General features: G+C 74.3%; 10 protein-coding genes and 1 pseudogene (1 of these 11 running past the window's edge). 2 read left to right on the top strand and 9 right to left on the bottom strand.

Going from position 1 to position 57,671, the window contains the following annotated elements; all coding sequences use genetic code 11:
- The 5 genes and pseudogenes from GVV04_RS33525 to GVV04_RS26505 all read right to left on the bottom strand — a co-directional run.
- A pseudogene (locus GVV04_RS33525) lies at positions 1-1,148 on the bottom strand (type I polyketide synthase); its annotated part reaches 1,658 nt to the left of the window's first position; the annotation flags it as partial.
- Positions 1,149-1,174: 26 nt separating this feature from the next.
- Positions 1,175-23,851, bottom strand: coding sequence for a type I polyketide synthase (locus GVV04_RS26520; protein WP_161691645.1), 22,677 nt, complete (start codon positions 23,849-23,851; stop codon positions 1,175-1,177).
- A 335-nt stretch (positions 23,852-24,186) separates the two neighbouring features.
- Positions 24,187-25,044, bottom strand: a complete 858-nt coding sequence (locus tag GVV04_RS26515; RefSeq protein WP_161691643.1) for a metallophosphoesterase family protein — start codon at positions 25,042-25,044, stop codon at positions 24,187-24,189.
- 280 nt (positions 25,045-25,324) lie between these two features.
- On the bottom strand, positions 25,325-44,803 hold the full coding sequence (locus GVV04_RS26510; RefSeq protein WP_161691641.1) for a type I polyketide synthase: 19,479 nt from the start codon (positions 44,801-44,803) through the stop codon (positions 25,325-25,327).
- A gap of 43 nt (positions 44,804-44,846) precedes the next feature.
- A complete protein-coding gene (locus GVV04_RS26505; RefSeq protein ID WP_161691639.1) occupies positions 44,847-50,450 on the bottom strand; it encodes a type I polyketide synthase in 5,604 nt (1,867 codons plus the stop codon).
- A gap of 285 nt (positions 50,451-50,735) precedes the next feature.
- Between GVV04_RS26505 and GVV04_RS26500 the strand changes: the two genes are divergently transcribed.
- Positions 50,736-51,497, top strand: a complete 762-nt coding sequence (locus tag GVV04_RS26500) for a thioesterase II family protein (RefSeq protein ID WP_161691637.1) — start codon at positions 50,736-50,738, stop codon at positions 51,495-51,497.
- Between the two features lie 87 nt (positions 51,498-51,584).
- On the opposite strand, the gene GVV04_RS26495 is transcribed toward GVV04_RS26500, so the two are convergent.
- Positions 51,585-52,562 carry a phosphotransferase gene (locus GVV04_RS26495; protein WP_161691635.1) on the bottom strand — a complete coding sequence of 326 codons (978 nt, stop codon included), beginning with the start codon at positions 52,560-52,562 and terminating at the stop codon, positions 51,585-51,587.
- Positions 52,559-53,935, bottom strand: a complete 1,377-nt coding sequence (locus GVV04_RS26490; RefSeq protein WP_161691633.1) for a tetratricopeptide repeat protein — start codon at positions 53,933-53,935, stop codon at positions 52,559-52,561. Before GVV04_RS26490 ends, GVV04_RS26495 begins: the two co-directional genes overlap by 4 nt.
- A 579-nt stretch (positions 53,936-54,514) precedes the next feature.
- On the opposite strand from GVV04_RS26490, the gene GVV04_RS26485 reads away from it, so the two are divergent.
- Positions 54,515-54,760: a hypothetical protein gene (locus GVV04_RS26485; RefSeq protein WP_161691631.1), complete on the top strand. Its 246-nt coding sequence runs from the start codon at positions 54,515-54,517 to the stop codon at positions 54,758-54,760.
- Between the two features lie 588 nt (positions 54,761-55,348).
- Here the strand turns inward: GVV04_RS26485 and GVV04_RS26475 are convergent.
- Positions 55,349-57,148 (bottom strand): hypothetical protein, encoded by a 1,800-nt coding sequence (locus tag GVV04_RS26475; protein WP_161691629.1) that lies wholly within the window; start codon positions 57,146-57,148, stop codon positions 55,349-55,351.
- Positions 57,149-57,301: 153 nt separating this feature from the next.
- Positions 57,302-57,671: integrase core domain-containing protein (locus GVV04_RS26470; RefSeq protein ID WP_161691627.1), on the bottom strand; the 370-nt coding region annotated here is incomplete at its 5' end.

Here is a 57,671-nt window from a genome sequence, read left to right as displayed (position 1 = left end):
TGCCCGAAGTTCGACTTGATCGAGCCGAGCAGCAGCGGCCGGTCGGCGGGCCGGTCCTGCCCGTACGTGGCCAGCACGGCCTGCGCCTCGATCGGGTCGCCCAGGACGGTGCCGGTGCCGTGCGCCTCGACGGCGTCCACGTCGGCGGTGGTGAGCCGGGCGTTGGCCAGGGCCTGCCGGATCACCCGCTGCTGGGCGGGGCCGTTCGGGGCGGTCAGCCCGTTCGACGCGCCGTCCTGGTTGACCGCGCTGCCCCGGATGACGGCCAGCACGCGGTGCCCCTTGCGCTGGGCGTCCGACAGCCGCTCCACCAGCAGGAGGCCGACGCCCTCCGCCCAGCCGGTGCCGTCGGCGGCGGCGGCGAAGGACTTGCACCGGCCGTCCGGGGCCAGGCCGCGCTGCCGGGAGAAGCCGACGAACGGGCCGGGGGTGGCCATGACGCACACGCCGCCGGCCAGGGCGAGGTCGAAGTCGCCCTGGCGCAGGGCCTGGGCGGCGAGGTGCAGGGCCACCAGCGACGACGAGCAGGCGGTGTCGACGGTCACCGCCGGCCCCTCCAGCCCGAGGGCGTACGCGATCCGGCCGGAGACGACACTCGTGGCCGTGCCGGTCAGCAGGTAGCCCTCGTCGGTGCCCTCCATCTCGGTCTGCGGGCCCATCCCGTACCCGTTGGCGGCGGTGCCGACGAAGACGCCGACCTTCTGGCCGCGCATGGACGCGGGCGCGATCCCCGCGTACTCGAACGCCTCCCACGACGTCTCCAGCAGCAGCCGCTGCTGGGGGTCCATGGCGACCGCCTCGCGGGGCGAGATGCCGAAGAAGCCGGCGTCGAACTCGGCCGCGTCGTAGAGGAAGCCGCCCTCGCGGGTGGTGGAGCGGCCCGCCCGGTCGGCGTCGGCGTCGTACAGGTTGTCCAGGTCCCAGCCCCGGTCGGTGGGGAAGCCGCCGACGGCGTCGCCGCCCGACGCGACCAGGTCCCACAGCTGCTCCGGGGTGGACACGCCACCGGGGTAGCGGCAGGACATCGCCACGATCGCGATCGGTTCGCGCGCGGCGGCGGTGAGCTGCTGGTTGAGCTGACGGAGGCGGCCCGTCTCCTTGAGCGAGGCGCGGAGCGCCTCGACGACCTTGTCTGCGGACGTAGACATCACAAGCTCCGTACTGGGGACAACGGTCAGGAATCGGATCCGTCAAGCGCCAACTTGACGAGGGTGTCGGCGTCCATCTCGTCGATGAGGTCGATGCCCTCGGCGGTGGACTCGGCGGCGTCGGTCTCGGTGTCGGTGAGGTTCAGCAGCAGCTCCAGCAGGCCCGCGTCCCGGAGCCGGGCCAGCGGGATGGTCGCGAGGGCCTGCCGGACCGTCGACTCCGACGGGTCCGCGCCGTCCGACCGCCGCGCCTCGGGGAGCAGCCCGTCGAGCAGGTGCTCCGCGAGGGTGGTCGGGTTCGGGTAGTCGAAGACCAGGGTCGCCGGCAGCGGCAGCCCGCTCGCCGCGGTGAGCCGGTTGCGCAGCTCCACCGCGGTCAGCGAGTCGAAGCCGAGCTCCTTGAACGCCAGCCGGGGCTTGACCCGGTCCGTGCCCGGGTGACCGAGCACCGCCGAGGCGTGGGTGCGGACCAGGTCGACCAGGTGCCGTACCTGCTCGGTGCGGGGCAGGGCGCGCAGGTGCTCCCGGAGCCCGTCGGCGGCGCCGCCCGGCTGCTCGTCGGCGGGGGCGCGCAGCGCGTCCCGGGCCTCGGCGAGGTCGTCGAGCAGCGGCCGGGGGCGGGCCGAGGCGTACGCGGGGGCGAACACCGCCCAGTCGACGTCGGCCACGGTCAGGGCGGGTCGGGGCTGGCCGACGGCGTACCGCATGGCGTGCACGGCGTCGTCCGGCGCCATCGCGCCGAGGCCGCGCCGGGCCAGCGCCTGCTGGGCCTCGCCGCCGGCCATGCCCCCGTCGGCCCACGGCCCCCACGCCACCGACGTCGCCGCGAGGCCCCGGCCCCGCCGCTGGTCGGCCAGCGCGTCGAGGAACGCGTTGCCCGCCGCGTAGGCGCCCTGCCCGCCGCTGCCCCACACCCCGGCGATCGAGGAGAACAGCACGAACGCGTCCAGCGGCCGGTCGCCCAGCAGCTCGTCCAGGTGCACCGCGCCGGCCACCTTGCCGGCGAGGACGGCGGCGAAGCCGGCGAGGTCGGTCTCGGCCAACAGGCCGACGTCGCCCGCCCCGGCGGCGTGCACCACCGCCGTCAGCGGCGCCGGGTCCTCGTCCAGGGTCGCCAGCAGGGCCGCGACCTGGTCCCGCTCGGCGACGTCGCACGCCACGATCGAGACCCTGGCGCCGTGCGCGGCCAGCTCCTCCCGCAGCTCCCCGGCTCCCGTGGCCCGCTCGCCTCGGCGGCTGGTCAGCACCACGTGCGCGGCGCCGTTGGTGACCGCCCAGCGGGCGACGTGGGCGCCCAACGCCCCCGTCCCGCCGGTGATCAGCACCGTGCCCGACGGCTGCCAGCGCTCCCGGGCGGCCGGGGCGGCGGCGGTCGCCCGCACGAGCCGCCGGACGAACACGCCGGTGGGCCGTACGGCGATCTGGTCCTCGTCGCCGGCTCCGGCGACCACCCGGACCAGCCGGTCCCAGACGGCGGAGTCGACGTCGTCGGGCAGGTCCACGAGGCCGCCCCACAGGTTCGGGTGTTCCAGGCCGGCGACCAGTCCGAGGCCCCACAGCCCGCTCTGGGCGACCCGGCGGACCGCGTCGCCGTCCCCGGTGCCGACCGCGCCCTGGGTCAGGCACCACAGCCTGGTCGTCGTCCCGGTGTCGTGCAGCCCCTGGAGCAGCAGCAGGGTGGCCGCCGTGCCGGCGGGCACGGCCGGGCTGTCCGGGTGCGGCTGGTCGCGGAGGCCGAGCAGGGAGAGCACGCCGGTGACCGGCCGGTCGGCCAGCGTCTCGGCGAGCCGCCGGGCGAGGTCGTCCCGGTCGGTGCGGACGGGGTCGACGGTCAGCCGGAGCACGTCGGCGCCGGCCGAGGCCAGGGCCTTGGCGGCCTCCTCCGTCCGCGCGCCGGTGACCGGGTCGTCGTCCTGCGGCGACACCAGCAGCCAGGTGCCCGCCGGGATGGCGGCGAGGTCGGTCCGCTTCCACATGACCCGGTACGACCAGCCGTCGACGAGGACGCGTTGCCGGCGGGCCCGGTGCCACGTCGACAGCATCGGCAGGGCCGGGGCGAGGGCGTCGAGGTCGCCGCCGTCGCCGAACTGGGTCGCGAGGGCGGTGAGGTCGCCGCTCTCCACGGCCGTCCAGAAGTCGGCGTCGCCGCCGTCACCGACCGGCCGGCGGGCCGGGGTGGCGGGCTCGGGCCAGTACCGCTCCCGCTGGAACGCGTACGTCGGCAGGTCGACCCGGGTCGCACCGGCGTCGGCGAACCACGGCCGCCACGTAACGGGCACACCGTGGACGTGCAGCTCACCCAGGGCCGCCAGCAGCGCCTGCCCCTCCGACCGGTCCCGACGCTGCACCGCCACCGCCACCACGTCCCCGTCAGCAGGCAGCACCTCCGCCGCCAACGCCGTCAACACACTCTGCGGGCCGACCTCCAGGAACGTGTCCACCCCGACATCACGCAACGCGGTGACCCCGTCGGCGAACCGCACCGCCTCCCGCACATGCCGCACCCAGTACTGCGGGGTACGCAACTCGTCGCCACCGGCCAGCGCACCGGTCACGTTCGACACCACCGGCAACCGAGGTGCGGCAAACCTGAGCCCCGCCAACACAGCACCGAACTCCGCCAGCATCGGCTCCATCAACGGGCTGTGGAACGCGTGACTCACCGTCAACCGGCGGGTTCGGATGCCCCGGCCCCGCCAGAACTCCTCCACCTCATCCAAGGCGGCGACCTCGCCCGAGACCACCACCGACGCCGGCCCGTTCACCGCCGCGATCCCGACCCGGTCGACAAGACCGCCCAGGCTGGTCAGCACGTCCGCCTCGGACGCGCCCACCGCCAGCATCCCGCCGCCGGCCGGCAACGCCTGCATCAACCGACCACGCGCCGCCACCAGGGCGCAGGCGTCCGCCAGCGACAACACCCCGGCGACGTGCGCGGCCGTGATCTCACCGACCGAGTGACCGGCCACGAAGTCCGGCACCACACCGAACGACTCGACGAGGCGGAACAACGCCACCTCGACCGCGAACAGACCCGCCTGCGTGAACACGGTCTGATCGAGGAGATCGGCGTCCGACGTGCCCGGCCCGGCGAACAGCACCGGCCTCAACGGACCCGGCAGCAACCCGTCCAGCTCGGCGCACACCTCGTCCAAAGCCGACGCGAAGACGGGGAACCCGGCGTACAACTCCCGGCCCATCCCGGCACGCTGCGCCCCCTGACCCGAGAAGAGCACCGCCAGCGGTCCGCGTTCCACGGCGGAGCCGGTGACCACCGCGCCGGACGGTTCGCCGGCGGCGAGGGCGGCCAGCCCCGCCAGCAGGTCGTCGCGGTGCGCCGCGACGACGACGGCCCGGCGGGCCAGGGCCGGTCGGGTGGTGACCGAGGACCAGCCGACCTCGACGGCCCCGAGGCCCTGGTCGGCGGAGAGCCACCGGGTCCACCGGTCCGCCTGCGCGGCCAGCGCCACGTCGGTGCGCGCCGACAGCAGCACCGGCACCAGCGGAGGCGTGGCGTCGCCGACCGTCCCGCCCTCGACCACCTCGGCGGGCGGCTGCTCGATGATGACGTGCGCGTTGGTGCCCGAGATCCCGAACGAGGAGACGGCGGCCCGGCGGGGCCGGTTGGCCGCGGGCCACGGGGTGGCCTCGGCGGCGAGCGCCACCGCGCCGGAGGCCCAGTCGATGTGCGGGGACGGCTCGTCCACGTGCAACGTCGCCGGCACCACCCCGTGCCGCATCGCCATGATCATCTTGATCACGCCGGCTACCCCGGCCGCGGCCTGCGTGTGCCCGATGTTCGACTTGACCGACCCGAGCAGCAGCGGCTGGTCCGCCGGCCGGTCCTGACCGTAGGTGGCCAGCACGGCCTGCGCCTCGATCGGGTCACCCAGCGTGGTGCCCGTGCCGTGCGCCTCCACCACGTCGACCTGCTGCGAGCTGAGCCGGGCGTTGGCCAGGGCCTGCCGGATCACCCGCTGCTGGGCGGGGCCGTTCGGCGCGGTGAGACCGTTCGACGCGCCGTCCTGGTTCACGGCCGTGCCCCGCACCACCGCCAGAATCCGCCGACCCTCCCGCTGCGCGTCGGAGAGCCGCTGCACCAGCAGCACCCCCACACCCTCCGACCAGCCCGTACCGTCGGCCGACCCGGCGAACGACTTGCACCGCCCGTCCTGCGACAGACCACGCTGACGCGAGAACTCGATGAACGTCCCCGGCGTCGCCATCACCGTCACACCACCAGCAAGCGCCAGATCACACTCACCCGACCGCAACGCCTGCACCGCCAAATGCAACGCCACCAACGACGACGAACACGCCGTATCCACCGTCACCGCCGGCCCCTCCAGGCCGAACGTGTACGCCACCCGACCCGACAACACGCTGCCGGAGTTACCGGTGCCGATGTACCCCTCGGTCTCGCCCGGCATCTCCATCAGACGCGTCGCGTAGTCGTGGTAGATCGCTCCCGCGAACACGCCGGTCCGGCTGCCCCGCAACCACTGCGGATCCATTCCGGCGGACTCGAACGTCTCCCACGACGCCTCCAGCAACAGCCGCTGCTGCGGGTCCATCGCCAGGGCCTCGCGGGGGCTGATGCCGAAGAAGGCCGGGTCGAACTCGGCCGCCCCGTACAGGAAACCACCGTGCCGCGTGTACGAGGTGCCCGGCCGATCCTGGTCCGCGTCGAACAACGACTCCAGGTCCCAGCCCCGGTCCGCCGGGAACTCCCCGATCCCCTCCCCGCCTCCGGCCAGCAACGCCCACAACTGCTCCGGCGTCTCCACCCCACCCGGGTACCGGCACGCCATGCCCACGATCGCGATCGGCTCGTCGCCGCCGACCGGCGCCTGCGATTCCGGCTCGACCTCGGCGACGCGGGTGCCCAGCAGGTCGGCGTGCACGTGCTCGGCCAGCGCCTGCGGAGTGGGGTAGTCGAAGACCAGGGTCGAGCCGAGGCGCAGCCCCGTCGCGGTGTTGACCCGGTTGCGCAGCTCGACCGCGCTCAGCGAGTCGAAGCCGAGGTCCCGGAACGCCCGGTCCGCCGGCACCGCCTCCACGCCGTCGTGCCCCAGCACCTGCGCGGCCAGGTCCCGGACGAGCAGGGTGACCTGTGCGCGGCTCTCGTCCTCGGTGAGCCGGGCGAGCCGGTCGGCCAGGCTGTCGCCGCCCTGTCCCGCCTGGCGGCGCGTCGTGGTCGTGCCGACCAGCGCCCGCAGCATCGGCGGCACCACGCCGGCGGCGGCGGCCCGCAGCGCGGGCACGTCGATCGCCGCCGGCACCAGGGTCGGCCGGTCCACGGCCATCGCCGCGTCGAACAGCGCCAAGCCGGTGTCGGCGCCCATCGCGGTCAGGCCGGCCCGCCCCGACCGGGCCCGGTCGACGCCGCCGAGGGACGCCGCCATCCCGGCCGTGTCCCACATCCCCCACGCGAGGCTGACCGCCGGCAGGCCGGCCTGCCGCCGGTGCGCCGCCAGGGCGTCCAGGAACGCGTTGCCCGCCGCGTACGCCGCCTGGCCCGGCGAGCCGAGCACCCCCGCGATCGAGGAGAACAGCACGAACAGGTCCAGGTCCAGGTCGGCCGTCGCCTCGTGCAACCACCAACCCGCCGACACCTTCGGCGCCAGCACGCCCGCGAGCTGGTCGGCCGTCAGCCCCTCGACGAGGCCGTCGTCGAGCACACCGGCCAGGTGGACGACGCCCGCCAGCCGGCCCGTCGAGGTGACGCCCGCGACCAGCCCGGCCACCTGCTCCCGGTCGGTGACGTCGCACGCCACCACCTGAGCGGACGCGCCCAGCCCGGCCAGCCGTTCGACCAGTTCGTCGGCGCCGGCGGCCGCCGGGCCCCGCCGGGACGCCAGCACCAGCGCCCGGAGCCCGTGCGCCCGGACGAGGTGCTCCGCGACGAGGGCGCCCAGCGCGCCGGTGCCGCCGGTCACCAGGACGGTGCCGGCGTCCGCCGCGAGCGGGGCGTGCATCGACGGAGCCGACACGCGCACCAGCCGCGGCACGAACACCCGACCCGCCCGAACGGCCACCTGGGCACCCACGGCGTCCTCGGCGACCCGGGCCAGGACGGCCACCAGGCCCCGGTCGACGTCGACGTCGACGTCGGCCAGCACGATCCGGCCGGGATGCTCCGCCTGCGCCGACCGCAGCAGGCCCCACACCGCCGCACCCGCCAGATCGGTAACCGTGTCGCCGTCCCGGGCCGCCACCGCGCCCCGGGTCACCACCACCAGCTTCGAGTCCGCCAGGGCGGGGGTTGCCAACCACGACCGCAGCTCCGCCAGCACCGCCGAGGCGAGGGCGCCGACCGCGTCGGGCACCGCGCCGTCCTGCGGGGCGGTGGCCGGGAGCAGCAGCAGGGCCGGCGCCTCGGCGCCGCCGTCGAGCGCGGCGAGCAGGTCGGCGACGGTGCGGTGGGCGCGACCGGTGGCGACGTCACCGGGCGCGCCTGCGGTGCCGCCCACCTGGCCGGGGTCCCGCAGCCCGCCGAGGGTCACCCACCCCGGCACGTCGGCCGGGACGACCTCGGCGGCCCGCCAGGCGACCTCGAACAGCGACCGGGCCGCCGCGTCCGGGGCGGCCCGGCCGGTCAGCTCACGCAGGGTCAGCGAGTCCACGGACACCACCGGCGTGCCGGCCTCGCCGCCGGCGACCAGCCGAACGCCGGTGCCCTCGCGGGTCAGCCGCACCCGCAGCACCCGCGCGCCCGAGGCGTGCACCTGCACACCGGAGAACGCGAACGGCACCCGAGGCGCGGCGGACTCCTCGAACAGCAGGGCGACGGGGTGCAGGGCGGCGTCCAGCAGCGCCGGGTGCACGCCGAACCGCGCGGCGTCGCCGGCCGCGTCGTCGGGCAGGGCCACCTCGGCGAAGACCTCACCGCCGCCCGTCCAGACCCGGCGCAGCCCCTGGAACGCCGGCCCGTACGCCAGGCCACGCTCGGCGAACGCGTCGTACCAGCCGGTCAGGTCGACCTCGTCGGCGGCCACGGGCGGCCACGGGCCGACGCCCGGCTCGTCGGCGGACGCCGGTTCGAGCACCCCGTCGGCGTGCCGGGTCCAGCCCCCGTCGGGGGCGTCGTCGGGTCGGGAGTGGATGGTGACGGTGCGCTGCGGCGCGTACCCCGGCGCCGACACCCGGACCTGGACGCGCACGCCGCCGGAGGGCGGGAGCACCAGCGGCGCGGCGATGGTCAGCTCCCGCACCCGGGACGCGCCCACCTCGTCGCCGGCCCGCACCGCGAGTTCCACCAGCGCGGTGCCCGGCAGCAGCACCGCGCCCGACACCGCGTGGTCGGCGAGCCACGGCCGGGTGGCGAGCGCCAGCCGGCCGGTCAGCACGACCTCGCCGTCGCCGGCCAGGTCGACGGCGGCGCCGAGCAGCCCGTGCCCGGCCGCGCCGAGGCCGGCGCCGGCCACGTCACCGGCGCGCAGCCGGCCGACGTTGGGCCAGTACCGCTGCCGCTGGAACGCGTACGTCGGCAGGTCGACGGGGTTCGCGCCCGCGTCCGGCAGCAGGGCGGACCAGGTCACGGGCACGCCGTGGACGTGCAGTTCCGCCAGCGCGTGCAGCAGCGAGACGGGTTCCGGCCGGCCGGGGCGCAGCGCCGCGACGACCGCGACCGGGGACGTGGCCGGGTCGTCGTCCGGCAGGCAGGTGCGGACCATGCCGGCGAGGACCGCGTCCGGGCCGAGTTCGAGGAAGGTGCCGACGTTGCGTTGCCGCAGGCAGGCGACGCCGTCGGCGAAGCGGACGGCGTCCCGGACGTGCCGCACCCAGTAGTCGGGGGTGCCGATCTCCTCGGCGTCGGCGATCCCGCCGGTGAGGTTGGAGACCACCGGCAGCAGCGGCGGGTGGAAGGTGAGCCCGTCGAGGACCGTCCGGAACTCGGCCAGCATCGGTTCCATCAGGGGGCTGTGGAAGGCGTGGCTGACCCGCAGCCGGCGGGTGCGCGTCCCCCGGGCGGACCAGGCCCGTTCCAGGGCGTCCAGCGCGTCGAGCGCCCCGGAGACCACCACCGCCGCCGGCCCGTTGACGGCCGCGATCCCGACGCGGTCGGTCAGGCCGGCCAGCGCCTCGGTGACCGCCGCCTCGTCGGCGGCGACGGCGAGCATCCCGCCGCCGGCCGGCAGGGCCTGCATCAGCCGGCCCCGCGCGCCCACCAGGGCGCACGCGTCGTCGAGGGAGAGCACCCCGGCCACGTACGCGGCGGTCACCTCGCCGATCGAGTGGCCGGCGACGAAGTCCGGCACGATCCCGTACGACTCGGCGAGGCGGAACAGGGCCACCTCGACGGCGAACAGGCCGGCCTGGGTGAAGGCGGTCTGGTCCAGCAGTTCGGCGTCGGCCGAGCCCGCCGAGGCGTTCAGCGCGTCCCGCAGTGGGCGGGGCAGGTGCGGGTCGAGGTGCGCGCACGCCTCGTCCAGCGCGGCGGCGAAGACGGGGTACGCGGCGTACAGCTCCCGGCCCATGCCGGCGCGCTGCGCGCCCTGGCCGGAGAAGACGACGGCGGTGCGCCCGCCCCGGGCGGTGCCCCGGACGACGGCGGGCGAGGGCTGCCCGTCGGCGAGCGCGTCCAGGGCGGACAGCAGGCCGCCCCGGTCGGGCGCCAGCAGGACGGCCCGGTGTTCGAAGACGGACCGGCCGGTGGCCAGCGCGCGCCCGATCCCGGCGACGGTCAGGTCCGGCCGGTCGGCCGCCAGGCCGTGCAGCCGTCGGGCCTGCCCGCGCAGGGCGGCGTCGTCGCGCGCCGACAGGACGCAGGGTACGAGGCCACCGGTGACCTCACGGGCCACCGCCGGGGTGGTCGCGGGAGCCTGTTCGATGATGGTGTGCGCGTTGGTTCCGCTGATCCCGAAGGAGGACACGGCGGCGCGGCGGGGCCGGTCCAGGGCCGGCCAGCGGCGGGGCTCGGTGAGCAGCTCCACCGCCCCGGCGTCCCAGTCGATGTGCGGGGACGGCTCGTCGGCGTGCAGGGTCGGCGGCAGCAGCCCGTGCCGCATCGCCAGCACCATCTTGATCACCCCGGCGACACCGGCTGCGGCCTGGGTGTGGCCGATGTTGGACTTGATCGAGCCGAGCAGCAGCGGCCGGTCGGCGGGCCGGTCCTGCCCGTACGTGGCCAGCAGCGCCTGCGCCTCGATCGGGTCGCCGAGGGGGGTTCCGGTGCCGTGTGCCTCGACGGCGTCCACGTCCGCCGCCGTGAGGCGGGCGTTGGCCAGGGCCTGCCGGATCACCCGCTGCTGGGCGGGGCCGTTGGGGGCGGTCAGGCCGCTGCTCGCGCCGTCCTGGTTGACCGCGCTGCCCCGCACCACGGCGAGGACGCGGTGCCCGTTGCGTTGCGCGTCGGAGAGGCGTTCCAGCAGCAGCATGCCGATGCCCTCGGCGAAGCCGGTGCCGTCGGCGCCCGCGCCGAAGGCCTTGCACCGCCCGTCGGGCGAGAGGCCGCGCTGCCGGGAGAACTCGGTGAGCATGCCGGGGGTGGACATCACGCTGACGCCGCCGGCGAGCGCGAGCCGGCACTCTCCCTGGCGCAGCGCCTGGGTGGCCAGGTGCAGGGCGACCAGCGAGGAGGAGCAGGCGGTGTCGACGGTGACGGCGGGTCCCTCCAGGCCGAACAGGTACGAGATCCGGCCCGACGCGACGCTGCCGGCGCTGCCGTTGCCGACGTAGCCGTCCAGCTCGTCGGTGGTGTCGGCGGCCTGGGACGCGTAGTCGTGGTAGATGAGCCCGACGTAGACGCCGGTGCTGCTGCCCCGGGCCGTGTGGGGGTCGATGCCCGCCCGCTCGAACGCCTCCCAGGAGGTCTCCAGCAGCAGCCGCTGCTGCGGGTCCATGGCCAGCGCCTCCCGGGGGGAGATCCCGAAGAAGCCGGCGTCGAACTCGGCCGCGTCGTGCAGGAAGCCGCCCTGCCGGGGGCCGCTGCCGTCGTCGCCGATCCGCAGGTCGTCCGGGTCCCAGCCACGGTCGGTGGGGAACGGCGCGATGACGTCGGTCCCGGCAGTGACCAGGTCCCAGAGCTGCTCGGGGGTCTGCACGTCGCCGGGGAACCGGCAGGCCATGCCGATGATCGCGATGGGCTCGTCGGGGGCGGTGGCCGCGCCGGCGGCCGTGCTGGCGGCGGGCGCCTCGACGCCGCCGAGTTCCCGGTCGAGGAAGTCGGCGAGGACGACCGGGGTGGGGTAGTCGAAGGCCACGGTGGCGGGCAGTCGCAGCCCGGTGGCGGTGGCCAGCCGGTTGCGCAGTTCCACCGAGGTCAGCGAGTCGAAGCCCAGCTCCTTGAAGCCGCGTTGGGCGTCGACGCTGTCGGCGGAGCGGTGCCCCAGCACGGCGGCCACGCTCGCGGCGACCAGGTCGAGCAGGTGGTTGCGTCGCTGCGCGGAGCTGAGCGTGGCCAGCCGCCCGCGTTCCGAGGCGGTGTCGGCGGGCCCCTGCCCGGCGGTCCGCCGGACGGGTCCGGCGGGGCGGATCAGTTCGCGCAGCATGCTGGGCACCGCGCCGGCCGCCGGCCGCGCCGTGGCCGGCGGCAGGTTCATGAGTACGAGGTGCACGCCGCCGTACTGGTGGGCCAGGTCGAACAGGGCGGTGCCCTCGACCTCGGTCAGCGGGGCGCTGGTGGCCCGGATGGCCCGGCGGTGGGCGTTGCCGCCGAGGTGGGCGGTCATCGCGCTGGCGGTGTCCCAGAGTCCCCAGGCGAGGCTCGTGGCGGGCAGCCCCTGCTGCTGGCGGAGGCGGGCGAGGGCGTCGAGGAACGCGTTCGCCGCCGCGTAGTTGCCCTGCCCGGGGGAGCCGAGGGTGGCCGCCACCGAGGAGAACACCGCGAAGCTGGCCAGGTCGGCGTCGCGGGTGGCCCGGTGCAGCGCCCAGCCGGCGTCGACCTTCGGGGTCAGCACCGCGTCTAGGGCCGGCTCGTCGAGGGAGCCGATGGTGGCGTCGGCGATCACCCCGGCGGTGTGCACCACGGCGGTCAGCGGGTGCGCCGGGTCCACCCGCGCCAGCAGGCCGGCGACCTGGTCGGGGTCGGCGACATCGGCGGTGGCGGTGGTGACGTGGGCGCCGTGGCGGGTCAGCTCCGCCACCAGGTCGCGGTAGGACTCGGGGCCACGGCGGGAGGCGAGCAGCAGGTGCCGGGACTGGCCGGTGGTCACGAGGTGCCGGGCGAACACCCCGGCCAGGGCACCGCTCGCGCCGGTGATCAGCGTGGTGCCGTCCGGGTCCACCGGGGCGGGGATCCGCAGCACCACCTTGCCCACGTGCCGGGCCTGACTCATGTGCCGCAGCGCCCGCCGAGCATGCTGGACGTCCCACACCCGCACCGGCAGCGGGCGCAGCGCGCCCTGCTCGAACAGCGCCAACAACTCCGTCAGCATCTCGCCGATCCGGGCGTGCCCGGCCTCGTTGAGGTCGAACGACCGGTACGTCACGCCGGGGTGACGCTCGGCGACCTGGTGGGGGTCGCGGATGTCGGTCTTGCCCATCTCGACGAACCGGCCACCACGCGGCAGCAACCGCAACGACGCGTCCACGAACTCACCCGCCAGCGCATCGAGCACCACATCCACCCCGGCACCACCCGACACCGAACCGAACACCCGCTCGAACTCCGTGGTCCGCGACGACGCGATCCGCCCCGCATCCACCCCCAACCCCCGCAACACACCCCACTTACCAGGACTCGCCGTCGCAAACACCGTCGCACCGAAATGCCGCGCCAACTGGATCGCCGCCATACCCACCCCACCCGCACCCGAGTGGACCAGCACCGACTCACCCGCCCGCAACCCCGCCAGATCCCGCAACGCGTACCACGCGGTGAGGAAGACCACCGGCACGGTCGCGGCCTCGGCGAAGGTCCAGCCGGCCGGGATCCTGGCGACCAGTTCCCGCGTGGCGGTGACCTGGGGGCCGAACGCGGGTTCGAACATGCCCAGCACCCGGTCGCCGGGGGCCAGGTCGGTCACGCCCGGACCGACCTCCACCACCACACCCGCACCCTCACTGCCCATCACCGCCGACGGATCCGGATACATCCCCAACGCGATCAACACATCCCGGAAGTTCACCCCCGCCGCCCGCACCGCGACCCGCACCTGCCCCGCCTCGAGCGGACCCGGGACGGCCGGCACCAACGCGACCCCGTCGAGGGTGCCGGGGGCGATCGCGGCGAGGTGCCACAGCCCTTCCGGCGGGGTCAGGGCGTCTCCGGCCGAGGCGCCGGTGCGGGTCAGGCGCGGGGAGCGGATCTCGCCGCCGCGCACCGCGACCTGCCCGCCCGTGGTCGACGGGTCCTCGGCGACGCCGGCCAGCAGGTCCCACAGCTCGGGTGAGAGGTCCCGGTCGACGTCGGCGAGGACGATCCGGTCGGGGTGCTCCGACTGCGCCGAGCGCAGCAGGCCCCACACGGCAGCACCCACCGGGTCGCGCAGCTCGTCGGCCGGAACGGCCGTCACGGCGCCCCGGGTCACCACGACGAGCCGGGTGTCCGCCAGTTCCCCGGCGGCCAGCCAGGACTGGAGCACGCCGAGCACGTGCGCCGTGACCGCCCGCACGGCCGCCGGCACGTCGGCGTCCGCCGGCTGCGGGATCGTCACCGGCAGGAGCAGCACGCGCGGCCGGCCGGCCGTTCCGGCGGCCACGGCCGCGGCCAGGTCGGCCACGGTGGGGTACCCGGCCACTCCCGGCCCGGTGGCCCCGGCCGCGTCGCCCAGCAGCACCCGGCCGGTGGGGTCAGTGGCGGGGGTGACGTCCTCGGCCTGCCAGCTCACCTCGAACAGCGCCCGGACCGCCGCACCCGAGGCGGCGACCCCGGCCAGCTCCCGCAGCACGAGCGAGTCCACCGACACGACCGGGGCACCCGTGCCGTCGACCGCGACCAGCCGCACACCGCTGCCCACCCGGGTCAGCCGGACCCGCAGCACCGAGGCTCCCGACGCGTGCACCTGCACGCCCTCGAACGCGAACGGCACCCGTGGCCCACCGGAACCCTCGGTCAGCAGCAGGCCGATCGGGTGCAGGGCGGCGTCGAGCAGCGCCGGGTGCACCCCGAACGCCGCCGCGTCGCCCGCCGCCTGCTCCGGCAGGACCACCTCCGCGTACGCCTCACCAGCCGCCGCCCACACCCGACGCAGGCCCTGGAACACCGGCCCGTACGCCAGACCATGCCCCGCCAGCCCCGCATACCAACCGGTCAGGTCCACCTCGGCCACGCCGACCGGCGGCCACTCCCCCAACACCGGCTCCTCCGAGGAGGCCGCCTCCAGGACGCCCTCCGCGTGCCGGACCCAAACCGCGTCGTCGTCCTCCTCCGGCTGCGAGTGCACGGTCACCAGCCGGGCACCGGACGCACCGGCCGCACCGACGCGCACCTGCACCCGCACCCCCGCCGACGCCGGCAACGCCAACGGCGTCAAAACAGTCAGCTCCCGCACCCGGGACACACCAACCTCATCACCCGCCCGCACCGCCAACTCCACCAACGCCGTCCCCGGCACCACCACCGAACCAGCAACCACATGCTCCGCCAACCACGGATGACTGCCAGCCGACAACCGCCCCGTCAACAACACCTCGTCGCCGCCGGCGAGGCGCACCGCCGCGCCGAGCAGGCCGTGGCCGGCCGCGCCGAGACCCGCGCCGGAGACGTCACCGCCGAACGAGCGGTCCACCGCCGGCCAGAACCGTTCCCGCTGGAACGCGTACGTGGGCAGGTCGACCGGGGCGGCGCCGGAGCCGGCGTACACCCTCGCCCAGTCCACGCCGACGCCCGCGACGTGCAGCTCCCCAAGGCCGGACAGCAGCTGCGCGGGGCCGCTCTCGTCGCGGCGCAGCGAGCCCACCACCACGCCGGGGTTGGCCGGGTCGGCGGCCCGGTCGAGCGCGTCCTGGACCACCACCTTGAGCACCGGGTGGGGGCTGACCTCGACGAAGACCCGGAAGCCCTCGGCGATCAGCCGGTCGACCACCGGCGCGAGCCGGACCGGTTCGCGCAGGTTTCGATACCAGTAGTCGGCGTCGAGCTGGGCGGTGTCGATGAGGTCGCCGGTGACCGTCGAGTAGAAGGACACGGTGGTCGGCCCGGCGTCGACGGCGCCGAACGCGGCCGTCAGGTCGTCGCGGACCGCCTCGACGTGCGCGCTGTGCGAGGCGTAGCCGACGGCGATCCGCCGGGCCCGGAGGTCGCGCTCGGCGCAGTGCGCGAACAGCGCGTCGACGGACTCGGCGGCGCCGGAGACGACGGTCACGGCGGCGCCGTTGAGGGCGGCGATCGACAGGGTGTCCGCCCACGGCGCGATGAGCTGCTCGGTGTCGGCGGCCGACAGGGGCACGGAGAGCATGCCGCCCCGGCCCGAGATCGCCAGCAGGCCGCGGCTGCGCGCCACGACCAGCCGCATCGCGTCCGGGAGGGTGAGGGCTCCGGCGGCGCACGCGGCGGCGATCTCGCCCTGCGAGTGGCCGACGATGGCGTCCGGGGCAATCCCGCACGCCTCCCAGAGCCGCGCGAGGGACACCATGACGGAGAACAGGGCGGGCTGGACCACGTCGACCCGGTCCAGCGTCGGAGCGCCGGGCGCCTGCCGCAGCACGGCCTCCAGCGTCCAGTCCACCAGCCGGGACAGCTCCTCGGCGCACTGCCGCATCCGCTCCCGGAAGGCCGGGGACGACTCCAGCAGGTCCAGTGCCATCCCGACCCACTGCGATCCCTGGCCGGGGAAGACGTAGGCGACCTTCGGCGTGCCGTCGACGGGGGTCGGGGCGGCCTCGGCGTCGGCGAGGGCGGCCAGCTCGGCGAGGGCGGTCTCCCGGTCGCCGGCGACCACGACCGCCCGGTACGGGTGGTGGGCCCGCCGGGTGGCGAGGGAGAGCCCCAGGTCGGCGAGGGCCAGGTCGGCGTCCTCGGCGAGCTGTCCACGGATCCGGGCGGCCTGCGCCCGCAGGGCCTGCGGGCTGCGCCCGGACACCGTCAGGGGCACGCCGGCCGGGCCGGCCAGGCCGGGCTGCTCGGGGGCGGTGGTCGGCCGGGCGGCGGGGACGCTGTCGTCGGGCGCCTGCTCGATGATGGTGTGCACGTTGGTGCCGCTGATCCCGAACGAGGACACGGCGGCGCGGCGGGGCCGGTCGACGGCGGGCCACGGCCGCGGCTCGGTGAGCAGCGCCACCGCGCCGGAGTCCCAGTCGACGTGCGGGGACGGCTGGTCCACGTGCAGGGTGGACGGCAGCAGGCCGTGCCGGATCGCCATGATCATCTTGATCACGCCGGCCACCCCGGCGGCGGCCTGCGAGTGCCCGATGTTCGACTTGATCGACCCGAGGAACAGCGGCCGGTCCGCCGGCCGGTCCTGCCCGTACGTGGCCAGCAGCGCCTGCGCCTCGATCGGGTCGCCCAGCATGGTGCCGGTCCCGTGCGCCTCGACGGCGTCCACGTCGGAGGCGTCGAGCCGGGCGTTGGTCAGGGCCTGCCGGATCACCCGCTGCTGCGACGGCCCGTTCGGCGCGGTGAGGCCGTTGGACGCGCCGTCCTGGTTGACGGCGCTGCCGCGCACCACCGCCAGCACCCGGTGCCCGTTGCGCCGGGCGTCCGACAGCCGCTCCACGAGCAGTATGCCCACGCCCTCGGACCAGCCCGTGCCGTCGGCCGACGCGGCGAACGCCTTGCACCGGCCGTCGGGGGCCAGGCCGCCCTGGCGGGAGAACTCCGAGAACATGCCGGGCAGCGCCATCAGGGCGACGCCGCCGGCCAGCGCCAGGTCGCACTCGCCGCCGCGCAGGGCCTGGGCAGCGAGGTGCAGGGCGACCAGGGACGACGAGCAGGCCGTGTCGATGGTGACGGCGGGGCCCTCGAGCCCGAAGGTGTAGGAGACCCGGCCGGAGGCGACGCTGCCGGCCGTGCCGGTCAGCAGGTGCCCCTCGAGGCCCGCCAGGTCCTCGTGCCCGCCCGTGGCGTAGCCGGAGGACGCGGCGCCGATGAAGACGCCGGTGGCGGTGCCGGTCACGCCGTCGGGGTCGACACCGGCGTACTCGAATGCCTCCCAGGCGGTCTCCAGCAGCAGCCGCTGCTGCGGGTCCATGGCGAGGGCCTCGCGGGGGCTGATGTTGAAGAAATTGGCGTCGAAGTCGGCGGCGTCGTAGAGGAAGCCGCCCTGGTCGGTGACGGTGCTGCCGGTGTCGTACAGGCGGTCCAGGTCCCAGCCCCGGTCCGTGGGGAACCCGCCGATCGCGTCGGCGCCGGAGGTGACGAGCTGCCAGAGCTGCTCCGGGGTGGCCACCCCGCCCGGGTAGCGGCAGGCCATTCCGATGATCGCCACCGGCTCGTCGGTCGCGCCGGCGCCGACGGCACGCACGGCCGTGGCGGCGTCGGTCGCGGCGAGGCCGAGCTGCCCGAACAGGTACTCGGCGAGCCGGGCCGGGGTGGGATGGTCGAAGGCGAGCGTGGCGGGCAGCCGCAGCCCGGTCGCCGAGCCCAGCCGGTTGCGCAGCTCCACCGAGGTGAGTGAGTCGAAGCCCAGTTCCTTGAACGCGCGGGCGGCCGGCACGGCCTGCGCGGAGGCGTGACCCAGCACGGCGGCGGCCTGCCCGCAGACCAGCTCCACCAGCAGCCGCCGGGCGTCCGCCTCGGGCAGGCCGACGAGCCGGTCCCGCCAGGAGGCCCCCGCCGTGGGGGCACCGCCGGCCCGCCGCCGGCCGCCGGCGCGGACGAGCTGCCGCAGCAGTGGCGGCACCTGCGACGCGTCGCCGGTGACCTGCAACCGGGCCGCCACGACCACCGGCGACACCGCGGGCAGGGCCGCGTCGAACAGCTCGGTGCCCTCGGTCGCGGAGAGGCCGGTCATCCCGACCCGCCGCTGCCGCTGCTGGTCGTCGCCGTCGAGGTGGGCGGTCATCCCGCTGGTGGTGGCCCACAGGCCCCAGGCGACGCTGGTCGCGGCCAGGCCCCGCTGCCGGCGGTGCCCGGCCAGGGCGTCGAGGAACGCGTTCGCCGCCGCGTAGTTGCCCTGCCCGGGCGAGCCGAGGGTGGCCGCGAGGGAGGAGAACGTCACGAACGCGGCGAGGTCCAGGTCGGCCGTGGCCTCGTGCAGCGCCCACCCGGCGTCGACCTTCGGGGCCATCACCGTGGCGATGGCCCGCTCGTCGAGGGAGGCGACGGTGGCGTCGGCGAGCACCCCGGCGGCATGCACCACCGCGGTCAGCGGATGCGCCGGGTCGACCCGGCCGATCAGCTCCCTGACCTGGGCGGGGTCGCTGACGTCGACCGCGACGGCGGACACCCGCGCGCCCGCGTCGGTCAGCTCGCGGACCAGGGCGGCGTAGTCGTCCCGGCCCGCGTCGTCGGGGTGCCGGCGGGAGGCGAGCAGCAGGTGCCGGGACCGGCCGGTGGCCACGAGGTGCCGGGCCACCACGCCGGCCAGCGTCCCGCCCGCTCCGGTGATCAGCGTGGTGCCGTCCGGGTCCACCGGGGCGGGGATCCGCAGCACCACCTTGCCCACGTGCCGGGCCTGACTCATGTGCCGCAGCGCCCGCCGAGCGTGCTGCACGTCCCACACCCGCACCGGCAACGGACGCAACACACCCTGCTCGAACAGCGCCAACAACTCCGTCAGCATCTCGCCGATCCGGGCGCTGCCGGCCTCGTTCAGGTCGAACGACCGGTACGCGACGCCCGGGTGCTCGGCCGCCACCGCCTCCGGGTCGCGGACGTCTGCCTTGCCCATCTCGACGAACCGGCCACCACGCGGCAGCAACCGCAACGACGCGTCCACGAACTCACCCGCCAGCGCATCGAGCACCACATCCACCCCGGCACCACCCGACACCGAACCGAACACCCGCTCGAACTCCGTGGTCCGCGACGACGCGATCCGCCCCGCATCCACCCCCAACCCCCGCAACACACCCCACTTACCAGGACTCGCCGTCGCAAACACCGTCGCACCGAAATGCCGCGCCAACTGGATCGCCGCCATACCCACCCCACCCGCACCCGAGTGGACCAGCACCGACTCACCCGCCCGCAACCCCGCCAGATCCCGCAACGCGTACCACGCCGTCAGGAAGACCAGGGGCACGGAGGCCGCCTGCGCGAACGACCAGCCGGCGGGCATCCGGGCGAGGCGCTCCCGGGGGGCGACCGCGAGCGGGCCGAAGCCCATCTCGAACATGCCCATCACCCGGTCGCCGGGCTTCAGGTCGGTCACGCCCGGACCGACCTCCACCACCACACCCGCACCCTCGCTGCCCATCACCGCCGACGGATCCGGATACATCCCCAACGCGATCAACACATCCCGGAAGTTCACCCCCGCCGCCCGCACCGCGACCCGCACCTGCCCCGCGTCGAGGGGGGCGGGAGTGGCCGGCACCAGCGCGACCCCGTCGAGGGTGCCGGGGGCGACGGCTGCCAGGTGCCACGCCCCGGACGGCGGCGGGGTCAGCTCGTCGGCCGTGGGCCGGACCAGCCGGGGCACGAACGTCCCATCGGCGCGGACGGCGAGCTGGCCGCCGGTCGCCGTCGGGTCGGCGACGACGCCGGCCAGCACCGCGAGGGTCGCCGGGTCGAGCGGGCCCTCGACGTCGGCGAGGACGATCCGGTCGGGGTGCTCCGACTGCGCCGAACGCAGCAGGCCCCACACGGCCGCGCCCGCCAGGTCGGTCACCTGGTCCTCGTCCCGGGCGACGACGACACCCCGGGTGACCACGACGAGCTTCGCATCGGCGAGGGCGTCGGCGGCGAGCCAGGACCGCACCACGGCCAGGGCGCCGTTCGCGGTCGCGCGCACCACGCCGGGCACGTCGACGCCGGGCACCGCGCCGGGCACGTTGACGCCGGGCGCGTCGACGCCGGGCACCGCGCCGGACACGTCGACGCCGGAGGCCGCGCCGGGCGTCCACAGCAATGCCCGGGGGGACTCGGCCCGCCCGTCGGCGACCGCCGTGGCGAGCGCGTCGACGTCGGGGAAGCCCGGCAGGTCGAGCCCGGCGATCGACGGCCCGAGCAGCGCCCAGCCGGACAGGTCGTCGACCGGGGTGATCTCCTCCGGCAGCCACGTCACCTCGAACAGCGACCGCGCCGCCGCGCCCGGGGCGGCCACCGCCGTCATCTCCCGCAGCACCAGCGAGTCCACGGACACCACGGCCGCGCCGGACTCGTCCACCGCCACCACGCGCACGCCGGAGCCCGCACGGGTCAGCCGGACCCGCAGCCTCCGCGCACCCGAGGCGTGCACCTGCACGCCCTCGAACGCGAACGGCACCCGCGCCCCGCCACCCTCACCGGCCAGCAGCGACGCCACCGGATGCAACGCCGCGTCGAGCAACGCCGGGTGCACCCCGAACCGCGCCGCGTCGCCCGCCGCCTGCTCCGGCAGGACCACCTCCGCGTACGCCTCACCAGCCGCCGCCCACACCCGACGCAGGCCCTGGAACACCGGCCCGTACGCCAGACCCTGCCCCGCCAGCCCCGCATACCAACCGGTCAGGTCCACCTCGGCCGCACCGGCCGGCGGCCACTCCCCCAACACCGGCTCGTCGGCCGACACCGGCTCCAACGCGCCCTCGGCGTGCCGGACCCAGGCCCCGTCGGCCTCCTCGTCCGGCTGCGAGTGCACGGTCACCGACCGGGCGCCGGACGGGTCGGCCGCGCCGACGCGCACCTGCACCCGCACCCCCGCCGACGCCGGCAACGCCAACGGCGTCAAAACAGTCAGCTCCCGCACCCGGGACACACCAACCTCATCACCCGCCCGCACCGCCAACTCCACCAACGCCGTCCCCGGCACCACCACCGAACCAGCAACCACATGCTCCGCCAACCACGGGTGGGTGGCGGCGGAGAGCCGCCCGGTCAACAGCACCTCGTCGTCCCCGGCGAGGCGCACCGCCGCGCCGAGCAGCGGGTGACCGGCGACGCCCAGCCCGGCGCCGGACACGTCGCCGACCTGCCACGACACCGCCTCGGGCCAGTACCGCTCCCGCTGGAACGCGTACGTCGGCAGGTCGACCCGGGTCGCACCGGCGTCGGCGAACCACGGCTGCCAGGCCACCGGCACACCGTGGACGTGCAGCTCACCCAGGGCCGCCAGCAGCGCCTGCGCCTCCGACCGGTCCCGACGCTGCACCGCCACCGCCAACACGTCCCCACCAGCCGGCAGCACGTCGGCCGCCAACGCCGTCAGGACACTCTGCGGCCCCACCTCCAGGAACGTGTCCACCCCGGCGGCGCGCAACGCGGTGACCCCATCGGCGAACCGCACCGCCTCCCGCACATGCCGCACCCAATAGTCCGGAGTACGCAACTCCTCGCCGCCGGCCAACGCACCGGAAACGTTCGACACCACCGGCAACCGGGGCGCCGCGAACGTCAGCCCCGCCAACACCGACCGGAACTCCGCCAGCATCGGCTCCATCAACGGACTGTGGAACGCGTGACTCACCGCCAACCGGCGCGTCCGCACACCCCGGTCCCGCCACACCCGCTCGACCTCGTCGAGGGCGTCCACCGCACCGGACACCACCACCGACGCCGGCCCGTTCACCGCCGCCACACCAACCCGGTCGATGAGCCCGCCCAGGCTCTCCGCCACGCCCGCCTCGGACGCGTTGACCGCCAACATCCCGCCACCGGCCGGCAACGCCTGCATCAACCGACCCCGCGCCGCCACAAGGGCACACGCATCCGCCAGCGACAACACCCCCGCCACATGCGCGGCCGTGACCTCACCGACCGAATGCCCACCCACGAAGTCCGGCACCACACCGAACGACTCGACGAGGCGGAACAACGCCACCTCGACCGCGAACAAACCCGCCTGCGTGAACACAGTCTCGTGCAACAGCTCGGCGTCGGGCGTGCCCGGCCCGGCGAACAACACCGACTTCAACGGCTGCGGCAACAGCCCGTCCAACTCGGCACACACCTCGTCCAACGCCGACGCGAACACGGGGAACCCGGCGTACAACGCCCGGCCCATCCCGGCCCGCTGCGCGCCCTGACCCGAGAACAGCACCGCCAACGGACCCCGGTCCACGGCGGAGCCGGTGACCACCGCACCCGAAGGCTCACCCGCTGCCAGGGCACGCAGCCCGGCCAGCAGGTCGTCGCGGTCGGTGGCGGCCAGCACGGCCCGGCTGTCCAGGGCCGACCGGGACGCGACCGACGACCAGGCGACGTCCTCGGCGCGCAGGTCCTCGGCGCCGGCCAGCCAGTCGGCCCAGCGGCCGGCCTGGCCGGCGAGCGCGGCGGGGTGCGCGGCGGAGAGCAACACCGGCGCGACCGGGAGCCGGCGGGACGGCGCGGGGACGTCCTCCGGCGTCTCGGGGGCCGGGGCCTGCTCCAGGACGAGGTGGGCGTTGGTGCCGCTCATGCCGAAGGACGAGACGGCCGCCCGCCGGACGTGTTCGCCGCCGGCCCACGGGCGGGCCGTGTCGAGCAGGGACACCGCCCCCGTCGACCAGTCGATGTGCGGGGACGGCTGCGCCACGTGCAGGGTCGGCGGCAGCACGCCGTGTCGCATCGCCATCACCATCTTGATGACGCCGCCCGCGCCGGCGGCGGCCTGGGGGTGGCCGATGTTCGACTTCAGGGACCCCAGCCACAGGGGCCGGTCGGCCGTCCGGCCCTGGCCGTACGTGGCCAGCAGCGCCTGCGCCTCGATCGGGTCGCCGAGCCGGGTGCCGGTGCCGTGCGCCTCCACGACGTCGATGTCGGCCGGCGTCAGCCGGGCGTTCTCCAGCGCCTGCCGGATGACCCGCTGCTGGGCGGGGCCGTTCGGGGCGGTCAGCCCACTGCTGGCCCCGTCCTGGTTGACGGCGCTGCCGCGGATCACCGCGAGGACGGGGTGGCCGTTGCGCCGGGCGTCGGAGAGCCGCTCGACGAGCAGCATGGCGACGCCCTCGGACCAGCCGGTGCCGTCGGCCTCGGCCGAGAACGCCTTGCACCGGCCGTCGGAGGCGAGCCCGCGCTGCCGGGAGAACTCGACGAAGGCGCCGGGGGTGGCCAGCACGGTCACGCCGCCGGCCACCGCGAGGGAGCACTCGCCGTCGCGCAGCGCCTGGCCGGCCAGGTGCAGGGCCACCAGCGAGGACGAGCAGGCGGTGTCGATCGTGACGGCCGGCCCCTCCAGTCCGAAGGAGTACGCCAGCCGGCCCGACATGACGCTCGCCGCGGTGCCGGTGAGGACGTACCCCTCGGTGCCCTCGGGCAGCTGCCGCAGGACGGTGGTGTAGTCCTGGCCGGCCGTGCCGACGAAGACGCCGGTGCGGCTGCCCCGCAGCGACGCGGTGTCGATGCCGGCCCGCTCGAAGACCTCCCAGGTCACCTCCAGCAGGAGGCGCTGCTGCGGGTCCATGGCCAGCGCCTCGCGCGGCGAGATCCCGAACAGGGACGGGTCGAACAGCCCGGCGTCGGCCAGGAAGCCGCCCCGGTTGCTGTAGGTGGTGCCCCGGTGGTCCGGGTCCGGGTCGTACAGCCGGTCCAGGTCCCAGCCCCGGTCGGTGGGGAACGTGCCGGTGGCGTCCACGCCCCCGGCGACCAGGTCCCACAGGTCCTCGGGCGAGGCGACCCCGCCGGGGAACCGGCAGGCCATGCCGACGATCGCGATCGGCTCCGAGTCCTCGTTCTCCAGCTCGCTCAGGCGCCGACGCGCCAGGCGGAGCTCGGAGGTCACCCACTTCAGGTGTTCGAGGAGCTTGTCTTCGTCCGCCATGACCCACCCGCCCAGAGCTTGCTATCGATCAGAATCTGCCGATTCGCTGACCACACCACCACCGGCGGCCCGACTCCGCGCACACTTCGGTGGAGACATGACCATTCGGCGCATGGACGCAATTCCTACTTCAATTTCAGTTTCTGTTTCCGTACCTGTTCAAGCGCCCGCCGCGACACCGTGCCGACCACCCTGCCGACCCATGCCCGCCACCGTGAGTGGACGGTACTGAGCGCCGACCTCACCCCCAACCCCTAACGGACCCCTGATCGGACGGTCCCGAAGGGCCGTCGCGGTGGTCGTCGCAGCGGGACGATCGCCGCTGACGGGGCCGGTCAGACGCGGTGCTGGACGGTCTGCGGAAGAATCTGGCGGAGCCGTCCGGGCGGCGTGGCGCGGCGCCGCCACTCCCGTGGATAGCCGACCGAGACCTCCTCGAAGCGGACCCCGTCGTACCAGGTGGTCCGCGGGATGTGCAGGTGTCCGTACACCGCCACCCGGGCGTCGAAGCGCACGTGCCAGTCGGCCGTGGCCTCGGTGCCGCACCATTGCGCGAACTCCGGATACCGCAGAATCCGGGTGGGTTCCCGGACGAGGGGAAAGTGGTTGACCAGAATGGTGGGCAGCCCGTTCCGCTCCTCGGTGAGCCGCCGCTCGGTGTGGGTCAGCCGGGCCCGGCACCACGCGTCCCGCGTCGGGTACGGGTCGGGGTGCAGCAGGATCTCGTCGGTGCAGACCACGCCGACCTCGTGGGCCCGTTCGAGGGCCTGCTCCTTGGTGTACGTCCCGGGCGGCCGGAAGGTGTAGTCGTACAGCACGAAGAGCGGGGCGACGAGCACCGGATCGCCCTGCGGATCCCAGATCGGGTAGGGATCCTCCGGGGTGACGACGCCGAGGCCCCGACACAGCTCCACCAGGTGCCGGTAGCGGGCCTCGCCCCGGAGCTGGTTCGGGTCGTCGCGGGGCGTCCACAGCTCGTGGTTGCCCGGCACCCAGATCACCTTGGCGAAGCGGCGGCTGAGCAGGCCCAGCGCCCACTCGATGTCGCTGACGAACTCGCCGACGTCGCCGGCCACGATCAGCCAGTCGTCGTCGGACTCCGGCCGCATCCCCTCGACGACGGCCCGGTTCTCCTTGTAGACCACGTGCAGGTCGCTGATGCCGAGCAACTGAGGCAGGCCCGATCCGACCACCCGGACCTCCGTCCATTCCGGGTACCGCGCGCACCCACCACTCGTGCCGATCGGCCGCCGACAAGGCAGGACGAGACGGCCTGACGGGCTCCGACCCTACGAAGCCCGACCCGGCCAGGCACACCCCTAGACGGCAGGTCGGGACCCCTAGGGCTGGCCGGGGGCGGCGCCGGACCGGCCTGGCGTGCCGGACCGGTCGCGCCGCCGTCCCGGGCGGCTCTGGTCCGTGGCCCGGGTCCTCTGGAACGGGGGCCGGGTCCTCTGGAACGGGGGCCGGGTCTCAGGACTTGCCGAACTCGCGCTGGATGATGTCGAACAGCTCCTCCCGGCTGGCCGTGTCGAGTGCCTCCGCGGTCTCCGCCGTCGGCGCGGGGACGGCGGCGGAGGCGGGCCGGCGGGCCCGCCACCTGGCCAGCATGCTCTCCAGGCGGCCGATGACCGCCTCGTCGACCTGGTCGGCGGGCGCCTCGCCGAGGAGCTGGTCGAGCCGTTCGACCTCGGCGGCGATCGGCAGCGCCGGCTGCTCCGGCGCCAGCCCGGCACGCAGGTGTTCGGCGAGGGCGCCGGGGGTGGGGTGGTCGAAGATCAGGGTCGCGGGCAGGCCGAGACCGGTCTCGGCGGTCAGCCGGTTGCGCAGCTCGACCGCCGTGAGGGAGTCGAAGCCCAGCTCGAGGAAGCCGCGACCCGGCCTGATCGCGGCGGGCGTGGCGTGCCCGAGCACCGTCGCGGCGGTGCCGCGTACCAGGTCGAGCAGGATGCGGTCGCGCTCGGACGCCGAGGCGGCGGCCAGCCGCCCCCGCAGGGCCGAGGGGGCGCCGTCGGCGTCGGCGGACGGCGTCTCCTGCGGGGCGGGCTGCGCCTCGGGGATCTCGGCGAGCAGCGGGCTCGGCCGCAGCGCGGTGAACGACGACGCGAACCTGTCCCACCGCACATCCGCCACCACCACCGACACGTCACCCACCCCCAACGCCCACTCCAACCCCACCACCGCCAACTCCGGCGCCATCGCCACCAGACCCCGCCGAGACAACTGCTCCCCAGCCTCACCCACCGCCATCCCCGCCTCGCCCCACGGACCCCACGCCACCGACGTACCCACCAGCCCCCGCGCCCGCCGGGAAACCACCAGCCCCTCCACGAACGCATTCCCCGCCGCATACCCCACCTGGCCAGCCGAACCCCACACCCCCGCGATCGACGAGAAGACCACAAACGCGTCCAGCTCCACGCCGGACAGCAACTCGTCCAGCACCACCGCGCCGCCGACCTTCGCCCGCAGCACCTCCCCCAACTCCGCCGCACCCACCTCGCCCAACGGGGTCATCTGCGCCACCCCCGCCGCGTGCACCACCGCCCGAACCGGATCACCGGACTCCGCGAGGCCCGCCAGCAACCCGGCCACCGCCACCCGGTCGGCCACGTCGCAGGCCACCACCGACGCCCGCGCGCCCGACGCCCGCAGCCCCGCCACCACGTCCGCGCCTTCCGAACCCAACCCGCTCTCGCCGCTACGCGACAGCAACACCACGTGCTCCGCTCCCGCGCCCACCGCCCACCGCGCCACCCGCAGACCCAACGCGCCCGTGCCGCCCGTCACCAGCACGGTCCCCGACAACCGCACCCCACCGCTCGGAGCCGAGCCGACAGCCGCCCGTGCCAACCGCCGGCCGAACACCCCCGACGACCGCACCGCCACCTGGTCCTCCACGCCAGCCGACAAGACCCCGGACAGCCGATCCCACACCCACCCGTCCGCCGCGCCCGGCACATCCACCAGGCCGCCCCACGACCCCGGCAGCTCCAGCCCCGCGACCCGGCCAAGGCCCCACAGCGCCGCGCCCTCGACGTTGTCGAGCACGTCCGACCCGCCCACCGACACCGCCCCGCTGGTCAGCCACCACAGCCGACCCTCGATCCCGGAGTCGGCCAGCGCCTGGACCGCCGTCAGCGCCGTCGACAGGGCGGCGACGGCCGGAAGATCATCCGGCCCGGCCGGGGCGGCCAGCGACAGCAGGGACAGCACGCCGGCGACCCGGCCGCCGGGCCCGGCCGCATCGCTCAGCCGCCCCGCCACCGCGTCCCGGCCCGCGCCGTCGACCAGGACGGGGGCGACCCGGGCCCCCCGGGCCGCCAGGGCGGCGAGGGCCGGGTGGTCCTCCTGCCCCGGCGCGGTCAGCACCAGCCAGGTTCCGGTGAGCGTGCCGGTGGCCGGCACGGCAGCCGTACGCCACTCGACGCGGTACCGCCACGAGTCGACCGTCGACCGCCGCTGCGCGTCCCGCCGCCACCGGGCGAGCTTCGGCAGCAGCGCCGTTGACGACTCGCCCGCGTCGGCCGCGAGTTCCTCGCCCAGCATGCCGAGGTCACCGGACTCGACCGCCGCCCAGAACCGCTCGTCCTCCGGGCCGCTCGCGGTGCCGGAGGCGGGTGCCGGCGCCGGGTCCTCCAGCCAGTAGCGCTGGTGGTCGAAGGCGTAGGTGGGCAGGTCCACGACCCTCGGCCGGACGCCCGCCTGCGCCAGGTAGGCCGACCAGTCCACCGACGTTCCGGCCGCGTACAACTGGCCCACCGCCGCCAGCAGAGACTCCACCTCCGGCCGATCCCGGCGCAGAGTCGCCACCCGACGCGCCTCGCCCCCGGCGACGTCGGCGACCATCGCCGTCAGCACCGCGTCCGGGCCCACCTCCAGGAACACGTCCACCCCGGCATCACGCAGGGCGGTCACCCCGTCGGCGAACCGCACCGGCCGCCGCACATGACGCACCCAGTACTCCGGGTCAGCGATCTCCAACGGATCCGCCAGCACACCCGACACGTTCGACACGATCGCCGCCGACGGCACCCGCCAGTCCAACCCGGCGACCACCGAACGGAACCCGTCCAACATCGGCTCCATCAGCCGGGAGTGGAACGCGTGCGACACGGTGAGGGGCTTGGTCCGCCAGCCCCGGGCCCGGCAGGTGTCCGCCACGAGTTCGACCTCGTCGGCCGCGCCGGAGAGCACCACCGCCGCCGGGCCGTTCACCGCCGCGACGTCCACCGCCGCGCCGGTCACGTCGATGACCAGACGCACGTCGGCCTCGGACGCCGCGACCGCTGCCATCACCCCGCCGGCCGGCAAACCCTGCATCAGCCGACCCCGCGCCGCCACCAGCGTGCACGCGTCCTCCAGCGACAACATCCCCGCCGCGTACGCCGCCGTCACCTCACCCAACGAATGCCCGGCGAAGAAGTCAGCCCGCACCCCCCACGACCGCAGCAACTCCCACAACGCCACCTCCACCGCGAACAACCCGGCCTGCGCGAACACCGTCCGATCCAACAGACCCGCCTCGGCGGACCCCGGCTCGGCGAACATCACCGATGTCAGGGGCTGCGGCAACAACCCGTCCAGGTGCCCGCACACCTCGTCGAGCGCAGCCGCGAACACCGGGAACCGGTCGTGCAGCTCCCGACCCATCCCCACCCGCTGCGAGCCCTGACCCGTGAACAGCACCGCCCGGCGACCCGACGACACCACACCGTCCGCCGACGAACCACCGGACGCCACCGCGTCGAGGCCCGCCACCAGCTCGTTCACCCCGGAGCCCCACACCACGGCACGGTGCTCCAGCGCCGCCCGCCCCGACACCAACGACCCCGCCACATCCGCCACCGCCAGGCCGGACCGGCCGCGCGCGAACGACGCCAGCCGCGCCGCCTGACCCGCCAGCGCCCGCTCCGAGCGCCCCGACACCACCCACGGCACCGGCAACCCCGGAGCCGACTCCGCCCCCCGAGTTGATGCCGACTGCGGCTCCGGCTCTGATTCCGGCTGCTCCAGGATCACGTGCGCGTTCGTCCCCGAGATGCCGAACGACGACACGGCTGCCCGACGCGGACGACCCACCTCGGGCCACCCCCGCGACTCCGTCACCAGGGTCACCGCGCCCGACGCCCAGTCCACGTGCGACGACGGCTCGTCGACGTGCAACGACGCCGGCACGACCCCGTGCCGCATTGCCATGATCATCTTGATGATTCCGGCCGCCCCGGCCGCCGCCTGGGTGTGCCCGATGTTCGACTTCACCGACCCCAACAACAACGGCACATCCCGACCCTGGCCGTACGTCGCCAGCAGCGCCTGCGCCTCGATCGGATCGCCCAGCGTGGTGCCCGTGCCGTGCGCCTCCACCACGTCCACATCAGCCGCCGACAGCCCTGCGCTGGCCAGAGCCTGCCGGATCACCCGCTGCTGGGAAGGGCCGTTCGGCGCGGTGAGACCGTTCGACGCGCCGTCCTGATTCACCGCCGAACCCCGCACCACCGCCAGAACCCGACGGCCCTCCCGCCGCGCGTCCGACAGCCGCTGCACGAGCAGCACGCCGACGCCCTCGGACCAGCCCGTCCCGTCCGCCGCCTCGGCGAAGGACCTGCACCGCCCGTCGGCCGAGAGGCCGCCCTGGATCGAGAACTCGGCGAAGGTGGCCGGGGAGGCCATCACGCAGACGCCCCCGGCCAGCGCGAGATCGCACTCGCCGGACCGCAGCGCCTGGGCCGCCAGGTGCAACGCGACCAACGACGACGAGCACGCCGTGTCCACCGTCACCGCCGGCCCCTCGAACCCGAACGAGTACGCCACCCGACCCGACAGCACGCTGGTCGCGTTGCCGGTGAGCAGGTGACCGCCGACCTCCTTGGCGCGGCCGACTGAGCCGTTCGCGTACCCCTGGAAGCTGGCTCCGGCGAAGACGCCGACGGCGCCGCCCTTGAGGCTGGTCGGGTCGATGCCCGCCGACTCGATCGCCTCCCAGGACGTCTCCAGCAGCAGCCGCTGCTGCGGGTCCATGGCGAGGGCCTCGCGCGGGGAGATGCCGAAGAACTCGGCGTCGAACTCACCCGCGTCGTGGACGAAGCCGCCCCTTCGGGCGAACGACGTGTCGGACATGCCGCTGCCCAGGACGTTGTCCCAGCCCCGGTCGAGCGGGAACTCGGAGATGCCGTCGCGGCCGTCGGCGAGCAGTTGCCACAGCTCGTCGGGCGTGCCGACGCCACCGGGGAGGCGGCAGCCCATGCCGACGATGACGATCGGGTCGTCGTCCAGCGCGGCGGGGCGGATCTCGGCCGGCGAGTCGGCCGACGCACCGACCAGGGTGTCGCGGAGGAGGGCGACCAGGGCCGCCGGAGTCGGGTGGTCGAAGACGAGGGTGCTGGGCAGCGCCAGGCCGGTCTCGGCGATCAGCCGGTTACGCAGCTCGACCGCGGTGAGCGAGTCGAACCCGAGGCGCTGGAACGCCCGGTCCGCCGGGACGGACTCCACGCCGGCGTGGCCGAGCACCGAGGCGACCTGGGAACGTACGAGATCGAGCAGGAAGGCCTCGGCGTCGGCGGCCGGCAGGGCCGCGAGCCGCTCGCGCAGCGCGGACGCCTGGTCGGTGGGGCCGCCAACGGTCGGGGTGGCCGCCGCGAGCGCCGCCTGGGCCTCGGGGATCTCGGCGAGCAGCGGGCTCGGCCGCAGCGCGGTGAACGACGACGCGAACCTGTCCCACCGCACATCCGCCACCACCACCGACACGTCACCCACCCCCAACGCCCGCTCCAACCCCACCACCGCCAACTCCGGCGCCATCGCCACCAGACCCCGCCGGCTCAGCTGCTCCCCAGCCTCGCCCACCGCCATACCGGCGTCGCCCCACGGACCCCACGCCACCGACGTGCCCGTCAGCCCACGCGCCCGCCGGGACGCCACCACGGCGTCCACGAACGCATTCGCCGCCGCATACCCCACCTGACCAGCCGAACCCCACACGCCGGCGATCGACGAGAAGACCACGAACGCGTCCAACTCCACGCCGGACAACAACTCGTCCAGCACCACCGCGCCGCCGACCTTCGCCCGCAGCACCTCCCCCAACTCCGCCGCACCCACCTCGCCCAACGGGGTCATCTGCGCCACCCCCGCCGCGTGCACCACCGCCCGAACCGGATCACCAGACCCCGTCAGACCGTCGAGCAACCCGGCCACCGCATCCCGATCGGCCACGTCACAGGCCGCCACCGACACCCGCGCGCCCAGCCCTCGCAGCTCCTCCACCGCACCCGCGACGCCCGGCGCACCGTCGCCCCGCCGAGACACCAACACCACGTGCTCGGCACCGGCGCCGACCGCCCACCGCGCCACCCGCAGCCCCAGCGCACCGGTGCCACCCGTCACCAGGACCGTCCCCGACAACCGTGCACCAGCACCAGCACCCGCACCCGCGCGCACCAACCGCCGCACGAACACACCCGACGACCGCACCGCCACCTGGTCCTCACCGCCACCCGCCAACACCCCGCACAGCCGGTCCCACACCCACCCGTCCGCCGCACCCGGCACATCCACCAGGCCACCCCACCGGCCCGGCTCCTCCAACGCCACCACCCGGCCCAGTCCCCAGATGGCGCTGGCCGTGGCGTCGAGCGCCGTGTCGTCGGAGCCGTCCACCGAGACCGCGCCGCTGGTCAGCCACCACAGGCGACCGGCTGCGCCCGCATCGGTCAGCGCCTGGACCACGGTCAGTGCCTCGGCCACCCCGGCACCGGCGAGGGACATCACGCAGAGCAGACCGGCGACCGGTTCGCCCGCCCGCACCGCGTCGGCGAGCTGCCGCGCGATCCGGTCCCGGTCCATGCTGTCGATCACCACGGGTACGACCCGGGCGCCCCGGGCCGCCAGCGCGGCGACGGCCGGGTGGTCCTCCTGGCCGGGCAGCATCGGCACCAGCCACGTGCCCGTCAGGGCGGCACGACCGTCGACCGTGTGCGACCGCCACACGATGTGGTACCGCCACGAGTCGACCGTCGACCGGCGCTGCGCGTCCCGGCGCCACCGGGCGAGCTTCGGCAGCACCGCGCCGAACGGCTCGTCCGCGCCCACGCCCACCTCGTCGCCGAGCAGGGCCGGGTCGCCGGATTCCACCGCCGCCCAGAACCGCCCGTCGAGGGCGTCTTCGCGGGTGGCGAGGTCGGTCGACGCCGACGGCTCGGCCCAGTACCAGGCACGATCGAAGGCGTAGCTGGGCAGGTCCACGGCCCCCGGCCGGACGCCCGCCTGCGCCAGGTAGGCCGACCAGTCCACCGGCATGCCGGCCGTGTGCAGCTGACCCACCGCCGCCAACAGCGACTCGACCTCCGGACGGTCCCGCCGCAGCGTCGCCACCCGACGCACCCCGCCACCGGAGGCGACCTCGGCGACCATCGCCGTCAACACCGCGTCCGGCCCCACCTCCAGGAACACATCCACCCCGGCCGCCCGCAACGCGCCTATCCCGTCGGCAAAACGCACCGGCTGCCGCACGTGACGCACCCAATACGCCGGATCAACCAACTCCAGGGGGTCCGCCACCGCACCGGTCACGTTCGACACCACCGGCACCGCCGGGGCCCGCCACGACAGCCCGGCCACCACGGCGGCGAACTCGTCGAGCATCGGCTCCATCAACGGACTGTGGAACGCGTGACTCACCGCCAACCGGCGAGTACGCACACCCCGCTCCCGCCAGGTTCGCTCCACCTCGTCCAACGCCCCGACCGCGCCCGACACGACGACGGCCGCCGGCCCGTTGACCGCCGCGATCCCCACCCGACCGGCCAGCCCTTCCAGGACGGCCAACACCTCCGCCTCGGACGCCGCCACCGCCAACATCCCCCCGCCGGCCGGCAACGCCTGCATCAACCGACCCCGCGCCGCCACCAACACACACGCGTCCTCCAACGACAACATCCCCGCCGCATACGCCGCCGTCACCTCACCCAACGAATGCCCGGCGAAGAAATCAGCCCGCACCCCCCACGACCGCAACAACTCCCACAACGCCACCTCCACCGCGAACAACCCCGCCTGCGCGAACACCGTCCGATCCAACAGACCCACCTCAGCGGAAGCCCCGAAAACCACCTCCCGCAACTGCGGAAGATCGCCGTCGAACTCGGCATCGATCAAACCGCACACCCGATCGAAAGACTCCGCGAACACCGGGAACCGGTCGCACAACTCCCGACCCATCCCGGCCCGCTGCGCACCCTGACCCGTAAACAGCACCGCCCGACGACCGGACGACACCACGCCCGACGCCGCCGCACCCGCCGACACCACACCACCCGACGCCACCGCGTCCAGGCCCGCCACCAGCTCGTCCACGCCCGAGCCCCACACCACCGCCCGGTGCTCCAACGCCGCCCGGCCCGACACCAACGACCACGCCACGTCCACCGCCGCCAGGCCGGAGCTTCCCCGCGCGAACGACGCCAACCGCGCCGCCTGACCCACCAACGCCCGCCCCGAGCGCCCCGACACCACCCACGGCACCGGCAACCCCGGAACAGACTCCACCCCCGGAACCGACTCCGGCTCCGGAACCGACTCCGGCTCCGGTTCCGGCTGCTCCAGGATCACGTGCGCGTTGGTGCCGGAGATGCCGAACGACGACACCCCCGCCCGGCGCGGCCGGCCCACCTCGGGCCACCCCCGCGCCTCAGTCGCCAACTCGACCGTCCCCGCCGCCCAGTCCACGTGCGACGACGGCTCGTCCACGTGCAGGGTCGCCGGCACCACCCCATGCCGCATCGCCAGGACCATCTTGATGATCCCCGCGACACCCGCCGCCGCCTGCGTATGACCGATGTTCGACTTCACCGACCCCAACAACAACGGCACATCCCGACCCTGCCCGTACGTCGCCAGCAAAGCTTGCGCCTCGATCGGATCACCCAACGTCGTACCCGTACCGTGCGCCTCCACCACATCCACATCCACCGCCGACAACCCAGCGCTGGCCAGCGCCTGCCGGATCACCCGCTGCTGCGACGGACCATTCGGCGCCGTCAACCCATTCGACGCACCGTCCTGATTCACCGCCGAACCCCGCACCACCGCCAGAACCCGACGACCATCCCGCCGCGCATCCGACAACCGCTGCACCACGATGACACCGACGCCCTCGCCCCACGCGGTGCCGTCGGCAGCCTCGGCGAACGCCTTGCACCGCCCGTCGGCCGACAGCCCGCCCTGCCGGGAGAACTCGATGAACGCGCCCGGGGTGGCCATGACGGTGACGCCGCCGGCCAGCGCGAGGTCGCACTCGCCGGACCGCAGCGCCTGGGCCGCCAGGTGCAACGTGACCAGCGACGACGAGCACGCGGTGTCGACCGTCACCGCCGGGCCCTCGAACCCGAACGAGTACGCCACCCGACCCGACAGCACGCTGGCGGAGGCGCCCGTGGCCCCGTACCCGGTCAGCGCCTCACCGGCCTGGCGCACCACGGTCCCGTAGTCCTGGCCGTTGGTGCCGGCGAACACCCCGACGCGGGCCCCGCGCAGGGCGAGGGGGTCGATCCGGGCGTCCTCGAACGCCTCCCACGACGTCTCCAGCAGCAGCCGCTGCTGCGGGTCCATGGCGAGGGCCTCGCGCGGCGAGATGCCGAAGAACTCGGCGTCGAACGCGCCCGCCTCGTGCAGGAACGCCCCCCGGCTGACGTACGACGACTCGGCGGAGTCACGCAGGGACGCCAGGTCCCAGTGCCGGTTGGTCGGGAACTCCGACATCGCGTCGACGCCGCCGACGAGCAGGTCCCACAGCTCGGCCGGGGACCCGGCGCCGGCCGGGAAGCGGCAGCCCATGCCGACGATGACGATCGGGTCGTCGGCGACGACCGGGCCGCCGACCACGGTCGGTGCGGGCAGGGCCCACCCGCCGAGCAGTTCGGCGTGGATGTGACCGGCGAGGACGGTCGGGTTCGGGTAGTCGAACGCGAGGGTGCTGGGCAGCGTGAGGCCGGTGGCCGCGTCCAGCCGGTTGCGTAGTTCCACGGCGGCCAGGGAGGTGAAACCGAGGTCCTGGAACGCCCGGTCGGGTGCCACCCGGTCCGCGGAGTCGTGGCCGAGCACGGCGGCGACCTCGCCGCGTACGAGGTCACGCAGTGCGCGCACCTGCTCCGTGCCGGACATCGCCGCGAGCCGGGCGAGCAGCGCGGACGTCGGCGCCGGGCCGGCGACGGCGGGCGCGGCCGGCGCTGCCTCGGCCACCAGGTCCCGGGTGAGCGGGTCGGGGCACGTGCCGGCGACGGCCGCCACCCGGGCCCAGTCGACGTCGGCCACCACGAGGTACGTCTCGTCGCGCCCGAGCGCCGCTGGCAGGGCCTCGACGGCGGTCCGGGGTGCCATGGCCCCGAATCCGTCCCGGGCCAGGCGCTGTTCGAACTCACCGGCGCTCACCCCGCCGTCGGCCCAGAGGCCCCAGGCGAGCGAGGTCGCCGGGAGCCCCTCGGCGCGGCGCCGCTGGGCCAGCGCGTCGAGGAAGGCGTTGCCCGGCGCGTAGGTGGCCTGGCCGGCCCCGCCCATGATGCCGGCGAGGGAGGAGAAGAGCACGAAAGCCGACAGGTCCGCGCCGCGGGTCAGCTCGTCGAGGTTGGTGGCGGCGGTCACCTTGGCCCGGAGCGCGGCGGCCATCTGGTCGACGGTCACCGCGTCGATCACGTTGTCGTCGAGCGCGGCGGCGGTGTGCACGACGGCGGTCAGGGGGAGATTGTCGGGGACCGACCGCAGCAGGTCGGCGAGCGCGGCGCGGTCGGCCACGTCGCAGGACGCCACGGTGACCCGGCTGCCGAGATCGGTCAGCTCGTCGACGAGCGCCCCGACGCCCGACGCCTGCGGGCCCCGGCGGCTGGCGAGCAGGAGGTGTTCGGCGCCGGCGGCGGCGAGGGCGCGGGCCACGTGTCCGCCGAGTGCGCCGGTGCCTCCGGTGATCAGCACGGTGCCGCGCGGCGTCCACGGGTCGCGGGGGCGGCCGTCGCCGTAGGCGGCCCGGACGAGCCGGCGGGCGTGGCAGCCGTTGGCGCGCAGGGCAACCTGATCCTCCGCGCCGGGGCCGGCGAGGAGCGTGCGGAGGGTCCGGACGGCGCCCCGGTCGGGGCGTTCGGGCAGGTCCACCAGTCCGCCCCAGCGGTGCGGGTGCTCGGCGCGCAGCACGCCGCCGAAGCCCCACGTTATCGCCTGGGCGGGGTCGACGTGCCGGTCTCGGGAGCCGACGGAGACCGCGCCCCGGGTGGCGATCCAGAGCCGGGCGGCCAGCCCGGCGTCGCCGAGGGCCTGCGCGAGCACGATCGTGCCGGCGAGGCCGGCGGGCACGGTCCCGGTCTCCCCGTACGGCCGGTCGTCGAGCGCGAGGAGGGACAGGACGGCGGTGCCGACGCGGTCCCGGTCCGCCACGGCGTCGGTCAGGTCCCGGGCGAGGCGCTTGCGGTCGCAGCCGGCCTCGACCCGAACGGTGCGCGTCCGGCCGGGGTCGAGCGCGGCCACCCAGTCGGCCACGGACGGGTCGGCGTCGGCGGGTACGACCAGCAGGAAGTCCGTGGCCTCGGGCCGGGTGGGGTCGTCCACGACCGGCTGCCAGGCCACCCGGTACCGCCAGGAGTCGAGTGTCGCCTCGACCTCCCGGCGACGCCGCCAGGTGGACAGCGCTGGGAGCACCTCGGCGAGCGGGGTGTCCGCGTCGACGGCCAGGCTCTCGGCGAGGGCCGCCACGTCCTCCGCGTCGATGGCACGCCAGAAGGCGTCGTCCTCGGCGGTGCGCCGGGTGCCTGCGGGGCGGTGGGACCGGGTGGCCGCGTTGAGCCAGTAGCGCTGGTGGTCGAAGGCGTAGCTGGGCAGGTCGAGAACCCTCGGTCGCGCCCCGGCCTGCGCGAGGTACGCGGCCCAGTCCACCGACACACCCGCCGCGTGCAACTGACCCACCGCCGCCAGCAGCGACTCCACCTCCGGACGGTCCCGACGCAGCGTCGCCACCCGACGCACCCCGTCACCGGCGGCGACCTCAGCGACCATCGCGGTGAGGACCGCGTCCGGCCCCACCTCCAGGAACACATCCACCCCGGCGTCACGCAGAGCGGTGACCCCGTCGGCGAACCGCACCGGCTGCCGCACATGACGCACCCAGTACGCCGGATCAACCAGCTCCAAGGGGGCCGCCACCGCACCGGTCACGTTCGACACCACCGACACGGTCGGGGCCCGCCACGACAGCCCGGCCACCGCGGCGGCGAACTCGTCGAGCATCGGCTCCATCAGCGGACTGTGGAACGCGTGGCTCACCGCGAGCCGTCGAGCGCGCACGCCCCGCTCCCGCCAGGTTCGCTCCACCTCGTCCAACGCCTCGACCGCGCCGGAAACGACGACGGCCGCCGGCCCGTTGACGGCGGCGATCCCGACCCGGTCGGCCAGCCCTTCCAGGACGGCCAGCACCTCGGCCTCGGACGCGGCCACCGCCAACATGCCCCCACCGGCCGGCAGGGCCTGCATCAGCCGGCCCCGCGCCGCCACGAGGACACACGCGTCCTCCAGCGACAACATCCCCGCCGCGTACGCCGCCGTCACCTCACCAACCGAGTGACCGGCGAAGAAGTCGACCCGCACCCCCCACGACCGCAACAGCTCCCACAACGCCACCTCCACCGCGAACAACCCCGCCTGCGCGAACACCGTCCGGTCCAACAGCCCAGCCTCGGCGGAGGGCGCCAACACCACCTCCCGCAACGGCGGGAGATCGCCACCGAACTCGGCTTCGATCAGCCCACACACCCGATCGAAGCACTCCGCGAACACCGGGAACCGGTCATACAACTCCCGACCCATCCCGGCCCGCTGCGACCCCTGACCCGTGAACAGCACCGCCCGACGACCCGACGACACCACACCCGCCGACACCGCACCGCCGGCCGCCACCGCGTCCAGACCCGCCACCAACTCACCCACACCCGAACCCCACACCACCGCACGGTGCTCCAACGCCGCCCGCGACGACACCAACGACCACGAGACGTCCACCACCGACAGGTCAGACCGGCCCCGCGCGAACGACGCCAACCGCCCCACCTGACCCACCAACGCCCGCTCCGAACGAGCCGACACCACCCACGGCACCGGCAACCCGACGGGCTCGTCGTCGTCGGCGGTCGCGGGGGCCGGCTCGTTGTCGCCCTGTTCGAGGACGACGTGCGCGTTGGTGCCGGAGATGCCGAACGACGACACCGCCGCCCGACGCGGACGACCCACCTCGGGCCACCCCCGCGCCTCGGTCGCCAACTCGACCGTCCCCGCCGACCAGTCCACGTGCGACGACGGCTCGTCCACGTGCAGGGTCGCCGGCACCACCCCATGCCGCATCGCCAGGACCATCTTGATGATCCCCGCGACACCCGCCGCCGCCTGCGTATGACCGATGTTCGACTTCACCGACCCCAACAACAACGGCACATCCCGACCCTGCCCGTACGTCGCCAGCAAAGCTTGCGCCTCGATCGGATCACCCAACGTCGTACCCGTACCGTGCGCCTCCACCACATCCACATCCACCGCCGACAACCCAGCGCTGGCCAGCGCCTGCCGGATCACCCGCTGCTGCGACGGACCATTCGGCGCCGTCAACCCATTCGACGCACCGTCCTGATTCACCGCCGAACCCCGCACCACCGCCAGAACCCGACGACCATCCCGCCGCGCATCCGACAACCGCTGCACGAGCAGCACGCCGACGCCCTCGGACCAGCCCGTCCCGTCCGCCGCCTCGGCGAAGGACTTGCACCGCCCATCGGGGGCCATGCCGCGCTGGCGGGAGAAGTCGATGAAGGTGTCGGGGGTGGCCATCACGGTCACGCCGCCGGCCAGCGCCAGGTCGCACTCGCCGGAGCGCAGCGCCTGCACCGCCAGGTGCAACGCGACCAACGACGACGAGCACGCCGTGTCCACCGTCACCGCCGGGCCCTCGAACCCGAACGAGTACGCCACCCGACCCGACAGCACGCTGCTGGCGGTGCCGACGCCGAGGTGGCCGTCGAGGGCCTCGGGAACGTCGACCAGGCTTGCGGAGTGGTGGTGGTACATCATGCCGGCGAACACCCCGACCGGGCGACCGCGCAGGGCGAGCGGGTCGATCCGGGCGTCCTCGATCGCCTCCCAGGACGTCTCCAGCAGCAGCCGCTGCTGCGGGTCCATGGCCAGGGCCTCGTGCGGGGAGATCTTGAACAGGTCGGCGTCGAAGTCGCCGGCGTCGACCAGGAAGCCGCCCTCCCGGGCGTAGCTGCTGCCCCGGCGGGCGCCGGACGGGTCGTAGAGGTCGCCGAGGTCCCAGCCACGGTCGGTCGGGAAGCCGGTGATGCCGTCCCCGCCTGCGGTGAGGAGGTCCCACAGTTGTTCCGGCGAGCGCACTCCGCCGGGGAACCGGCAGCTCAGGCCGATGATCGCGATCGGGTCGTCGAGGGCTGCGGCGGTGCCGGGCAGCGCCGGCAGCGGGTCGGCGCCGCCCCCGGTCTCGGCGTCCAGGTGGTCGGCGAGCCGGAGCGGGGTGGGGTAATCGAACACGAGGGTCGCGGGGAGCCGCAGCCCGGTCTCCGCGCCGAGCCGGTTGCGCAGCTCGACGGCGGTCAGCGAGTCGAACCCCAGTTCGGTGAACGGGCGGCCGGCCTCGATGGCGGCCGTGTCGGCGTACCCGAGGACCGCCGCCACCTGGTCCAGGACGAGCCGCAACAGGGCGGCGGCGCGCTCGGCGCGGTCCAGCCCGGCCAGCCGCCCGGCCAGGGTGAGGGGCTCGGCGGGGCCGGACCGGGCGGCCCGCCGCCGGGACGGTCGGACCAGGCCGCGCAGCACCGCGGGCAGGGTGCCGGCCTCGGCCTGGGAGCGCAGCGCCGGGCCGTTCAACGCCACGGGGACCGCGACCGGCAGGCCGGTGCGCAGGGCGGCGTCGAAGAGGGCGAGGCCGTCGGCCGGGGCGATGGGGCGGGCGCCGGAGCGGGCGAGCCGGTCGGTGTCGGCGCGGCCGAGGGCGGCGGTCATGCCGCCGCCCGACTCGGCCCACGGCCCCCAGGCCAGGGAGAGGGCGGGCAGGCCGGCGGCCCGCCGGCGGTGGGCGAGGGCGTCGAGGAAGGCGTTGGCGGCGGCGTAGTTGGCCTGCCCGGGGCTGCCGGTCACGCCGGCGGCCGAGGAGTACGTGACGAACAGGGCGAGGTCGCTGCCGGCGGTCAGCTCGTGCAGGTGCCGGACGGCGTCCACCTTCGGCCGCAGCACCTGCGCCAGGGTGTCGGGGGTGAGCGAGGTGAGGGTGCGGTCGGCCAGCACCCCGGCGGTGTGCACGACGCCGGTCAGCGGGTGGGCGGGGTCGATCCCGTCCAGGAGCGCGGCGAGGGCGTCGCGGTCGGCCGCGTCGCACGCCTCGACCCGGGCCGTCGCGCCCAGGTCGGCCAGGTCGGCGAGCAGCTCCGCGACGCCGGCGGCGCCGGCGCCGCGCCGGCCGGTGAGCAGCAGGTGCCGGGCACCGTGCCGGGTGACCAGGTGACGGGCGAGCAGCGCGCCCAACGCGCCGGTGCCGCCGGTGACGAGGACGGTGCCGGCCGGGTCGAGCGCCGGCGCGGGTGCCGCCGGTTCCGGGTCGGCGGCCACGAGGCGGGGCACCCGGACCTCCCCGGCGCGCACCGCCGCCTGCGGCTCGTCGCCGCCGAGCAGGCCGGCGAGGGCGGACGCGGAGCGCTCGTCGTCGTCGACGTCGACGAGCAGGAACCGGCCGGGGTGTTCGGCCTGCGCGGAGCGCACCAGGCCCCACACGGCGGCGGCGGCCGGGTCGGCGACGTCCCCGTCGTGGTCCACGGCGACGGCCCCGCTGGTCAGGACCACCAGCCGGGAGCCGTCGGTGTGCCGGTCCCCGGCCAGCCAGCCCTGGAGGACGGCGAGGGTGTCGGCGAGCAGTTCGTGCGTCCCGGCCGGGTCGGCGTCGGCGGGGCCGGTCACCGGGAGCAGGACGACGTCCGGCACCCCGGCGTCGAGGAGCGCGCCCAGGTCGGCGTGGCGGGTGGCGACGGTGCCGGCCGGCAGCGGCGCGGGGCGGTCGCCGAGCACCGCCCAGGCGGGGCTGTCGGCGGGGCCGCCGGTCTGCGGGTGCCGGGGCCAGTCGAGGCGGAACAGGGAGTTGCGCCACGGCGACCCGGCGGGGGTCAGGTCGCCGGCCGGCAGGGGCCGCAGGGCCAGCGAGCCGACCCGCGCGACGGGTGCGCCGGCGGCGTCCGCGACCAGCATGGTGACGGTGTCCGGGGCGGTCGGGGTGAGCCGGACCCGCAGGGTGTCCGCGCCGTGGGCGTACACCGTGACGTCGGACCAGGCGAACGGCAGCCGGGCCTCGCCGGCCTCGACGAGTCCCAGCCCGACGGCCTGCACGGCGGCGTCGAGCAGGGCGGGGTGCAGTCCGTACGCGTCGGCCTCGGCGGCGGCCGGCTCGGGGAGCGCCACCTCGGCGTACACGTCTGCGCCGACGCGCCAGGCGGCGCGCAGGCCCTGGAACGCCGGGCCGTAGGCGAAGCCGGCCTCGGCGGCCCGCGCGGCCGGCTCGGCCACGTCCAGGGGTGTCGCGCCGGATGGCGGCCAGTCGGCCAGTCCCTGGCCGGCCTCCGCACCGCCGACCGGGGCGAGCAGGCCGGTGGCGGCCTCCGCACCGCCGACCGGGGCGAGCAGGCCGGTGGCGGCCTCCGCACCGCCGACCGGGGCGAGCAGGCCGGTGGCGGCCGGGGCGAGCAGTCCGGTGGCGTGCCGGACCCACAGGTCGTCGGTGCCGGACCGGCGGCCGTGCACGGTGACCTGCCACGCGTCGCCGGAGTCGCCGGCGCGTTCGACGGCGACCTGCACGTCGACGCCACCGGTGTCGGGGAGGATGAGCGGGGTTTGGAGGGTCAGCTCGGTGAGCACGTCGGCGTCGACCTCCGCGCCGGCGCGCAGCGCCAGCTCGACGAGGCCGGTGCCGGGGAACAGCACGGCGCCGCGCACCGCGTGCTCGGCCAGCCAGGGGCTCGTCTCGACGGACAGCCGGCCGGTGAGGGTGACCTCGTCGCCGTCGGCCGAGCGGAACACCGCGCCGAGCAGCGGGTGACCGGTGGGGGTCAGCCCGGCGGCGGTCACGTCGGCGGGCTGCGGCAGCGGCAGCAGCCAGTAGCGGTCCCGCTGGAACGCGTACGTGGGCAGGTCCACCGGCGCGGCCGGGCCGGCGAACAGGGCGGTCCACCGCACCGGCACGCCACGGGTCCACAGGGTCGCGGCGGCGGCGAGGGCGGTGGCGGCCTCGTCCTGGTCGGCGCGCAGCACCGGCGCGTACGCGGCCTGGTCGTCGCCGGTGATCTCCTGGGCCAGCGCGGACAGCACGCCGCCGGGGCCGACCTCCACGAACGCGCCGACGCCGTGCTCGCGCAGGGTGGCCACGGCGGCGTCGAACCGGACGGTGTCGCGGACGTTGCGCAGCCAGTACGCCGGGGAGCAGATCTCCTCCGGGGTGAGCACCGTGCCGGTGACGGTGGAGACCACCGGGATCCGGGGCGCGGCGAAGGTGAGCTGCCCGAGCACGGCCGCGAACGCGTCGCGCATCGGGTCCATCCGGGCGGAGTGGAACGCGTGGCTGACCCGCAGTCGTCGGGTTGACCGGCCCAGGGCGGCGAAGTGTTCGGCGACGGCGAGCACCGCGTCCTCGGCGCCGGAGACGACGACGGAGTCGGGGCCGTTCACGGCGGCCAGTTCCGCCCCGGGCGCGTCGGCCAGGTGGGTGCGCACCTCCGCCTCGCCGGCCCGGACGGACACCATGGCGCCGCCGGAGGGCAGCGCCTGCATGAGGGCGCCCCGGGCGGCGACCAGCCGGGCGGCGTCCGGCAGGGACAGCACGCCGGCCAGGTGCGCGGCGGTGACCTCGCCGACGGAGTGGCCGGCGAGGAAGTCCGGGACGACGCCCCAGGACTCGACGAGCCGGTAGGCGGCCACCTCGACGGCGAAGAGGGCCGCCTGCGCGTACCCGGTGCGGTCGAGCAGCTCGGCGGGGCCGTCGAGGACGGCGTCGAGGGGCCGGTCGAGGTGCCGGTCCAGTTCGGTGCGGGCGGCGTCGAAGGCGGCGGCGTAGGCGGGGAACGCGGCGTACAGCCGGCGGCCCATGCCGACGCGCTGGGCGCCCTGGCCGGTGCAGAGCACGGCGAGGCGGGTGGGGCTGGCGATGCCGCGCCGCACGGTGGCGGCGGGGACGGCGTCGGCCAGCGCGGACAGCCCGGCGAGGAGGTCGTCTGGGTGCTCACCGAGCAGCACGGCCCGGTGTTCGAGGGCGGACCGGCCGGCGGCGAGGGCCCGGCCCAGCGTGGCCGGCGGGACGTCGGGGTGCTCGGCGAGCCAGGACCGCAGCCGCCGCGCCTGGGCGGTCAGCGCGGCGGCGCTGCGGGCGGAGAGCACCCAGGGCAGCGGGTCGGGGCCGGTGACTGCTCCGGCCGGCGGCTCGACCTCGGAACCGGCCAAGGGCTCCACCACAGGAGCGGCCGAGGGCTCCGCCACAGGGCCGGCCGGTGGCTCCGCCACGGGGGCGGCCTCGACGATGACGTGGGCGTTGGTGCCGCTCACCCCGAAGGAGGAGACGCCGGCCCGGGCCGGGCGGGCGGCGGTCGGCCAGGGTTGGGCCTCGCGGAGCAGGCTGACCGCGCCGGCCGTCCAGTCGACGTGCGGGGACGGCTCGTCGAGGTGCAGGCTGCGGGGCAGGACGCCGTGCCGCATCGCCATGACCATCTTGATCACGCCGGCGACCCCGGCGGCGGCCTGGGTGTGCCCGAGGTTGGACTTGATCGAGCCGAGCCACAGGGGCCGGTCGGCGGGCCGCTCGCGGCCGTACGTGGCGATGACCGCCTGCGCCTCGATCGGGTCGCCGAGCCGGGTGCCGGTGCCGTGCGCCTCGACGGCGTCCACGTCGGCGGGGGTGAGCCGGGCGTTCGCGAGGGCCTGGCGGATCACCCGCTGCTGGGAGGGGCCGTGCGGGGCGGTGAGTCCGTTGCTGGCCCCGTCCTGGTTGACGGCGGTGCCGCGGACCACGGCGAGCACGGGGTGGCCGTTGCGCCGGGCCTCGGAGAGCCGTTCGAGCAGGAGCAGGCCGGCGCCCTCGCTCCAGCCGGTGCCGTCGGCGGTGGCGGAGAAGGACTTGCACCGGCCGTCGGGGGACAGGCCCCGCTGCCGGCTGAAGCCGACGAACGTGTCCGGGCTGGACATCACGGTGACGCCCCCGGCCAGGGCGAGGGTGCACTCGCCGGAGCGCAGCGCCTGCGCGGCGAGGTGCAGGGCGACCAGGGACGACGAGCAGGCGGTGTCCACGGTGACGGCCGGGCCCTCGAAGCCGAAGGTGTAGGCGATCCGGCCGGACACGACGCTGCCGTGGTTGCCGGTGCCGACGAACGCCTCGACCTCGTCGGGCACGCCGTTGAGGCGGGACACGTAGTCGTGGTACATGACGCCGGTGAAGACGCCGGTCCGGCTGCCCTTCAGGGACTCGGCGGCGATGCCGGCCCGCTCGACGGCCTCCCAGGCGACCTCAAGCAGCAGCCGCTGCTGCGGGTCCATCGCCAGGGCCTCGCGGGGCGAGATGCCGAAGAAGCCGGCGTCGAACTCGCCGGCGTCGAGCAGGAAGCCGCCCTCGCGGGTGTACGACTTGCCGTGCGCCTCCGGGTCGGGGTCGTAGAGGTTCTCCACGTCCCAGCCCCGGTCGGCGGGGAACGGCGTCACCGCGTCCCCGCCGGCCTCGACCAGCCGCCACAGCGCCTCGGGGCTGTGCACCCCGCCCGGGTAGCGACAGGCCATTCCCACGATCGCGATGGGCTCGTGGTTCTGCTCGTCGGCGGCCCTCAGGCGCTCGCTGGTCTCGTGCAGGTCAGCGGTGACGCGCTTGAGGTACTCGCGGAGCTTGGCTTCGTTCGCCATCGGTAGATCACCTGTCGCTAATGGGCAAGCGGCGGATTCGTGGTCAGGAGCGCCCGAACTTCTGGTCGATGAGGTCGAACAGTTCGTCGTCCGAGGCGTCGTCGATGGCCTGGGTGACGTCGCCGGGTCCCCCGGTGGCGTCGCTCCAGCGGGTGGCGAGGGCCTTGAGGCGGGTCGCGACGGCGGCGCGGGTCTCCTCGTCGGCGGCGAGCCGTTCCAGGTCGTCGGGTCCGGCGGCGGCGAACGCGGCCTCCAGCCGGTCCAGTTCGGCCAGCAGGGTCGACGCCGGGCCGGCCGGCGCGACGTCGGCGAGCAGGAATTCCGCCAGGGCCGCCGGGGTGGGGCAGTCGAAGATCAGGCTGGCGGGCAGCCGGACGCCGGTGGCGGCGGTGAGCCGGTTGCGCAGCTCGACGGCGGTGAGCGAGTCGAAGCCGAGGCCGGTGAACGTCTGCCCGGACGGGACGACGGTCGACGACGGGTAGCCGAGTACCTCGATGACCTGCCCCTTGACCAGGTCCTCGACGAGCCGGCCACGGTCGGCGTCGGGCGTGCCGGCGAGCCGCTCGGCGAAGGACGGCCCGGTGCCGCCGGAGCCGGTGCCGCCGGACGCCCGGCGGGAAACGCGGACCAGCCCTCGCAGCGGCGCGGGCAGGTTGCCGGCGTCGGACTGGCGGCGCAGCGCGGCGACGTCGAGCAGCGCGGGCACCAGGTGGGGTCGGCCGCCGCGCAGGCCGGCGTCGAACAGGGCGAGCGCCTGGTCGGTGCCGAGGGGGTTGAGGCCGTTGCGGCTGAGCCGCTGACGCTGGGCGGCGTCGAGGCTCCCGGTCATCCCGCCGGCCTCGGCCCAGAGCCCCCAGGCCAGGGAGGTCGCGGCGAGACCCGCGCCCCGCCGGTGGTGGGCGAGGCCGTCGAGGAACGCGTTCGCGGCGGCGTAGTTGCCCTGCCCCGGGCCGCCGAGGGTGCCGGCGACCGAGGAGAACAGCACGAACACCGGCAGGTCCAGGTGCCGGGTCAGCTCGTGCAGGTGCCAGGCGGCGTCGGCCTTCGCGGACAGCACGGTCGCGATCCGGTCGGCGGTCAGCGCGGACACCACCGCGTCGTCGAGCACCCCGGCGGCGTGCACCACCCCGGTGAGCGGGTGCTCGGCGGGCACGGCGGCGAGCAGCGCGGCGAGGGTGTCCCGGTCGGCCACGTCGCCGGCCACCAGCCGGGCCTGCGCGCCCATCCCGGCCAGGTCGGCGAGCAGCTCCGCCGCGCCGGGCGCGGCGGGGCCCCGCCGGCCGACCAGCAGCAGGTGGCGTGCCTTGTGGGTGGTGACGAGGTGGCGGGCCAGCAGGCCGCCCAGGGCGCCGGTCGCGCCGGTGACCAGGACCGTTCCGTCGGGGTGGAGTTCGGCGCCCAGCGCCGGGTCGAGCTCGGCGGGCGCGAGCCGGGGCACCAGCACCCGGTCGCCCCGCGCGGCGAGCTGGGGTTCGCCGGTGGCCACGGCGCGGGCCAGCACGTCGACCGGGAGGCCGGCGTCGGCGTCGACGAGGACGAAGCGGTCGGGGTGTTCGGCCTGAGCCGAACGGAGCAGGCCCCACACCGCCGAGCCGGCGAGGTCGGTCACCCGGCCGGGTTCGCCGGCGGGGACGGCGCCCCGGGTCAGCACGACCAGCCGCCGGTCGGCGAGGCGGTCGTCGGCGAGCCAGCCCTGCACGGCGGCCAGCACCTCGGCCAGCAGGGTCCGGGTGGCGGCCGGGACCGGGTCGGGCGCGTCGTCCCGGTACGCCGGCAGCAGCACCAGGTCCGGGTCGAGCCGGCCGTCGGCCACCGCCTCGGCCAGTTCGCCGAGGCCGTACCGGGGCAGTTTGGCGAGGCCGTACCGAGGCAGGTTGGCGGGGCCGGTGGGGCCCTCGCCGAGCAGCACCGCCCGGTGCGGCGCGGCGTCGGCCGGCGGGACGTCCCGCCAGGCGAGGTCGAACAGCGCGTCGGTGGTCGGGCCGGCGGCGCGGACCTGGTCGGCGGTGACCGGGCGGGACACCAGCGAGGCGATGTGGGCGACCGGGGCGCCGGACGGATCGGTCAGGGTCAGGGTCACCCCGCCGCCGCTGCGGCGGGCGCGGACCCGCAGGGCCGTCGCGCCGACCGCCGAGAGGGTGACGCCGGTCCAGGCGAACGGCAGCCGGACCCCGGTCGCGTCGGGGTCGTCGTCGAGCAGGCCGACGACGTGCAGCGCGGCGTCCAGCAGCGCCGGGTGTACGCCGAATCCGGTGACCTCCGTGCCGTCGGGCAACGCCACCTCGGCGTACACCTCGTCGGCCGCGCGCCGGACCGACCGGAGGCCCCGGAACAGGGGGCCGTACTCGACGCCGAGCCGGGACAGCTCGGCGTACACGGAGTCGACGGGGACGCCGGTGGCGTCGGCCGGCGGCCAGGGCGACGGGTCGTCGGCCCGGTCCGGCGACGATGCGGGGGCGACGAAGCCGGTGGCGTGCCGGGTCCACTGCGCGTCGGGGTCCTCGGCGGCCCGGGAGTGGACGCTGACCGGCCGGCGACCCTCGTCGTCGGCGGGGCCGAGGTGCACCTGGACGGCCCGGGCGCCCTGCTCGGGCAGGACCAGCGGCGCTTCGAGGGTCAGCTCGTCCAGCGCGTCGCAGCCGGCCCGGGTGCCGGCGTGCATGGTCAGCTCGACCAGGGCGGCGCCGGGGACCACCACGGAGTCCCAGACGACGTGTTCGGTGAGCCACGGGTGGGTCTGGACGGACAGTTCCGTGCCGAAGATCCGGGCGTCGTCGGCGGCCACCGTGACGGCGGCGCCGAGCAGCGGGTGGTCCACGGCGCGCACGCCGAGACCGGGCGCCCCGACGTCGGCGGGGTCGGTGGTGTTGAGCCAGTACCGCTGGTGGTCGAAGGCGTACGTGGGCAGCTCGGCCCGCCGGGGGCGGGCCCCCGTCCCGGTCAGGTACGCGGCCCAGTCGACGGGTGCGCCCGCGACGTGCAGGTCGGCCAGCGCGGCGAGCAGCGTGTCGACCTCGGATCGCCCGGCCCGCATGGTGGGGACGAACCGGACGTCGTCCGTCGCCTCGACGCAGTCCCGCGCCATCGCGGTGAGCACGGCGTCGGGGCCGACCTCCAGGAACAGCGCGACGTCCTGTTCCCGCAGGCAGCGGACCGCGTCGGCGAACCGCACCGGCTGCCGGACGTGGCGCACCCAGTAGCCGGGGTCGGCGATCTCCGCCGGGTCCGCCACCGCGCCGGTCAGGTTCGACACGATCGGCACGGCCGGTGGCCGCCAGGTCAGCCCGGCCAGCACGGCGGCGAACCCGTCGAGCATCGGCTCCATCAGCCGGGAGTGGAACGCGTGCGACACGGTGAGGGGCTTGGTGCGCCACTCCCGGTCCCGGCAGGCCGCGGCCACCGTCTCGACCTCGTCGAGCGCGCCGGACACCACCACCGCCGCCGGGCCGTTCACCGCCGCCACGTCGACGGCCGCGCCCAGCTCGTCGATCAGCCCGCGCACCCGTTCCTCGGGGGCGCCCACCGCGAGCATTCCCCCGCCGGCCGGGAGGGCCTGCATCAGCCGGCCCCGCGCCGCCACCAGCACACACGCGTCCTCCAACGACAGCATCCCCGCCGCGTACGCCGCCGTCACCTCACCGACCGAGTGACCGGCGAGGAAGTCGACCCGCACCCCCCACGACCGCAGCAGCTCCCACGACGCCACCTCGACGGCGAACAGCCCCGCCTGGGCGAACACCGTCCGGTCGAGCGCGGCCGACGGCCCGCCGGACCACACCACGTCCCGCAGCGAGCCGGGCAGCTCGGCGTCGATCAGCCCGCACACCCGGTCGAAGGACTCCGCGAACACCGGGAACCGGTCGTACAGCTCCCGGCCCATGCCGGCCCGCTGCGACCCCTGGCCGGTGAACAGCACCGCCCGGCGACCCGACGACACCACGCCCGACGCCGCCGATCCACCGGCCGCCACCTGGCCCGACGCCACCGCCTCGCCCACGCCGGCCGCCACCGCGTCCAGGCCCGCCACCAGCTCGCCCACGTCCGAGCCCCACACCACGGCCCGGTGCTCCAACGCCGCCCGGCCCGACACCAACGACCACGAAACGTCCGCCGCCGCCAAGTCGGAGCGGCCCCGCGCGAACGCCGCCAGCCGCGCCGCCTGACCCGCCAGCGCCCGCTCGGAGCGACCCGACACCACCCACGGCACCGGCAGCCCGGGAACCGCCCGCGCCTGCGGGACCTGCTCCTCCACGGGCTCGGGCTCGTCCTCGGGCTGTTCGAGGATCACGTGCGCGTTGGTGCCGGAGATGCCGAACGACGACACCCCCGCCCGGCGCGGCCGGTCCACCCCCGGCCACGGCCTCGCCCGCGTCGCCAGCTCCACCGCACCCGACGACCAGTCCACGTGCGACGACGGCTCGTCCACGTGCAGGGTGGACGGCACCACCCCGTGCCGCATGGCCAGGACCATCTTGATGATCCCCGCGACGCCCGCCGCCGCCTGCGTGTGACCGATGTTCGACTTCACCGAACCCAACAACAACGGCACATCCCGACCCTGCCCGTACGTCGCCAGCAGCGCCTGCGCCTCGATCGGGTCACCCAGCGTGGTGCCCGTGCCGTGCGCCTCCACCACGTCCACGTCCCCCGGGGACAGCCCTGCGCTGTCGAGCGCCTGCCGGATCACCCGTTGCTGCGACGGGCCATTCGGCGCGGTGAGCCCGTTCGACGCGCCGTCGGAGTTCACCGCCGTGGCCCGCACCACCGCCAGGACCCGACGACCGTCCCGCCGCGCGTCCGACAGCCGCTGCACCAGCAGCACACCGACGCCCTCGGCGAGCGCCGTGCCGTCGGCGGCCTCGGCGAAGGCCCGGCACCGGGCCACCGGGGAGAGGTTGCCCTGCCGGGAGAAGTCGACGAACACCGCCGGGGTCGGCATGACGGTCACGCCGCCGGCGAGCGCCAGGTCGCACTCCCCGGAGCGCAGCGCCCGCACCGCGAGGTGCAGCGCGACGAGGGAGGACGAGCAGGCGGTGTCGAGCGTCACCGCCGGCCCCTCGAAGCCGAACGTGTACGCCACCCGGCCGGAGGCGATGCTGCCCACGTTCCCGAGGCCGAGGTAGTCCACCACCCCGGCGGGCGGCGCGTCGGGCGGCTGGGCGTACCCGCTGTGGGTCATGCCGGCGAAGACGCCGACCCGGCCGCCCTTGAGGCTGGTGGGGTCGATGCCCGCCGACTCGACGGCCTCCCAGGACGTCTCCAGCAGCAGCCGCTGCTGCGGGTCCATCGCGAGGGCCTCGCGGGGCGACACCCCGAACAGCCGGGCGTCGAAGTCGGCGGCGTCGGGAAGGAAGCCCCCCTCGCGTACGGAGGAGGTGCCCTGCCGGGAGCGTTCGGGGTCGTACAGCGTCCCGAGGTCCCAGCCCCGGTCGGACGGGAACGAGGTGATCGCGTCGCCGTCTGCGGCGACGAGGTCCCAGAGCTGCTCGGCCGAGCGCACCCCGCCGGGGAACCGGCAGCCGATGCCGACGATGGCGATCGGCTGCTGCGCCTCGGCCTCGACGTCGCGCAGGCGTTGCCGGGTTCGCCGCAGATCGGCGGTGACTCTCTTCAGGTACTCCCGGAGCTTGTCTTCGGTGTCCATCAACCCAGCCCATCGCGATGCGCGGCGGAGCCTCGACGTAGGCGACGGTACGAATGCGCAATAGTTCTCAGGCGACACCTGTATCTGTCGTTCGGCTCGCTCGGCCGAGAGCCACGAGGATCCCCATCTGCGGGGAGAAGTTATTGGGTGCGCGTAAGGTGGGACAACCCCTAACCGTGCGTAGCCGCAGCTAGGGGTGTCCGGCCCCGGTCCACCGCACTAGCGTCGCCTCGACCGGGTCCGTGCCGATCGGGTCAGCGATTTCACCGCCGGAAGGACCGCAGACGGATGACCACGCCAGAAACCGACAACGGCCTGTGGGTGCGACGCTTCCACCCGGCGCCGAGCGGCACCAGGCGGCTGGTGTGCCTGCCCCACGCCGGCGGCTCGGCCAGTTTCTACTTCCCCGTGTCCCGCAGCCTCTCCCCCGGCCTGGAGGTGCTGGCGATCCAGTATCCGGGGCGGCAGGACCGGCGGCAGGAGAAGTGCATCGACGACATCCACGAGCTGGCCCGGGCGGTTCACTCCGTGCTGCGGCCGTGGCTCGACGAGCCGGTGGCGATCTTCGGTCACAGCATGGGTGCGAGCGTCGGCTTCGAGTTGTCCCGGCTGATCGAGCAGGACGGCGGTTCGCCCGCCCACCTGTTCGCCTCCGGCCGCCGCGCGCCGTCCTGCCCCCGGGACGAGACGGTGCACCTGCTGGACGACGAGGGCCTGCTGGCGGACGTGCGCAAGCTGAGCGGCACCAACGCCGCCATCCTCGGCGACCAGGAGCTGCTGCGCGCCGCGCTGCCGGCGATCCGCAGCGACTACCGGGCCGCCGAGACGTACGCCTACCGGCCCGGGCCGCCGCTGAGCTGCCCGATCACCGTCTTCACCGGCGACAACGACCCGAAGACCACGGTCGACGAGGCCCGCGCCTGGTCGACCCACACCACCGGCCCGTTCGACCTGAAGGTCTACCCCGGCGGCCACTTCTTCCTCGCCGACCAGCAGGCCGCGGTGCTGCGTGCCATCTCGACGGCCCTGGCGGCCACCCCGGCCCGCTGACCGAAGCGGCAGTCTCCGTGAATGCCCCGGCCGGTACGCGACGTCGGGTCCAGCTGGCTGCTGAGCTGCGCCGTAGGCGCGAAGTCTTCAGCGGTAGCGCGTCCACGTGGCGCTCACATCGTCGGCGAGCAGTGATCGCAGGCGGTTCGCCAGCTCATTGGCGACGGCCGGCCGGCCGGCGAGAGCGTCAATGGTGCTGGTGACCAGTTGCAGTTCCCGGATCCGCCGCAAGACGGACCAGCCCGTCCAGGCCGTGATGTCGAATCCGTAGGCATCGACGAAACCCTGGTAGTCGGCAGGTGAGCGGCCGAAGCGGGTGGCGCCGTGGGCAGTCGGGACAAGATCCCACTCCTGCGGGCCGATGCACAATCCGTCCAAATCGCAGAGCAGGGGCTCCGAGCGGGCGATCGCACCGTCACCTGGTGCCGGCAGGAGGATGTTCCCGGTGTGCGCGTCCCCGTGGATGACGCCCGACGGCAGCCGCCACGCGACCCGATCGACATCCTCTTCCACCTTGTCGCAGCGCAGGTGAAGATCGCGCAGCAGGTCGGCGGCCCGAATCCCGAGCTCCATCCTCGACCATCGCTCCAGCTCGGCGGCTTCCTCGGGTGGTAGCGCTGCGGCAGCGTGAAGGCGTCGACGAAACTTCTCGACCGGCGACCAGAGCGGCAGCGCCACATCGAGCCGTTCCAGGCTGTGCAGGGCACGCAGTGGCGCGGCGAGGTCGACGGGCTTGGGCTCGTCGCTGACGGTCGGGACGTACTGCCATGCGGTGGCGACCCACTCCCCACTGAAGATCGGCTGAGACGCCACGCCGGAGGCCAGCCGGACGGTGGGCGTGCCGGCCTGCTCCAGACACGCTGCGACCGACACCACCCGGCGGGCGAGTGTCGCAGCCTGGGAACCGGAAGCAAGCCTGATCACGAACGGCGGCGCCACGAACACCGCGTTCATCGTGTACTTGACGAGACTGGCACCGTCCGGGTCAACGCCGATCTGCGCGCAGACCTCGCCCAGATGAACACGAAGCTCCGAGGCGACAGCGTCGCTGAGTACGGTGGTCATCGGACCGCCTGAAGCTCCGCGATCCGGCTGCCGAGAGCAGCGAGCGCCGGCTCCCGCTCGGCCTGCGGGGCGGCAAGCTCCCACAGCGCGTCCAGCCGATCGTTGACGCGAGCCGATCGCATCCCGTCCGCCACCATCCCCACCGCCTTCATCCCGTACTCGCCAGCGGCAGCGAGATCACCGGCCAGAGTGCTCGCCGTGGCGACCGAAATCGTGTCGAAGATGAACGATCGACGATCCTGCGGGCGGCGCAGCCGCACTGCCTGGTGCGAGTGCTCGGTAGCGCGGTCGACGTAACGTACGTGCTCCGGGTGACGGGCCAGGGCGGAATAGACAACGGCGGATATTCCGTGCACGTCGGCCTCGGTCAGCGCGAAGTGGGTCCAGGCCGGCGCGGTGTCCAGGTCGGCCTGATCGAGCTCGCGTCGTGCGCGGGTCAGACTGTCGACGACCTGGTGGTCGGCGCCGAGAAGCGCGTAGGCCCACGCGGTGTTGGCGTGCAGTATCGCGACGCTGGCATGACAGGCGGCTTGCTGCGCCGCGAGCTGCCCGAGGCCGAAAAGTTGAAGCGCTTCGGCCGGCTGCTCCTGGTGAAGACTGACCCGCCCGAGGCGATACAGCGTGTTGGCCAGCAGCGGCAGCGAGTCGGTCTGTCGGGCCAGGACGAGGCTCTGGGTGAGATGCCGGCGCGCCATGTCGTGATCGTCGAGATCGTGCGCCACCCAGCCGACGAGGTTGTGCAGCTCGGCGAGAGCATCCTGCAGGTCGGCAGCAACAATCTCGGTGCACCTCACCTGCAGGAGCTGCGTCGCCCATGCCACGTAACCACGTGCGGATTGCAGGCAGCGGCCTCCCCCGGCGGCCGCGTCGAGCCGGCGGTGGAAGTCGGTCACGGCTCGAACGGTGGCTACCTCGTCTTGGCCGACGGCGGCGGGGACGGCGACCTCCTGAGAGTTGGGCAGATACCGCTCTACGCCGGGCGGCATAGCGCCTACCGCGATGCTCGCGACGACGCCGAGCAACTCGCGAGGATCGAGTGGTGCAACGACTCCGACCGGCTCGACGAACGTCCTCTGCCGGTAGTGATGAGCGCGTTCGTCGAGTGCAAGCCCCATGTAGTGGCGCGGGATGCACAGCCCTTCGGCGATGCGCTCCAGCACGGAGTAGTCGGTCACGACGCGCCGGCCGGCGGCGATTTCCGAGACCCGGCTGGCGCCCAGGCCGGTTACGGTCGCGATCGCGGACCAGCTGAAGCCGCGTTCCTTGAGGAAACCGAAGACCGCTCCGACGTCGTGACGCGCGAGGTGTGCGCGCATGGCGACGCCACGATAGATGCCCTCGTGCCACCATTGCGCCCTGACGACCCGCTGCATGGATGTCACTCCCTCCGGCTGCAGACACTGCGCACAGTAATCGGCCCCACGCAGGATGTCCGCCCTCCCACACGTCCTGCGGCCCGCCATCTCACGGTGAGAGCCCCACCGTGGGGCGCTCACCGATGGCTAGCTGGTGACAGTCGGCATCGGTCAAGGTCGTTGCCATGCCAGTCAGACACCGTCGCGACCTCCGAGTTCTCGCTGAGGGCCCGACGACCGGAGCGGATCGGGCTCCGGTGCCAACCCCGGCGGGTGATGACGGCCGTCACGAGGCTGGGCTGGACGGGTTCGGGGTGGGTGCTGTGCAGGAGGCCCGCTCGCCCCGGACCAATGCGCGGCCGGAGAGCACGCAGGCGTTGACCCGAGACGTCGGCAGCCCTCCCGCCCGCGCACACCGGAGGTCCGTGCTGCTCGGGATCACCGTCCCCCGCGTCATCCCGGGCCGGATCGCCGGACCGTGGTGGCGTGCCGGTGCCATCGTGCGCCGGCACGCCACCACGGACCACTCCGCACGCAGCCATATCCAGGGGCCACAGCCCACCCGCAACTACACCCGACCCCCTACAGGAGCCGCTCATGACCAGCCAGCACTCAACGGTCCCACGTCGGTTCGCTCTGGTGCGCTACCCCGACGACGATGACACCCGGGTGGTCATCGCCTGGGGTATGGAACTGCCGGACGGTTCCGCCGTCTCGCTGAACATCGAAGGCCAGGCGGTCGCCGTCTGCAGCAGAGCCGCCAGTTGTGCATTCATCCACGGCGCAGAGCTGATCTGGATCGATGGCGACGTCGGTGACTTCGAGAAGGACGGATCGTCATGATGCCGCCGCCAGCATGGCGACGAGCCAGTACGCGCAGCCTCTCCGGAGAGCGACTTCCGTGCAGACGCGCAAGTGGCCCTGAACATCCATAAAAATGACGTCGCGATTCACGGCGCGGTGAACGGTATCGACGTCGAGCAGACCCCACCAACAGGGGCGGCTGAGCCCATTGATCGAGGCGAGTGGCTTGCGCCAGCAGCCCCCGGACGAAGTCACGCACCCGACGATGGGGCTCCGGCCTGCGGAAACGTCCACCCACAGTCACCATCAGATCGTCGAACAACACCCGCCACCGGCGAGCGTCTACCCTGTATCCCGCAGCCACCGCCGCGTCATGGTCAGTCCACACATCCGCCCATGATCGACGGTGGCTACCCTCGTTCACGGCTCGATGGCTCGGTGCCATCGGGCTCGATGCCAGGTTGAAAGGGATTCATGGAATCGTGGACGGGCAGGACAGCACGAGCGAGGCACCCCGGGGCGGGAGCATCGGGTTTTGGTCGATCTGCTGTCTTACCTGGAACCTCACTCTCATCGATCCCTGGGCCGCACATACACGTCTACTCTGCAAGATCAGGTGTGAAAGGCTCAGTCATCGATATCCGCGATGGTCACCGCCCCATCGAGTACGGCTTTGACCTCCGCTTCCAGTTGGAGGTTCCCCTTCGCGCCGAGGTCGTTCATATACGCCTCCGCAGCCGACTTCAGGGCAGTGTCTCCAGCCGTCATGGCGTTCGCAATCACCACTGGCACCGCATTCCGTGTAAGGTCGTGGGAAGCCATGCCGCCCTCGTCACGCCCGTCTAGGAGAAGTTTGAGCACGGCGAAAGCAGTCGCCGGGTCGACCGTAGAGGCTTGTGCCAGCTCCTTACCGATCATGTACCGCTCCGTCGCAATCGCGGGCTCTAGCTCCAATGCCTTCCTCAGCCTTGGCAACCACCATTGGACCGGAAACTTGTCACCCTTGGCTATCCAATAGAAGCCCATCAACTCTTCATGGTCCTCCGGATAATCTTTGACGTGCTGGAAGCGCTCGTCCCAGAGGTCTCCGAACCGATCGCGGATCTCATCATCAACATGGCTAGCACGGAAGAACGACCAAGCGATAGCGCCGAGTGCCTCGCCACGGATCTTCGCATCGGCCGTCGTGAAGAACGATTTGACAACCGGATCGTCGGCCGTCTTATGGCCGCATATCAGTGCATTGACGACCCATTCGCCAACGCGCTGGACAGGATTGGACTCACTACTCCATCCACGGACGAGCGCATCGCCGACGTCAATCGCAGCAATCATCGGACCGCTTAGTAGGTCGAACAAATCGCGGTGGTAGTAGTGCATGGCAAGAGCCGTGGTCAAGACAATCTGCTGCTGAAAGGATAGGCCATGTTCAGAGCCGAAGAACTCTTCGAGGTGGCCCTTCAGCCACTCCGGCGAATCAACAAGGAAGCGACTCATGCCTCCGCCGAGCACTGCACGGCCAGCACCATGCCTGTCATCTCGCGCGAGCTCTCGTTCGATCGCCGCCATCGCGCCCGGCTTCCAGGGCGCTTGCTCGGCGCGGGTAGCCAGGTAGATCAACGCCCGCAGTCGGTTAGGCCACTGCCAGTTGAGCGACATGGTGAGTGGGTCCCAGCTGTTCTCGCCCACCTCATACGCATCGTACTCCGCCCAAGCTTCCTCGTCCTCGGCGTCCTCGATCAGCAATTTCGCAAACTGAGCCATTGAGTGGTCTGGAATCGTCACGCCATCGCGCTTCTTGACGAGTTCCTCCATAAGCCCAACCGCGGCGCTCTTCGCCCAACGGAAGTCTTTGTCGTCATCCATCGTTCCGCCCTCGACAGGGAAGGGCGACTCGTCCTTGTGCGCTAGCACGTCGCGAATCAACGCGGCGACCTGTGGCCAATCGAGTTCAATGTCCGCCTTGAGGGCTGCCTCCCATCCCCGAAGGATGGCACGCAGGTAGGTCGGCCGGAGCTGCTCGATGAGATCCGTGACTCCGGCTATGGCGTGCGGGTTCGTGGTCAAGAGCGCGGCGAGCTCGCGTCCTTGACCTTCATGAGAGGGCTCAGGTCCCCAGCCGTCCCCCGTGTCCTGCCAACTCGCAAGATGAGCGACAAGCTCGGTAGGACTCATTGCCGCCATCTCATCTTGGGTGCTGTACGGGTTTGGCCCAGTCCAGCCGGTGATCATGCCCGAGGGAGTGAGTGCTCCCTCGACCGTGCCGTTGCGCGCATCCAACTTGGCCAACTCGGTGCGCAGCTGGGGCGGCAGAGCACCAGCGCCAATTGCAGACAGCCAGCGATGCTTGTAGCGGTCAGCGCGCTCCTGAATCTGAGCCTCGGCCTCTTCCTCGGGCGTGTCCGGATCGACGAGGCGTTCACGCATCCACTTTAGATCTTCTGCATGCGCGTAGGCGATGAACTTGTTGATGACGTTCAGAGCGGTCGGATCGACCGTCGCTACCGCCTGTGCAAGCTCGGCGTACTCGACCCGCTGGTGGTCGTCGTCAGACGCCTCGTCGCCGCGGTAGTTGTCAAGTCAAACTGAGACGGGTTGTGTCTGCTGGGCGGGCTGGTTGATCCAGGCAGTCTCCGGCAGTCTTGGTGGTCGTGGGCGGCGGGCGAACCGGTGCGGGTGCGTGGTGTAGGCCGCGTCGAGGGTGGCCTGCCGTTGCTCGCGGATCTGTGCGGCGGTGCCGTAGTGGACCGACGCTGGGGTGTGCATTCCGATGCCGGAGTGGCGGTGTTCGTGGTTGTAGGCGGTGAAGAAAGCGTCGCAGAAGGATCGGGCGTCGGCCAGTGATCCGAACCGTTCCGGGAAGTCCGGCACGTATTTCATCGTTTTGAACTGGGCTTCTGAATACGGGTTGTCATTCGATGTCCGAGGTCGTGAGTGTGACCGCAGGACG

The sequence above is a fragment of the Micromonospora rubida genome (assembly GCF_009908295.1).
Taxonomy (GTDB): Bacteria; Actinomycetota; Actinomycetes; order Mycobacteriales; family Micromonosporaceae; genus Micromonospora; species Micromonospora rubida.
The sequence above is the reverse complement of the archived record's forward strand: the minus strand, read 5'-3'. Positions and strand labels throughout refer to the sequence as shown.

Excerpts from the sequence above, each read along its gene's own strand:
- GVV04_RS26520 (WP_161691645.1), bottom strand. The coding sequence starts at position 23,851 with ATGGCGGACGAAGACAAGCTCCTCGAACACCTGAAGTGGGTGACCTCC.
- GVV04_RS26510 (WP_161691641.1), bottom strand. The coding sequence starts at position 44,803 with ATGGCGAACGAAGCCAAGCTCCGCGAGTACCTCAAGCGCGTCACCGCT.
- GVV04_RS26500 (WP_161691637.1), top strand. The coding sequence starts at position 50,736 with ATGACCACGCCAGAAACCGACAACGGCCTGTGGGTGCGACGCTTCCAC.
- GVV04_RS26495 (WP_161691635.1), bottom strand. The coding sequence starts at position 52,562 with ATGACCACCGTACTCAGCGACGCTGTCGCCTCGGAGCTTCGTGTTCAT.
- GVV04_RS26490 (WP_161691633.1), bottom strand. The coding sequence starts at position 53,935 with ATGCAGCGGGTCGTCAGGGCGCAATGGTGGCACGAGGGCATCTATCGT.
- GVV04_RS26485 (WP_161691631.1), top strand. The coding sequence starts at position 54,515 with ATGACCAGCCAGCACTCAACGGTCCCACGTCGGTTCGCTCTGGTGCGC.
- GVV04_RS26475 (WP_161691629.1), bottom strand. The coding sequence starts at position 57,148 with ATGCGTGAACGCCTCGTCGATCCGGACACGCCCGAGGAAGAGGCCGAG.